The sequence below is a fragment of the Treponema sp. genome (assembly GCF_017430385.1).
Classification (GTDB): Bacteria; Spirochaetota; Spirochaetia; order Treponematales; family Treponemataceae; genus Treponema_D.
In genome coordinates, this window is the sequence record NZ_JAFRNB010000079.1 from 1 (window position 1) to 53815 (window position 53815).

At 44.9% G+C, this 53815-nt stretch carries 45 protein-coding genes; 7 read left to right on the forward strand and 38 right to left on the reverse strand.

Features of this window, described 5'->3' with window-relative positions:
* From IJJ71_RS05250 to IJJ71_RS05300, 11 genes are all read right to left on the reverse strand, one after another.
* Positions 1–2186 (reverse strand): ATP-dependent Clp protease ATP-binding subunit (locus IJJ71_RS05250; RefSeq protein ID WP_296845747.1); only part of this gene is annotated, 2186 nt, incomplete at its 3' end.
* Between the two features lies 1 nt (position 2187).
* Positions 2188–2550 carry a 30S ribosome-binding factor RbfA gene (gene rbfA, locus IJJ71_RS05255; RefSeq protein ID WP_296845748.1) on the reverse strand — a complete coding sequence of 121 codons (363 nt, stop codon included), beginning with the start codon at positions 2548–2550 and terminating at the stop codon, positions 2188–2190.
* A gap of 3 nt (positions 2551–2553) precedes the next feature.
* Positions 2554–5232 (reverse strand): translation initiation factor IF-2, encoded by a 2679-nt coding sequence (infB, locus tag IJJ71_RS05260; protein ID WP_296845749.1) that lies wholly within the window; start codon positions 5230–5232, stop codon positions 2554–2556.
* A gap of 35 nt (positions 5233–5267) precedes the next feature.
* The gene (gene nusA / locus IJJ71_RS05265) at positions 5268–6731 is read right to left on the reverse strand and encodes a transcription termination factor NusA (protein ID WP_296845750.1); all 1464 of its coding nucleotides are present in this window, start codon (positions 6729–6731) and stop codon (positions 5268–5270) included.
* Between the two features lie 13 nt (positions 6732–6744).
* The gene (locus IJJ71_RS05270; protein ID WP_296845751.1) at positions 6745–7218 is read right to left on the reverse strand and encodes an LSm family protein; all 474 of its coding nucleotides are present in this window, start codon (positions 7216–7218) and stop codon (positions 6745–6747) included.
* Positions 7219–7339: 121 nt separating this feature from the next.
* The gene (locus tag IJJ71_RS05275; RefSeq protein ID WP_296845752.1) at positions 7340–8509 is read right to left on the reverse strand and encodes a hypothetical protein; all 1170 of its coding nucleotides are present in this window, start codon (positions 8507–8509) and stop codon (positions 7340–7342) included.
* A 102-nt stretch (positions 8510–8611) separates the two neighbouring features.
* Positions 8612–8833, reverse strand: a complete 222-nt coding sequence (locus tag IJJ71_RS05280; protein ID WP_296845754.1) for a hypothetical protein — start codon at positions 8831–8833, stop codon at positions 8612–8614.
* Between the two features lie 49 nt (positions 8834–8882).
* A complete protein-coding gene (locus IJJ71_RS05285; RefSeq protein WP_296845755.1) occupies positions 8883–11942 on the reverse strand; it encodes an insulinase family protein in 3060 nt (1019 codons plus the stop codon).
* Positions 11935–13272, reverse strand: coding sequence for a flagellar motor switch protein FliG (locus IJJ71_RS05290; RefSeq protein WP_296845756.1), 1338 nt, complete (start codon positions 13270–13272; stop codon positions 11935–11937). The genes IJJ71_RS05285 and IJJ71_RS05290 overlap by 8 nt, the downstream gene beginning before the upstream one ends.
* 133 nt (positions 13273–13405) lie before the next feature.
* Complete coding sequence (locus tag IJJ71_RS05295) at positions 13406–14134, reverse strand: flagellar filament outer layer protein FlaA (protein ID WP_296845757.1); 729 nt, start codon at positions 14132–14134, stop codon at positions 13406–13408.
* Complete coding sequence (locus IJJ71_RS05300) at positions 14134–14928, reverse strand: flagellar filament outer layer protein FlaA (protein WP_296845759.1); 795 nt, start codon at positions 14926–14928, stop codon at positions 14134–14136. Before IJJ71_RS05300 ends, IJJ71_RS05295 begins: the two co-directional genes overlap by 1 nt.
* Before the next feature lie 299 nt (positions 14929–15227).
* Between IJJ71_RS05300 and IJJ71_RS05305 the strand changes: the two genes are divergently transcribed.
* Positions 15228–16226 (forward strand): class II fructose-bisphosphate aldolase, encoded by a 999-nt coding sequence (locus tag IJJ71_RS05305; RefSeq protein ID WP_296845760.1) that lies wholly within the window; start codon positions 15228–15230, stop codon positions 16224–16226.
* A gap of 75 nt (positions 16227–16301) precedes the next feature.
* On the opposite strand, the gene IJJ71_RS05310 is transcribed toward IJJ71_RS05305, so the two are convergent.
* The 3 genes from IJJ71_RS05310 to ilvB all read right to left on the reverse strand — a co-directional run bounded on the left by IJJ71_RS05310 (position 16302) and on the right by ilvB (position 20858).
* On the reverse strand, positions 16302–17675 hold the full coding sequence (locus tag IJJ71_RS05310; RefSeq protein ID WP_296845763.1) for an exo-beta-N-acetylmuramidase NamZ family protein: 1374 nt from the start codon (positions 17673–17675) through the stop codon (positions 16302–16304).
* A gap of 16 nt (positions 17676–17691) precedes the next feature.
* Positions 17692–18849, reverse strand: coding sequence for a glycoside hydrolase family 3 protein (locus IJJ71_RS05315; RefSeq protein WP_296845764.1), 1158 nt, complete (start codon positions 18847–18849; stop codon positions 17692–17694).
* A gap of 287 nt (positions 18850–19136) precedes the next feature.
* A complete protein-coding gene (gene ilvB, locus IJJ71_RS05320; protein WP_296845765.1) occupies positions 19137–20858 on the reverse strand; it encodes a biosynthetic-type acetolactate synthase large subunit in 1722 nt (573 codons plus the stop codon).
* A 163-nt stretch (positions 20859–21021) separates the two neighbouring features.
* On the opposite strand from ilvB, the gene IJJ71_RS05325 reads away from it, so the two are divergent.
* Together IJJ71_RS05325 and IJJ71_RS05330 are read left to right on the forward strand one after the other, a co-directional pair.
* Positions 21022–22737, forward strand: coding sequence for a S41 family peptidase (locus IJJ71_RS05325; RefSeq protein ID WP_296845767.1), 1716 nt, complete (start codon positions 21022–21024; stop codon positions 22735–22737).
* Between the two features lie 21 nt (positions 22738–22758).
* Positions 22759–24138: an ATP-grasp domain-containing protein gene (locus IJJ71_RS05330; protein ID WP_296845769.1), complete on the forward strand. Its 1380-nt coding sequence runs from the start codon at positions 22759–22761 to the stop codon at positions 24136–24138.
* A 118-nt stretch (positions 24139–24256) separates the two neighbouring features.
* Here the strand turns inward: IJJ71_RS05330 and IJJ71_RS05335 are convergent, their stop codons facing one another.
* From IJJ71_RS05335 to IJJ71_RS05355, 5 genes are read right to left on the reverse strand one after another with little or no spacing between them, the layout of a single operon-like run.
* The gene (locus tag IJJ71_RS05335; RefSeq protein WP_296845770.1) at positions 24257–25771 is read right to left on the reverse strand and encodes an RHS repeat domain-containing protein; all 1515 of its coding nucleotides are present in this window, start codon (positions 25769–25771) and stop codon (positions 24257–24259) included.
* On the reverse strand, positions 25768–26334 hold the full coding sequence (locus IJJ71_RS05340) for a J domain-containing protein (RefSeq protein WP_296845771.1): 567 nt from the start codon (positions 26332–26334) through the stop codon (positions 25768–25770). Before IJJ71_RS05340 ends, IJJ71_RS05335 begins: the two co-directional genes overlap by 4 nt.
* Positions 26334–28046, reverse strand: coding sequence for an Hsp70 family protein (locus IJJ71_RS05345; protein WP_296845773.1), 1713 nt, complete (start codon positions 28044–28046; stop codon positions 26334–26336). Before IJJ71_RS05345 ends, IJJ71_RS05340 begins: the two co-directional genes overlap by 1 nt.
* Positions 28047–28071: 25 nt before the next feature.
* Positions 28072–29166, reverse strand: a complete 1095-nt coding sequence (locus IJJ71_RS05350) for a hypothetical protein (RefSeq protein WP_296845774.1) — start codon at positions 29164–29166, stop codon at positions 28072–28074.
* Entirely contained in the window at positions 29166–29681 is a 516-nt protein-coding gene (locus IJJ71_RS05355; protein WP_296845776.1) for a UvrB/UvrC motif-containing protein, read from the reverse strand. The genes IJJ71_RS05350 and IJJ71_RS05355 overlap by 1 nt, the downstream gene beginning before the upstream one ends.
* A gap of 265 nt (positions 29682–29946) precedes the next feature.
* Here IJJ71_RS05355 and IJJ71_RS05360 point away from each other — a divergent pair, with 265 nt between their 5' ends.
* Positions 29947–30330, forward strand: coding sequence for a hypothetical protein (locus IJJ71_RS05360; RefSeq protein ID WP_296845778.1), 384 nt, complete (start codon positions 29947–29949; stop codon positions 30328–30330).
* Positions 30331–30362: 32 nt separating this feature from the next.
* Here the strand turns inward: IJJ71_RS05360 and IJJ71_RS05365 are convergent, their stop codons facing one another.
* The 8 genes from IJJ71_RS05365 to IJJ71_RS05400 all read right to left on the reverse strand — a co-directional run bounded on the left by IJJ71_RS05365 (position 30363) and on the right by IJJ71_RS05400 (position 39273).
* Entirely contained in the window at positions 30363–31691 is a 1329-nt protein-coding gene (locus tag IJJ71_RS05365) for an FtsX-like permease family protein (RefSeq protein WP_296845780.1), read from the reverse strand.
* The gene (locus IJJ71_RS05370; RefSeq protein ID WP_296845781.1) at positions 31688–32386 is read right to left on the reverse strand and encodes an ABC transporter ATP-binding protein; all 699 of its coding nucleotides are present in this window, start codon (positions 32384–32386) and stop codon (positions 31688–31690) included. The genes IJJ71_RS05365 and IJJ71_RS05370 overlap by 4 nt, the downstream gene beginning before the upstream one ends.
* Positions 32379–33689 carry an ABC transporter permease gene (locus IJJ71_RS05375; protein ID WP_296845782.1) on the reverse strand — a complete coding sequence of 437 codons (1311 nt, stop codon included), beginning with the start codon at positions 33687–33689 and terminating at the stop codon, positions 32379–32381. The genes IJJ71_RS05370 and IJJ71_RS05375 overlap by 8 nt, the downstream gene beginning before the upstream one ends.
* Positions 33679–34917, reverse strand: coding sequence for a hypothetical protein (locus IJJ71_RS05380; RefSeq protein ID WP_296845783.1), 1239 nt, complete (start codon positions 34915–34917; stop codon positions 33679–33681). Before IJJ71_RS05380 ends, IJJ71_RS05375 begins: the two co-directional genes overlap by 11 nt.
* Positions 34918–35096: 179 nt before the next feature.
* Positions 35097–35966 (reverse strand): signal recognition particle-docking protein FtsY, encoded by an 870-nt coding sequence (ftsY, locus tag IJJ71_RS05385; RefSeq protein ID WP_296845784.1) that lies wholly within the window; start codon positions 35964–35966, stop codon positions 35097–35099.
* A gap of 15 nt (positions 35967–35981) precedes the next feature.
* A complete protein-coding gene (locus IJJ71_RS05390; protein ID WP_296845785.1) occupies positions 35982–37748 on the reverse strand; it encodes a hypothetical protein in 1767 nt (588 codons plus the stop codon).
* 92 nt (positions 37749–37840) lie between these two features.
* Positions 37841–38975 (reverse strand): peptide chain release factor 2 gene (gene prfB, locus IJJ71_RS05395; protein WP_296845787.1). Its coding sequence is split into 2 segments (ribosomal slippage): positions 37841–38905 and positions 38907–38975, totalling 1134 coding nucleotides; the frame shifts between segments, so codons are not numbered across the junction.
* A gap of 16 nt (positions 38976–38991) precedes the next feature.
* The gene (locus tag IJJ71_RS05400; RefSeq protein WP_296845788.1) at positions 38992–39273 is read right to left on the reverse strand and encodes a CRISPR-associated endonuclease Cas2; all 282 of its coding nucleotides are present in this window, start codon (positions 39271–39273) and stop codon (positions 38992–38994) included.
* Positions 39274–39336: 63 nt separating this feature from the next.
* Here IJJ71_RS05400 and IJJ71_RS05405 point away from each other — a divergent pair, with 63 nt between their 5' ends.
* Positions 39337–40254, forward strand: coding sequence for a tetratricopeptide repeat protein (locus IJJ71_RS05405; RefSeq protein ID WP_296845789.1), 918 nt, complete (start codon positions 39337–39339; stop codon positions 40252–40254).
* 88 nt (positions 40255–40342) lie between these two features.
* Here the strand turns inward: IJJ71_RS05405 and IJJ71_RS05410 are convergent, their stop codons facing one another.
* The 5 genes from IJJ71_RS05410 to IJJ71_RS05430 form a co-directional block, all read right to left on the reverse strand.
* On the reverse strand, positions 40343–42463 hold the full coding sequence (locus tag IJJ71_RS05410) for a tetratricopeptide repeat protein (RefSeq protein WP_296845790.1): 2121 nt from the start codon (positions 42461–42463) through the stop codon (positions 40343–40345).
* A gap of 123 nt (positions 42464–42586) precedes the next feature.
* Positions 42587–43405 (reverse strand): hemolysin family protein, encoded by an 819-nt coding sequence (locus IJJ71_RS05415; protein ID WP_296845791.1) that lies wholly within the window; start codon positions 43403–43405, stop codon positions 42587–42589.
* A 75-nt stretch (positions 43406–43480) separates the two neighbouring features.
* Positions 43481–43969, reverse strand: a complete 489-nt coding sequence (gene ybeY, locus IJJ71_RS05420; protein ID WP_296845792.1) for an rRNA maturation RNase YbeY — start codon at positions 43967–43969, stop codon at positions 43481–43483.
* The gene (locus tag IJJ71_RS05425; RefSeq protein WP_296845794.1) at positions 43969–45756 is read right to left on the reverse strand and encodes an HD family phosphohydrolase; all 1788 of its coding nucleotides are present in this window, start codon (positions 45754–45756) and stop codon (positions 43969–43971) included. The genes ybeY and IJJ71_RS05425 overlap by 1 nt, the downstream gene beginning before the upstream one ends.
* A gap of 39 nt (positions 45757–45795) precedes the next feature.
* Entirely contained in the window at positions 45796–46764 is a 969-nt protein-coding gene (locus IJJ71_RS05430) for a PhoH family protein (protein ID WP_296845795.1), read from the reverse strand.
* Between the two features lie 182 nt (positions 46765–46946).
* Here IJJ71_RS05430 and IJJ71_RS05435 point away from each other — a divergent pair, with 182 nt between their 5' ends.
* Positions 46947–48254: a glucose-1-phosphate adenylyltransferase gene (locus IJJ71_RS05435; protein ID WP_296845797.1), complete on the forward strand. Its 1308-nt coding sequence runs from the start codon at positions 46947–46949 to the stop codon at positions 48252–48254.
* A gap of 10 nt (positions 48255–48264) precedes the next feature.
* Positions 48265–48708 (forward strand): J domain-containing protein, encoded by a 444-nt coding sequence (locus IJJ71_RS05440; RefSeq protein WP_296845799.1) that lies wholly within the window; start codon positions 48265–48267, stop codon positions 48706–48708.
* A gap of 3 nt (positions 48709–48711) precedes the next feature.
* Here the strand turns inward: IJJ71_RS05440 and IJJ71_RS05445 are convergent, their stop codons facing one another.
* The 6 genes from IJJ71_RS05445 to IJJ71_RS05470 all read right to left on the reverse strand — a co-directional run.
* Positions 48712–49338 (reverse strand): hypothetical protein, encoded by a 627-nt coding sequence (locus IJJ71_RS05445; RefSeq protein ID WP_296845801.1) that lies wholly within the window; start codon positions 49336–49338, stop codon positions 48712–48714.
* Between the two features lie 129 nt (positions 49339–49467).
* Positions 49468–49803 carry a hypothetical protein gene (locus IJJ71_RS05450; RefSeq protein ID WP_296845803.1) on the reverse strand — a complete coding sequence of 112 codons (336 nt, stop codon included), beginning with the start codon at positions 49801–49803 and terminating at the stop codon, positions 49468–49470.
* Positions 49803–51767, reverse strand: coding sequence for a FapA family protein (locus IJJ71_RS05455; protein WP_296845805.1), 1965 nt, complete (start codon positions 51765–51767; stop codon positions 49803–49805). The genes IJJ71_RS05450 and IJJ71_RS05455 overlap by 1 nt, the downstream gene beginning before the upstream one ends.
* Positions 51768–51770: 3 nt before the next feature.
* Positions 51771–52568 carry an RNA polymerase sigma factor WhiG gene (gene whiG / locus IJJ71_RS05460; RefSeq protein ID WP_296845807.1) on the reverse strand — a complete coding sequence of 266 codons (798 nt, stop codon included), beginning with the start codon at positions 52566–52568 and terminating at the stop codon, positions 51771–51773.
* Positions 52569–52579: 11 nt separating this feature from the next.
* A complete protein-coding gene (locus tag IJJ71_RS05465) occupies positions 52580–53299 on the reverse strand; it encodes a hypothetical protein (RefSeq protein ID WP_296845809.1) in 720 nt (239 codons plus the stop codon).
* 110 nt (positions 53300–53409) lie between these two features.
* Positions 53410–53815, reverse strand: a 406-nt coding sequence (locus IJJ71_RS05470; protein ID WP_486389615.1) for a P-loop NTPase family protein, incomplete at its 5' end; no start/stop codon positions are given.

The following is a 53815-nucleotide window of genomic DNA, read 5'->3' on the forward strand; positions in this document are numbered from 1 at the left end:
AACACAACGATATCATCGATTCGGTTGATAAGCTCAGGTGCCATGATTCGTTTGAGTTCTTCCATTGCGTTCGCCTTGATTTCGGCTGGCGGCAAGAATCCGTCATCGAGCTGGGCAAAACCGAGTTTTTTGTCAGCAGTTATGCTTCTTGCACCCGCGTTACTTGTCATGATGATTACAGTATTGCGGAAATTTACAGTGTGACCGAGGTTGTCCGTAAGCTCGCCCTCTTCAAGAATCTGAAGAAGAAGATTGAAAACTTCGTTGTGAGCCTTTTCAATTTCGTCAAAAAGCACGACTGAATAAGGCTTCTGCAAAACTTTGTTTGTGAGCATACCGCCCTCTTCGTAGCCGACATAGCCTGGAGCCGAGCCTACAAGGCGACTTGAAGTGTGTTTTTCCATGAAGTCCGACATATCGATTCGAATTAAAGAATCTTCCGTGCCAAACAGGAATTTTGCCATGGCCTTTGCAAGCTGAGTTTTACCCACGCCCGTAGGACCCAAAAAGATGAAGGAGCCAAGAGGTCGGTTTGGTGAAGAAACACCCGCACGGCTTCGGCGGATTGCGCTTGAAAGATATTTTACAGCCTCGTCCTGCCCGATAACGTCTTTATGGATTTCTTTTTCCATGTCGAGCAATCGGCCTGCTTCGTTTGAGTCAAGCTGCCCGGCCGGGATTCCGGTCATTTCGGAGATAATTTTTGCTATGTCGCGGTCAGTTACATGTTTTCGCACGGTGACTGCATTGTTCTTCCAGTAATTGTTGAAGTCATCAAGTTTCTGCTTTAAATCACGAACTTTATCACGGATCTGGGCTGCCCGCTCATAATCCTGATTCTGAACCAGGAGTTCCTTTTCGTGACTCAAATCTTCGATTGACTTTTCAAGCTCGGCAAGTTCAGCAGGTCTTGACTCAGAAGCAATTTTCTTTGCGCTTCCGGCCTCGTCCAACAAGTCAATCGCCTTATCCGGCTGGAATTTCTCCGGGATATAGCGGGAAGAAAGCTTTACGATTGCTTCGATTGTGCCTTCATCGTAAGTGACATTGTGGAATTCCTCGTATTTTGGTTTGAGTCCGTTGAGAATCTTGATTGTGTCCTCGGTTGAAGGCTCTTCGATTTTGACAATCTGAAATCTTCGTGCAAGGGCGGAATCTTTTTCGATGTGCTTTCGGTATTCTTTGTAAGTCGTGGCTCCCAAAAGCTGGAGTTCGCCACGAGAGAGCGCTGGCTTTAAGATATTGCTTGCGTCCATCGTGCCGTCCGGGCTTCCCGCACCGATAATCATGTGAAGCTCGTCGATGAAAAGAATTATGTCCTTGGATTCCTTGACTTCCTTCATCATGCGCTTCATGCGCTCCTCAAAGTCACCGCGGTATTTAGTTCCTGCGACCATTGCCGTAATGTCCAGAAGAAGAACACGCTTCTGTAAAAGATTGTAGGGAACTTCACCATTCGCAATTCTGTGAGCCAGCCCTTCGGCAACAGAAGTTTTGCCGACTCCAGGCTCTCCAACGAGAATAGGATTATTCTTGGTGCGACGGCTCAAAATCTGCACCACCCGCTCAATTTCACTTGAACGACCGATTACAGGATCAAGCTCGCCTTTTTTTGCCAAATCCGTCAAATCCCGGCTGAATTCTGCAAGGAAAGATTTTTTCTTCTGGTTAGGATTTTCGTTGTTGCGGGCATTAGCAAATTCTGCCTCACGGTTTTCGCTGCCAGAATCCTCACCGCCATTCTCATTCATTAAATCTCGGATAACATTTCGGACAGTATCAAGCGAAATTCCGCATCTCTCAAAAAATCTGTATGAGGCTGAATTTTCTTCGCGGATTGCGGCCAGAAGAAGATGCTCCGTGCCGACATATTCGCTTCTAAGTGAACGGGATTCAATCACCGCAACATCAAGTAAAGTTCGTAAACGGCGGCTAGGTGGAAGGGCTGAAAAACTCGGTGGATTCTGCACCCGCTGAATTCCAGATAAAAACTGCTCCAAAAGAAGCTGAAATGAGAGAATATTTATATTCAGTGATTTTAGCGCGTTAAAGCCCATGCTGTCAGCCGACTTAAGCAGGGCAAGAATTACATGCTCTGGCAAAAGTTCCGGCAATCCACTGTTTCGCCCTTCAGTCTGGGCAAAATCAGTGAGAAGTCGCTGGGCTTTTTGAGACAGACCTTTCATCTTAGTCTTTTTTCTCTTCCTCTTCCAGACGATTAAGTTTGTTTACCATGTCGAATCCTTCTTTTATGCTGGTATCTTCGACAAAAGTAAGCTTAGGAAATTTATAAATCGTAAGTTTTTTGGCGATAGAGGACTGAATAAAACCTGCGGCACTATTAAGTCCTTCAACGCCTTTTTTTACCTGCGATTCATTGAGGAAGCTTGAGACATAGACTTTTGCATAAGCCAAATCTTTTGCGACCTCAACGCGATTTATTGAAAGGAAAGTTGAGACACGAGGGTCTTTTACTTTCTGCAGCATAATCAGCTTGGAGATTTCATCACGAATCTGCTCCCCAAGCTTAAGCATTCTGAATTCACCCATTTTCTACTCCTCAGAAGCAGAACCTTCTGCGGAAGCCTTAGCAGCGGCCTCTTTCTCTTTTGCGATTGAGTCACCGAGTTTGCGGGCAATTTCGACATATTCAAAGACTTCGAAAATATCGCCTTCCTGAATATCCTGCCAGTTCTCAAGACCGATACCACACTCAAATCCATAAGTGACTTCTTTTGCATCGTCCTTGAATCGTTTGAGGGAAGTGATTTTGCCAGTGTATTTGACGATTCCGTCACGAATAAGGTTGACAGAACTTGTTCGTTTGACAACACCTTCCGTAACATAACAACCAGCGATAACACCGACTTTTGGAACTTTGAATGTATTTCGAACCTCGACCTGACCTGTGACTTCTTCTTTTGTATCAGGTTTGAGCATTCCTTCCATTGCAAGGGTGATTTCCTCAACACACTTGTAAATGATGTTGTATTTTCGGATATCGACCTTTTCCTGCTCAGCAAGCAATTTTGCCTTTGGTGTCGGGCGGACATTGAATCCGATGAGGATTGCGTTTCCGTCGGCAGCAGCCAAAGTGACATCAGATTCGTTGATTGCACCCGCAGAAGAATGGATTACATTCAAGCGGATTTCTGGAGTTGAGAGCTTTTCAAGGCTTGTTTTGAGAGCCTCGGCAGAACCCTGCAAGTCAGCTTTGATGATGACTTTAAGCTCGTTGATTTCGCTTGCCTGAATTGTTGATACAAGGTTATCAAGGTTGACTTTTTTGACAGCTTTTGCAGCCTCAAATCGTTTGAGTTCCTGTCGTTTAGCAGAAATTGCGCGTGCATCCTTTTCAGTCTCTGTGACCTGGAACGGATCACCTGCGTTCGGCATGTCGTCAAGGCCAAGAACCTCAACAGGCATACTTGGCAATGCTTCCATAACCTTTTCGCCACGGTCATTGAACATTGCTCGGACACGACCAGAGTAAATACCTGCGACAAACGGATCACCGATTTTGAGAGTACCGCTCTGAACAACGACAGAAGCGACAACACCGCGTCCCTGATCGATTCGAGACTCAATGACTTTACCTTCTGCACGGGTATCATACTGGGCCTTAAGCTCAAGAATCTCGGCCTGCAAAAGAATTGCATCAAGAAGCTCGTCGATTCCTTGTCCGCGGAGAGCAGAAATCTTAACATACTGAGTGTCACCGCCCCATTCCTCAGGAGTAAGTCCCTGATTTGAGAGCTGTGTCATGACATTCTCAGGATTTGCATCCGGTTTATCGATTTTGTTGACTGCAACGATGATAGGAACTTTTGCGTCCTTAGCGTGGCTCAAAGCTTCGAGAGTCTGAGGCATAACGCCGTCATCAGCCGCAACAACCAGAACTACGATATCTGTAATCTGGGCACCGCGCGCTCGCATCATTGTGAAAGCTTCGTGACCCGGTGTATCGAGGAATGTGATTGTTCCTTTTTCTGTATGAACCTGATAAGCACCGATTTTCTGAGTGATACCACCGGCCTCGCCAGCGACAACATTTGTCTTTCGGATTGCGTCCAAAGTTTTTGTCTTACCGTGGTCAACATGACCCATGACAGTGACGATTGGCGGACGGAATTTAAGGTTCTCTTCCTCACCTACATCATGCTCGATTACAGTCTCATCATAGAGAGAAACGAGATGTACTTCACAGTCATATTCTGCGGCAAGCAAAGTTGCTGTATCAGAATCGATTGACTGGTTGATTGTTACCATCATGCCCATGCCCATGAGCTTGGCAATGATGTCACCAGCCTTGAGGTTCATCTTCTTTGCAAGGTCAGAGACTGAGATAGATTCCATGATATCGATTGATTTTGGAACTACGCTCGCCTGAGTAACCTGCTTCTTCTTGTAAAGCTCCTCTTCATCAAAGAGCTCTTCTTTATCTTTTCGCTGTCCGTAGACCTGCTTTTTACCTTTAAACTGTTTTTTGCCAGCCTGTGGTGCCGGCATTGGAGCTGGTGCGAATCCGCCTCGTGGAGCAAAACCGCCGCCATTTGGGCGCGGTCCATTAAAGCCCGGACGATTTCCGCCCTGACCGCCGAATCCGGGTCTGTTGCCAAAGCCTGGTCGTCCCTGACCACCCTGACCATTGAAGCCGCCGCGGTTGAATCCGCCCTGTGGACGATTGCCGCCCTGACCGTTATAGCCGCGGTTGAATCCGCCCTGACGGTTATTATCTCGCTCACGGTTCTGATAGCCTTCGCGAGCCTGCGCTCCTGTAAAGCCACCGCTTCGTCCGCCGTTCTGACCATAGCCACCACGATTTCCGTTGTAGCCGTTTCGGTCACGGTTATATCCACCCTGTCGTTTGTCAGAAAGATTTCCGGCCTTTACATTTGGACGAGCAGAATTCAGTTCGAAAGGTTTTGCAGGACGAGCAGTATCATTCTTAGCAGGCTCTGTCCGAGGCTTTTCCTGCTGTTCTGAAGGTTTTTGAGCAGCGGAAGGAGCCGGAGCTGTTTTTTTGACGACGACATGAACGCCGTTTTTAGCCCGCTCGTCTGTATTTGAGTCTGATTTGCCATCGCCATTAGCATTAGGATTCTTCTTTTTGATGACAATTTTCTTTTTTGCCGGTTGAGAAGATTCCGTCTTCGCATTTTCCTGCGTTTCGGGCTTCTTTTCCTTTTTTCTTAAAACGAATCCTTGCTTTTTCTCTTCTTCTTCCGCCATATTCCTCTACTTACCTCTAATAGGACAAAAAACTCTTATTCCTCGTCCTCTTCAAATTCGAATTCAACGCCACAAGACGGACAATGTGTCATGTCAAGCGTGATTTTTGCGCCACATTCAGGGCAGAAATACTCTTCTTCCTCAGCGGCAGCATTTTCTTCTGATGGAGCATCTTCAGAATTGTCTTCTTCCTCAACGAATTCAACAGAATTGTGAACAATTTTGCTGACTTCTTCAAGTTCCTCGGCTGTTACGCCGTCAATGCCTTCAATCTCACCATTCTCATAAGCAACGGCAAATTTCTCAATATCCTCATAGCCTGCTTCCTTGAGTTTGGCAGCGACTTCCTGGTTGACCCCCGGGAGGTCTGCAATAACAGAAATCTCTTCCGGCTCAACCTGTGCCTGAGGAGCGTTGCTGAACAATTCCTGAGCACGGCGGGTTGTGATTTCAGTGAGATCCATCTCGGCAGCCTGCTCTTCAGTCTTAACATCGATGCTCCAGTCACACAAGCGGTTTGCAAGGCGGACATTCTGACCGTTCTTACCGATTGCGACAGAGAACTGCTCATCATTAACGATTGCAAGAGCTGTCTTCTTCTCGTCATCAAGGATAACTACGCGGTTAACCTCAGCTGGAGAAAGCGCGTTTTTAATGAACACAACAGGGTCATCTGAATAGCGGAGGACATCAATTTTTTCGCCCTCAAGCTCGCGGATGACATTCTGGATTCGGAGACCTTTCGGACCAACACATGAGCCGACCGGATCGACATCCTCTTTTGTGGTTGCAACGGCAATCTTTGTTCGGTAGCCTGCATCACGCACAATCTTTTTGATTTCGACGGTTTTGTCCTGAATTTCAGGAACCTCAAGCTCAAGGATAGACTGTACGAATTTCGGATCAGAACGGCTCAAAACAAGCTGCAAACCTGAAGAAATTCTTTTCAAATCTACGATGAAAGCCTTGATTCGGTCATTTTTCTGATATGTTTCACGAGGAGACTGATATTTCTTTGGCAATACGCCCTCGACTTTTCCCAAATCAACATAAATATTGCCATTGTACTCACGCTGGAAGTAACCGATGATGATTTCACCGACCTTATCCTTGTACTCATTGTAAAGCTTATCTTTGAAAGACTCGTTCAATCCTTTGTGAGTTTCCTGCTTTCCGACAGAAACTGCCGAGCGGTCAAAACTCTTTGGATCAACGATGATATCGATTTCATCTCCAAGCTCACACTCTGGTGAAAGTTTAAGAGCATCTTCAAGCTCAATTTCGGTAACAGGGTCATACACGCCGTCAACGATTGTTTTTCGAGAAGCGACTGTAACATCTGACATATCATCAGCGAAAGTAATGACGCAGTTATCAGCAGTACCAAAAGTACGCTTGTAAGCCGCGCGCAAAGTGTTCTCAATAGTCTGTTTGACTGAATCCAATGAAAAACCTTTTTCCTGAGTCAATTCACGGATTGCATCTGCCATTTCTGACATATCGAGCCTCCTACTACAAATGAATAAATTTTGCCTTAGCTATATTTTCAAAAGAAATGATCTTTGATTCCAAAGAGCCGTCTTCTTTTGTTTCTTCCAATGTAAGCGAATTGCTGTCGGCAGCCTTAAGAACACCCCCGACCCAATCGGTAACAGTTTTGTCAAAGACCCGGATTTCACGCCCCAAAAACAACGGGAATTCAGCAGCGTTCCGAATGCTTCGCTCCATACCCGGAGACATAAGCTCCATGTATGTATTGTCGGTACCAAGCATTTCCTCAAGTGCCGGAAGAAGAACCTTATGTACGCGGGAACAGTCATTCACACCGATATTAGCACTCGGATCCTCGCCGGTAATCGTCGCAAGAATCTGCGTGACTCCATTCTGCGGGGAAATTTTAAGCTCAACAAGATGAAACCCCAGAGCGCTCACAATTTTTTCACATTCAGCGTAATGAGGATAAGAATCCAAAGGAATGTAATCCATAAGAGCCTCCCGACAACAAAAATGGACTCGTTTTTGCGAGTCCATTAAAATATTTCTATAATAATGTTATAATTAGGATAACAGTTCTTTTTGATTCTGTCAATAAAAAACAATGTTATTTCTAGGATTTTCCGACCTCTTCCATCTGCCCGAATTCACAGATTGAGTTTCCGACAGTAGCATGTTCAAGCAGCTCAAGGTTTTTCTTAATCTTCTTGTATACCCTGATTTCACCAGTGCCTGTTCCGCCAAGAACTTTCAGCAGTCCTCGTTTTCCCTGCGGCATCTCATAATCACGGACAAACATTTCCTCGCCACGGCAGTACAAGTCGATGTCAATCACGAATTTTCCTTTATGAATGCTGACGCTCCAGTGAACCTTGTCTCCCTCGGCATTATCAGTAAGCTGAGAGCAGTCATGAATTATCATGTTCTTTTTGAAAATCTTGCGGTTCTGGATATTGTATTTTACGCCTTCAAAATTTATGTAAGCGCAAAGTTTTCCCCCGAACTCCCCTTCAAGCGCAAAGCAGGAATTAACCATTGGCTTTCCGCTGATTATGCTCGTAAGTTTTGACGACGACACATGGAAATATGGCGAGCAAGGCCGGGTGCCCCATCCCTTGTCTATGTAGCCGTTTGAATTCTTCGGAAGTACGACATATTCCTGACCGTCAAGGTTAATCAAGCCCGAAAAAAGGACTTTAGCTCCAATCGGTGCCCATACAGAATTCCTGATATTAAAAAGAGGCGTGCTTTCGATTACACGCTCGAATTTCAAATCCCAGCTCATTGTGCCGGCATTGCAGAGAAGTTCCGGCCGAACACGCAAATCCTGAGTTGAGACAAGAACCGAGCCAGAAAGGGCCTTGTCACCGAAAATACAATCGCCTGCTTTAAAGACCTCACTGTTGCGGACAAAAGCAAACTGTGACGAAGCAAGGAATTTATTCATGTGTTTTCCAGAAGCCCCAAAAACACCAGCTTTCACAAGAACATAAGACGGAAGAACCTCAATTTCATCATTAGCATGAGCAGCAGTCGATGTTCCTGCCAAAGCGTACTGTAAATCTGATTCTGAGAGAGCAAGGCGTGACTTCTGACTCAAAACAGCGACTTTCGGAGAAATTCCAGGATTGACTATATAAAGTTCGATGAAGAACTTTTTTTCCTCGCCGGTAATTTTATTTACAGCTGATAAAACATAACGCCAGCGTTCAAAACCTTCCTGACGCAATTTTCCGCGAAGAATATAATGATCAAAGCGTTTGCTGATTTTTGAAGTTGCCATATCCGCCTACCCACCAATTTAAATTTTAAACTGATTATCTTCTTTCATTTTCGACAGTTTGAATAATGAACTTTAGCAGGCAAAGCAAAATCTTACAGGCCCTTATTTGAGAAATTTGTTCAATGTAGAGTCGATATCTTCCTTTTCGAGAGGAAAATTCTCGTCAAGATAAGAAAGACATTCCATGCCGGCAGTCTGAACATGCTCGTACCAGATTCGGTAAAGCTCAGGCGCCAAATCTTCGCTTGGGAGAGGTGCGCCCTGAATGTCAGAAACCAGCTGCCGCATCATTCTTAAACATTTGTCAAATTTATCGTTCTTCATTTTAGGCTCCTTACTTTTATCAATAAAAAAACTTAATCTTCACTTAAGATTATAACGGTAATGTTATGATTTTTCCAGCAAAACCGCTCTCAGAAAGCATTTTTTTACCGCAAATCACAGTTTTTTTCTTGCTCTCCGCACTTCTTTTATCGGAAAGTCCATCATAAAGGCGAACAAAAGCCTCTTTCAAACTGGAAGGAGTCGTATTAAGGATTCCGAGGATTTTTCGCTCACGATCCTCATCAGTTATTCCGTAAAGAAGCCGGGTGAGAGATGAAGCACCGCGACCTTTCGGTGACTGAGGCTGAATAAAATGACTGTAGCATCCCATCACGGTCCTTACGACATCATCATCAGAAAAATCGTATTCGCTGGCTTCTTTGAGGCAGTTCTCAAAGACATCACATGAATCAAAAGCCGAAGGATCACGGTAAGTCGCAAAGACCAGTGCCCCCGACATCGGCTCAGCATTGCAGAACGCACCGTAAGCACCGCCAATCGTCCTGATTTTTTCCCAAAGAAGATTGTTCGACAGCCAGTGCGTGCAGACCTCCTCGGAATAGCTGTTCTTGTCCTCGTATCTGGAAGCAGGAATGCACTCCGCAGCATAGCCGACCTGAGATGAAGTCACAAAAGCCTCGGAATTCGGAACAGTCCCCTCTTCGCCGGAAATTTTTGTAAGCGCAAAGAAATCAGAGTCAGAACAAGAGCGTGGATTTTTAGGAGCATGGATTTTCACATCGGAGACGAACTGAGGAAGAAGGCCGTCAAGTTTTTTGAAGGCTGAATCTTCGGCCGTAACATGAATGATTGCACCGCCAGACTTAATCTCTGCGAAAAGCCGGCGGAATTCCTTTATGTTTTCGGAAACCGGTGTATCGGCAATTTTTTTCATGGTAAAATATTGCGAGATACCGTTCCATATTTCGTCCACGGCAGTTTTCCGAGAATTCTGGCACAAAATGCGGCTGGAAACAAAAATATGACCGTCAGGAATCACTGATGACTCAAAATCATTGCGGCTCTCGTTAAGAATATCACGGATTCTCTTTTCATCAGAAAAATCAGTCTCGCAAAGGCAACCTTTGAGCAGATTCAAAGCATTTTCTGCCTGCTCATCAAGCATCGACATCCTGAAAATCACCCAGTCGCGCTTTATCCAGTTATATTTTTCTGCAAGTTTTCGGGCATTTTCAGTATCAGGGCCTTCCATTGTAAGAAGATTCACGCCGATTCCACCTGTATGCAGGGCAGTTTCCTCGGCAGCCTTAGCCCAGCTAAGATTTCCCCATCCACATTCTGTCACGCAGTCAGCGAAAGCCGGCAAAAGCGGATAATCCGAAGAAGAAACCACATCGGCAGGAAATCCGACATCAAAATAAATGATGCCGTTCGTGTTGTCCAAATTTTTAAGGAAAGGAACAGAAGAACCGTCACAGCCCGCAAGAGAATCAATCTGAATGTTCGAGTGATTCATCATCGGCTTTCCGTTCGAGATAAAATCTTCTGGTCGAAGGTGTGGCAGACATGCCGAATCATCATCAGCCTGCTGGAAAGCATGAAGGGCATCACTCTCTTCTTTTATCTGCTGCACAGTCTTAACCTTTAACAGGCCGGCGATTTTTTCCTTTTCCAACGCCTCACGCCGTTCGGTGTAATTTTTTGATGGAGTGACAACCACAAGCGAACGGCTCTTATTCTCAAGAAGGAGTTTTTTAAGAAGAGTCTGTATATAGGAAGAATCTGATTCGATTTTCCGGCGGATTTCCTCAAGGTGTGTGCGCATACGGATTTGCTTTTCAAGGTCCTCACCATAAAGCCAGCCATAAATCGGGCGTGCCATAAGGGAAATAGCAAAAGGTCCGTGACCGCGCTTAATCTCACGATGAGAGAATTCCAAAGTAGTCAGCGTGGATTCAATATCCTTATCAGAAATTCCGTTCTCAACAAGATTTTTTATCGTATCAAGAACTACAGTTTCGACTTTTTTTTCATCGCCTTTTTTGACTCCGCGAAGTCCGACTGTCAGAACCGCATTATAAATTGAACCAAAAAGTCCGTTCTGCGGAGCCAAATCCTCGCCAAGACCACTTTCAAGCAAGGCCTTTTGCAACGGAGATCCGTCATGATTGCACAAAATTCCTGTAAGCACAGTTTTTTCAGTGGCAGAAAGCGCATTCTCACAACGGCCGACGAGCCAGTTCACGAGAACAGTATTGCTTTCCTCACCGTCACTGCTCGGTCCTTCGGCATAAAGCTCAATCGGCTCAGAAATTTTTGCAGGTTTGACAAGATTTATAAAATTCTCAAGCCTCTTTTTTCGCGCTGCCTCAGAAACATCAATATCCGGGAATTTCTTTTCAAGGCGAATAAGGAAATTATCCTGCAAGAAATCAAGCTGCTCCACCGTAGGAATATTTCCATGCAAAAATACGAAACAGTTGTCCGGCCGGTACCAAGTTTTGTGGAAATCCAAAAATTCCTCGTAAGTAACGGACGGGATTTCAAGAGGGTCGCCGCCAGAATCCTTTTCATAAATTGAACCTTTTAAAAGGCTTATGAGGGAAATGTCAGCCGCAACGGACTCAAAGGAGGAATAACTTCCCTTCATCTCATTGTACACGACTCCCTGAATCGAAGGATTTCCATTCTCATCGATTTCGAGACGATGTGCCTCCTGCATGAAAATTTCTTTGTCGAGGCGCGGGAAGAAAACGGCATCTCCATAAACTGACATAAGGTTAAAATAATCAGCCCTTGCTATGGAACTTGCAGGATAAACAGTCTTATCGGAATAAGTCATCGCATTCAGGTAAGTTTTGACACTCTGATTCGACATCACGACAAAAGGGTCTTTGAGAGGATATTTTTCAGAACCACAAAGAACCGAATGTTCGATTATGTGCGCGAGACCGTTCGACTTGGTGTTTGGAGTTCTGAATGCAAAAGCAAAAAGATTTTCAGAATCATCGTTTAAAAGATGAAAAACTTCCAGCCCGGTCTTTGTATGACGAAGATGAAAAGCCTTCGAATGATAATCCGGCACATCAAAAACATTTAATACAACAAAAGATTTATAAGAATCACCTTTTTTTAAAAGCTCAGACATAAAGTTCGTCATCCCTACCTTTTATATACAATTTTCCTTCTTCATAAGCACGGCGAAGAGTCGAGAAGAACTGTGATGTTGCCTTTTCGCAGTCGCTTTTTCGCATCGGATATAAGAATTTCTCTGTTTCGAGGATTGATTTTCTGCGGTTTTCAGAAACATTACCCAATATTTTCTCACGAAAGTCATCTGCTTTCAAAGCAATGAGATATGCGATTTCTTCCTCGTCCATGTCATGAAGTTTTTCCTGAACGAAGCGGTCATCTGCATTGATGATATCTTCTGTCGTGAAAAGTCTTTCGCGCAAATCTTCACCAAGCTCCGAATCCTGTTCCGCAAGATTACTGAGGATGCCCTCCTCTGCCTCTGGAGACATTCGCTTGAGAATCTGGGCGAGTATATTTTTTCCATCGATAGAATCGGATTTTGATGTCGCAAGATGATTCATTTTTTCCTGCAACGCCTTGTCAACCCGCTGAACGATTTCCGGGGAAATTTTATTTAGTTTTGCAAGGCGCATTACGACATCTTTTTTGTCCTCGGTTTCCATTCCATTGATAACCTGAGCGGAAGTTTTCGGATTCAGATAAGAAAGAACGAGCGCCTTGACCGCATTTGACTCGTCTTTTAAAAGAAGAGAAACCCTCTCGCTGTCCGCCTCGGCAAGATATTCAAAAGGTTTTCCTGATATTTGAGTAGCAGTTTTTTCAAGGATTTCGCCTGCCTTATGCGTTCCGAATGCTTTTTCAAGAATCGCACGCGCAGTGTCCAGTCCGCCCTCTTCACGAGCCTGTTTGACCAGCCCCTGAAATTCCTGAAGAATTTCCTTAGCTTCTTCCGGCTCGACATAACGGATTGAAGCAATTTCCGGGATAATTTTTTCAGTCTGCTCCTCGGTAAGATGCGGAAGTATTTTTGCAGCCTCATCTACGCCAATAAGCATGAGGAATTTTGCGACGCGGCGGTAAATATTCTCCTTGCCGTCTTTTTCACGCGGTTTTTCAGGAACCTTAATAAGCCCGCCGGAAGTAAGAGCTTTTGCGGCAATACGAGCTGACTCGTTCCCCTGAAAATCCTTGTCATTCAGATGCGGGAAAAATCTTTTGTCAAAAAGCTCGTTGATTGATTTATGATGTTCTGGTGAGGGCTGTGACTTACGCTCAGCAGAAAAAGATGACTTTACAAAGCCAGGATTTTCATTTACCTTTTCGTCTTTTTGCGATGAAATTTTCTCAAAAACAGGAGCTGAAATTTTCTTTTCGTTTGTATTTTCAGAAGAACCAGACGCCGCATTTTTATAAGCGTTGATTCCAAAATTACTAAGATTCATAATCATTATTTTACATTTTAAAACCCGGTCTTACAAGTAAAAGAATCAGAAAATTCAACATCAATTCATTCGGGCATAAAAAAACCCGCTGAATAATCAGCGGGCATTCACAGAACAACTGTGGTATTAACGACTACCAGTCATCGTTCATGTCGTCTTCGTCGCGGTTCTCAAGATCATAAAGGTCTGTTACAGCGCGAAGGTCGTCGAGGTACATGTAGTATGTGCCGCGAGCGAGCATTGGGTTACAGTCAACACGGAAACCAACAATGCGCAAGCCTGGTTTTACACCGTTATAAGCAGATGACTGAATGATTCCATGCTCTCCATCCGGAGTTGGTGGAACTGCTACAGACATCTTTTTCCATCCAGAGAAACCAAGTGTTCCGAGGAAGAGCTCGAAGTTGTTGCCATTGTAGTCCTGTACGAGGACATACATTTCATGGTTCATGTTTCGGCCAGCAACCCAGAGAGAAATTGTCTTTGTGACACCCTCGATTGGGATTGGGCGTGCTGATTTGATGTAGAATGAGTTTACGCCACGGTGGAAGAACTCAACTTTGATACCGAGAACTTTCGAATCCTCTGCCTCTTCCTCACCTTTGAGAGGCTCTTTTGCAAGAGGGTTTCCTTCAAAGAGGCGTGCATTGATTACACCATTATCTGGTGAAATGTGAGCGTTCCAGCTACCTTCCAATTCATAGCGGTCAACAGAAACCTCGCGGAGAGCCTGTCGTGCTGCATCATTACCAATTACTGTTGGATCTGGTGAAGCAAGGCTTTCATTATCATCCTGTCTGCTCTGTGCAAAAACTGTTGCTGAAAGAGCCAATGCGATTGCAACTGTAAGTAACTTTTTCATTATTTTGCATCTCCTTGTGCTGATGTGCTTGAGCTTCCGCTAGATGCAGAATCACCGAACTCAGCATTCTTAAGCTCATATCCATCGAATACATTGCTCAAAGCGTTTGTAGAGAACTTGAGCTGATCCAAGAAGATATTGAAGTTATCAACATATTCATCAGGATCTGTGCGAACTCGGAATCCAACGAATGTCATTGTTGTCGGACCAGAGCGCAAGCGTGAGTGCTGTCGGATATATGAAGGAATCGGAACGATTACATTTCGCCATCCGTTGAAAGCAAGGTTTCCGGCAGGAAGAGTGTAAACACGACCATCAGCATCACGAATCAAAATATCGATGAAATAGAGATAGTTAGCACCCCAAACCCAGAAGTCAACCTGAGTTACAGTTCCTACGAACGGAATCTCATAAGGTTTTCCTTCGTTCTCCGGGTAGATTTCAAACCAGTTCTCACCTTTTCGGAGATAGCTTGTCTGAACGCCGAGAACTTTTGGCTGGTCGCCTTCTTTATTGAACAATTTGAGAGAATTTGGCTGTGCATCGAAATAAGTCAACTTCGGGAAGCCCTTCTCTTTGTCAATATAGTGGCTGGCCTGAACATTCCATGTCCAGTTGTGCGTCTCAGTGCTGTTGACCGTTTTGCCCGGTACCTGATAATCCTGAGAACCAACATTATCAAAGTTATCGATAATTCTTGTTTCTACGGCCTTTGAGCTAGGTTGTGCAACTGCAGGGATAGAGAGCGCAAGCAGGAATGCAAAACTAGTAAAGACTACTACGCCTTTTTTCATTCAAAAACTCCTTTTTCGTTAATTTGTGTCTTTTACTTGGAAAAGCCACCTCTATGTTTAATATCGGCAAGGCTGAACCAAAAACACACAAAATCAATAATTATTATATTTCTAACACACATCTTTGTCAAATAAAATAAAAGACTATTTTTATTTTTTTCATTTTATTTGAAGAATTGATTTTTATAGAATAATTTTTTAGACAAAAGCGACTTCTTCTTGATTTTCTCGCGTTTTAAACATATTATAGTCTATAGTTTTTTTAGGTCGCTGACCTTACGATTTTTAAAGGAGTTTTTATGACTAGCTACAAAGAACTTGGCTTGGTGAACACAAAAGATATGTTCGCAAAAGCAATGAAAGGCGGATATGCTATCCCGGCATTCAACTTCAACAACATGGAGCAGATGCAGGCTATCATCATGGCTTGTGTTGAGGTAAAATCACCTGTAATCTTGCAGGTTTCAAAAGGCGCACGCGCTTACGCAAACGCTAACATCCTCCGAAACATGGCTCGCGGTGCTGTTGAGTACGCTCATGAGCTTGGATGCGACATCCCAATCGTTCTTCACCTCGACCACGGTCCAAACTTTGAGGTAGCAAAAGACTGTATCGACAACGGTTTCTCTTCAGTAATGATCGACGGCTCAGCCCTTCCTTACGACGAGAATGTTGCCCTCACAAAGAAAGTTGTTGAATACGCTCACGCTCACGATGTTACAGTTGAGGCAGAGCTTGGCGTTCTCGGCGGCGTTGAGGATGATGTTGCTGCAGAAGAGTCAAAATACACAAAACCAGAGGAAGTCATCGACTTCACTTCAAAAACAGGCTGTGACTCACTCGCAATCTCTATCGGAACATCACACGGACGATGCAAATTCACTCCAGAGCAGTGTACACGCACTCCTGACGGCGTTCTTATTCCGCCACCATTGGCATTCGACGTTCTCGAAGCAATCGAGAAGAAGCTCCCGGGATTCCCAATCGTACTCCACGGATCTTCTTCAGTTCCAGTTGAGTATGTAAAAATCATCGAGCAGTACGGCGGAAAAATCCCTGACTCAGTTGGTATCCCAGAAGAGCAGCTCCGCAAGGCAGCTAAATCAGCAGTCTGCAAAATCAACATCGACTCAGACGGACGCTTGGCTATGACAGCTGCTATCCGCCGCCACTTTGTTGAGCACCCAGGCGACTTCGACCCACGCCAGTACCTCACACCAGCTCGCGATGAGCTCAAAAAGATGTACATGCACAAGTGTGTTGACGTTCTCGGTTCAGCAGGACACGCTTTGGACTAGTCTTTAACTAAGACAAAAAAATTCCCCGGTTTGCGAGTGATTTTGCAAGCCGGGGAATTTTTTTTGTCAGCTAAATTATTCTTCGTACAAAAGATATGGTTTTCTAAGATTCTTGAAATTTTCAATGTCGGTCTGCCAGTTTTTCTTTATGGTTTCGGCAGGAACACCGGCTGAAATATGCTCACGGAGAGAAGCTGAGCCGCTTAAGAGGTCTATCCAATAGTAATTCTTCAGGCGTGCTTTTCCCCAAAATTCCGAATCTTTTCCGGCGGATTTTGCCTTTTGGTACGCATCAAAAAGGTAGGAAATGTCACAGCCAGCAGCAAAAATTTCTTCAAGGGGCTTCGAGCGCAGGTCTATTCCATAACATGTTTCACCTAAAAACGGCGGATTCAATGCCCCTGGTATGGATTTCGGAACGAAAGAAAAATCAGCCCCGCTAACAGAGGCAAAGAAAGGGCTTCCGTAGGCTTCAAAAGGAAAATCTGTGCCTCGTCCTATGGAGACAATCGTGTTCTCAAAAAAGCAAGTTGAAGCGTACAAATATACGGCCCGCATATTCTTGATGTTTGGCGAAGGAGCACGGACAAGAGCGTATTTTGTCTGATGCGTGTAATTTTTGCAGGGAATGACTGTGAGGCTGCATGAATTTTTGCCTGCCGAAAGCCAGCCCTCGCCGTTTATCATCCGGGCAAGCTCTCCCAAAGTCATGCCGTGCACCGTTGGAATCGGAAGCTGCCCCACTCCGGATTTGAAGTCATCCTTGAGGATTTCACCGTCCACATAAAAGCCGTTCGGATTCGGCCGATCCAGGATTACGACTTGTTTTTGATTCTTTGCACATTCATCAATAAGATAATACAGCGTGATGTAATAAGTGTAGTACCGAAGCCCGACATCCTGAATATCTATGACAAGACTGTCAAAAAACTCCATGTTCTTTGGGTTTATTTTGTGGTTCATGTCATCTTCGTAAAGGGAACGAATCGGGATGCCTGTCTTTTCATCAACGCTGCTTGCAATCGTCGCGCCCGCATCTTCCGTGCCCCGGAAACCATGCTCCGGGCAGAATATCGTCGTCACATTAATTCCGTGGGAAAGGAGCGAATCAAGGACATGCTCGCCATAAGAGACTGATTTTCCAGACAAGTCCTTTCCAAAAGGGATGTATGAAATGTCCTTTTCCGAAGAACTTACGAAACCGCCATACTGAATGTTTCCGTCCGAAAGCGTGATTTTGTCACCAACGATTCCAGAATGATTTGAAAAGAGCGCGACCCGTCTGTCTTTCAAAAGTGGCTCATATTGCTCAAACTGCTCGTCCCCAAGAATTACCCGGAATTTCGAGGCATCACCAGTTTTTTTAACAGAACTGCAGGCCGCAAGAGCAAGAAGAACAACAAAACACGAGAGAATAAATATAAGAAGATATGAAGTCTGTTTTTTCATTCTCCACAATTGGGGCTTAAAAGCCTTTCAGATGCAAGATTCGGAGCACGCTTTCATTGAGCCGCTCTTTGCTGATTCTTCCAGAACGAACTGCCTCAAGAACAGCCTCGTAGCCGGCATGAAAATCCTTTGGCATAAGGATAATATCATTTCCGGCCTCAAATGCAAGGACGCTTGCTTCTCCGGAGCCATAATTCTTTTCGATTGCGCCCATATCGAGAGCATCGCTCAGGACGACTCCCTTGTAGCCAAGCTCTCCTCGAAGTTTATCAGTGATGAGTTTTTTTGAAAGGGATGCCGGATAATCCGTGTCAATGGCCGTACAAGTCACATGCGCAATCATAACAGAGTCGGTAACGCTGAAATTCTGTTTGAAAGGAATAAGCTCGCATGATTTAAGCTCTTCCCAGCTCTTTGTGACGGCAACATATTCCGCATGAGTGTCACCCTTTGTGTCTCCGTGGCCAGGGAAGTGCTTTATGCAGCCTTTTACGCCAGTCGAATGCAAACCGCTCAAAAAAGCACCGGCCATATCAGCCACAATCTGAGGATTTTCACCGAAAGCCCGGTCTCCGATGACGATATTCTCAGGATTTGTGTTTACATCGACATCGGGAGCAAAATCAACCGTAAAACCGAATGTTGACAGATAGGAGCCGATGATTTGCCCTGCCCCGCGGGCATTTTCTATGTTTCCTGTTTTTCCGACAGTTCCCATGCTCTTGAACTTCGGAAGGAAGAAATTCTCGTTCCGGGCAAGCCGTGCAACGCGACCGCCCTCCTCATCAATGGCAAGGATTGCGGGTATAGGCGTAAGCGAAGAAAGTGATTTTGTGAGCGCACGGGTTTGCGCAGGATTTTTTATGTTCCGCGCAAAGAGAATGAATCCTGCGACGGGATATTTCTCGGCGGACTTTGAAAGAGCTGAGTTCGGCTCGGTTTGCGCTCCGTGTATTTCGCCTGAAACAAGCTGCTCCGGCGTAATGATAAAAAGCTGCGCGACTTTTTCCTCGGTAGTCATCTGAGAAAGAATGTGCGCCGAATTCGTAAGCTTAATCTCGCGTTTTTTTGAAGGATTGGTGCGCGGAGTTGAAGCACAGCCAGCCAACAATGCCACAGCAAGAAAAGATGCAGCAGTATATGCAATAATTGCCTTAAAAAGATTCCTTTTCATATATAAAGGCTATTATAGCAAATAAGCAAGAAATTATAAATATTTTTAGGGGAATTTTAAGGTTTTTCCGCGGTGCCAGCCTGCGAGCTTTCATGCGCCAGGGATAGTAGCAGCAGCCCCAAGGGCTGTTCTGAAATGAGGGAGCAAAGCGACTGAATGGAAGAATGGAGCGCGGTTAGCGCGGAACTGCGGATAGCCCGGTCTTTCGCACGAAGTGCGAAAGGAGGCGCCCAACAGCTCACTGCTAACCGCTAACTCCTCACTCCTAATTTCTAATTCCGAATTATTTAATTGGCCCAGCTCATCATCTGGTCGTCGATTGGTTTTCCTGGGATTGCCATCGGGAGAATCATTTCGTCGATGTCAACGGCTGAGTCTACGATGCACGGCTTTTTGCTCTCGAATGCCTCTTTGAAGACTTTCTCGAACTCGGCGTTGTTCTGAGCCTTGTAGTAGCCTACCCCATAAGCGTCGGCGAGCTTCTGCCAGTCCGGACCGAAGTCGAGGGTTGTGTGGCTGTAGCGTTTGTCGTAGAAGAGCTTCTGCCATACGCGAACGTTGCCCAAAGTGCCGTTATTTACCAGAACGATTACGATTGGAAGATTGTAGCGCGCGATTGTGCAGAGTTCGTTGCAGTTCATGCGGAATGAGCCGTCACCTGCGATATGAACTACGCGGCCTTCCGGGTGAGCAACCTGGATTCCCATTGCGGCACCTGTTCCGAAGCCCATTGTTCCCAGGCCGCCTGATGTTACGAAACGGCGTGGCTTTGCGAACGGATAGAACTGAGCTGTCCACATCTGGTGCTGGCCGACTTCGGTTGTGATGTATGCGTCGTCGCCTGCGTATTTGTGAACTGTCTCAAGCATGAACTTTGGATTAATTGCGTTCGGCTTGACTTCTGAATAGCAGGCCGGAACAACCTTTTTCCATTCATCGACTTTTTTGAGCCAGTCTTTGTGCTCGCGTTTTTCGATGAGAGGAAGCAGGCGGGTAAGGATTGCCTTAACGTCGCCCACGAGCTGCTCCTGAGCCGGAATGTTCTTGTTGATTTCGGCAGGGTCGATGTCGATGTGAAGGACAGTTGCGTTTGCGGCGAAAACTTTCGGGTCGCCGATTACGCGGTCAGAAAAGCGTGAGCCAAGCGCCAGAACGAGGTCGCTTTCTGTGACTGCCATGTTGCTGGCGCGGGTTCCGTGCATACCGACCATCCATGTGCACAAGGGGTGGCTTGCCGGGAATACGTCGCGGCCCATAAGGCTTTCTGCAACCGGGATCTGTGCTTTTTCTGCGAATTCCAAAAGTTCCTTTTCGGCACCAGAGATTTTAACGCCGCCGCCTGCGTAGATTACAGGGCGTTCTGATTTATTGATGATTTCTGCGGCTTTTTTGATTTCTTCGTCTGTTGGAACCGCAACTTTTACGACTCGTGAGAAATTTGAGTTCTCAGAGACGAGAGATTCGAGGCCTGTGTCTCCTTTTTTGAGAGGCTCGAATTCACATTCTTTTGCTGTGACATCTTTTGGAATGTCGATGAGAACCGGGCCCGGGCGGCCTGATTTTGCGATGATGAATGCCTCACGGAAAGTTTTCGCCAAATCTTTTACATCTTTTACGATGAAATTGTGCTTGGTAATCGGAAGGGTTACGCCCGTGATATCGATTTCCTGGAAAGTGTCTTTTCCGAGCAAGGGAGTTCCTACATTGCAAGTGATTGCAACTACAGGAATTGAGTCCATGTAAGCGGTTGCGATACCTGTTACAAGGTTTGTAGCACCAGGACCAGAAGTTGCCATGCAGACACCGACCTTGCCTGTTGTGCGGGCATATCCGTCTGCGGCGTGAGCTGCGGCCTGCTCGTGAGCGGTCAAAATATGGTTGATTCTGTCCGAATTTTTATAAAGCGCGTCATAAATATTAAGGATGTTTCCGCCTGGATAACCGAAAACTGTATCTACGCCCTGCTCTACAAGGCATTCAATTACAATCTGTGAGCCGTTGATTTTCATAATTTCCCCAATGATTTTTTTGATTAAGGGTATTTTAGCGATTTTTGGGAGATGATTCAATGATAATTTTCTATAAGAAAATCCATTCGTTTTATAACAAAAGTTTGCTTTTCGGGATTCTCGCTTTACTTTAAAATCGGGCGGTTTTATTATATAAATCATCATGAAAAGTCTGCATCAGTTTCAAAAAAACTTGGAATTTCTTAGTTTTGCGCTCGCTGTTTTGTCATTTTTGTTCTCCGCCTGCTCCTCAACCAGCGGAAAATACAAGGAATATTGCCCCGCCCCCGAAGAAATCAAATCAAATGCGCTCAAAATTGAACCTTGCGAGTGGAAGGACATCGAAAATCCCTACGCGGACTTTGAATTCACCGAGAAAATTTCAGAAGAACAGCTTGAAAAAGACTTGGACATGCTCTGCTATCTTCTGAAAACAACTTATGCGGGTTACGAAAAGGCTTGCGAGCGTGGATTGGACTTGGAAATCCTCAAAGAAAATGTGAGAAATCATTTTGAAGGAAAAGAAATAGCAGTTGGGGAATTGTTTGAGGTTCTGAAAAACGAACTTTCAGGCAAAATTCAAGACACGCATTTTTCAATCAACCTCAATTACTGGGTCTGGCACTTCTGTGATGATTACATCGTCTATTGGTCGGACATTTTCGTGAAAAAATCGGGAAATTCTTTTGAAGTCTCAGAAGTCGGGGAAAATTCAGCAAAAATCGGAATCAAAGTCGGGTCAAAATATGAGGGCGACACGGAAAATCTCTTCAATTATTCAGCAAAAGGCGAGGAAATTTACAGAATCGGCGAAATCTCAAAGGCTCGGCTTCCTTCTTACTCTCAGATGTTCAAAAAGTCTGACGACAAAATCAACATTTTCCCCACGCAAGAAAAATCTCTCGCCGTTCCAATCGGCGGAAAAACGCACGAAATTCTTGTGAAGTCCGAAATTCCCATAGATTTGAGGCAAACTGTCCGTTACGGCGAAAAAGAAACCGAGGATTCCGCTTACATTTCGCTAAGCCATTTTATGCCGCCTGAGTATGATTCAGTTTACCGCAAAGGAACTGACAGGAATTTCGACAGATTTATGAAAGCAGGCTCGAAATTTCAGAACAAGAAAAACATAATCGTGGATTTGAGGAGCAACGGAGGAGGGTCGGATTCGTATGCGACAGTTTTTTTCACATTGCTTTATATGCCGGAGAGCGAAAAGCTAAGCGACAAAGAACTTGAACTAAACGCTTATGGGCTTTGGGAAAAAATACATAAAGATTCAGGACTGCCAATTTTTCCGGACATAATTTCCCCAGCTACGGTTCAAATTGAGATGATTCAATATGAAAAATTTTACAGGGGCACAGAAGAATACAAAATGGGGCTTGAATATTTTAAGGATTGGAATTCTGAGCAGAAAAAATCCCCGTGCAGAATAGTGTATGACAAAATGGCTCGGATAAACAAGAAATCTATTTCAAGCAAAGATACCATTGCCGTTCCTGAAAAATCTCGTTTTTCTGGCAAGCTGATTATAATTATTGACAGAAATTCAGCTTCAGCAACAGAGTCATTCGTTGCAAACGCAAAGAAAATTTTCGGGGCGAAGGCTATCATTTTAGGCGAAAATTCTTCGGGGTGTATTGAATACGGAAATGTTCACCCATACAGGCTTCCAGAGTCCAAAATAGAATTTTGCATTTCTGCCACAGAATTTAAAAATTATTACTCAACTTTCCAAAACTGGCACGGCGAAGGCTTCGGATTTTATCCTGATGTGTGGTCATGCGGCGCAGATTTGCTAGAAACGCTCGTCAATCTTACAGGCGACAACTCTCTCCGTGAAGAAATTTCGAACATTGAGTGGGCATTGCAGTAAGATTTTTGTATAATTCTTTCCATGCGGATTCTTTTTTATTCGACAAGTTCAAATCTCTATGACGACGAGGCAATCAAGACAATCACACTCCCCTCTTTCACAGAGCAATGGGATTTTCTTGCGGAAAATCACGGAGAGCATGAATTTTTGATTGCGAGCCAACTTCCCGCGATGTTTCTGGCTGACGTTTCGGGCAATAATATAGAAGATTCTAGGAAAGTGAAGCGGATTGGGCGGCTGCTAATAAAATCTGACAAAGAAAAAGAAATCGCAGAGGAGCTTGCGGAGTTGAAGCCAGATTTGGCGGTCGCGGCGAGTTTTTACGTCACGCCTTACGACTGGCTTACGATAAAGGATGCGATGGTCGCTGATTTTTTGCGCGAAAAAGGAATCAAAACGATTTGTCACTCGGTCGATACGGCGGTGATTTGCTTTGACAAGTGGCGCACCCATCTTTTTTTGGAGAAAATCGGCGTGAACGCTGCGCGGGCGGTCTACATGCATCACGAGCTTTGGATAAACGGTGGAAATAGGCGGGAATTGAAGAGCAATGTCTACCGCGATTCGGTTTTTCATGAAGTTAAGAAACTCCGCTTCCCAGTGATTATAAAAGACACGACGGGCTTGAGTTCCTTCGGCGCGGACGTGGTGAACGATTTTGATGAGGCGGTCGGAATCTTGAAGTCAAAAAAGACGACTTCGGATAGAATTATAGAAGAAATGATTGGTGGCGAACAGTTCGGCTGTGAAATCTACGGAACTTTTGATGAAAAAAGTGAATGCGGCGACTACACGATTTTTCCGCCGTTTAAATTCAGCGTGAACCAGTACGGAATCACAAGCCCCAAGCAGAGCGTAAAATTTGGTCCGATTGGATTGAACGAGGAAGAAGCCGAAAAGTACAAAATCGCCGACCTTAACGCAATGCTTTTGAAAGTGGCGGACGGTTTGCACCTTGACGGAATCGCGCAAGTAGATTTGGTCTTTGACGGCGAAAAATGGTTCGTGATTGAGATAAACCCCCGGCTTTCCGGCATGAGCACCACTTACGCCGCCAGCGCGGCTCTTCCTTTGAGCGAAGTAATCTTTGAGAATTTAATAAATTCCTCACAGAGCGCACAGAGTTCACAGAGGTTTTCGATAAATATAAAATTTCCGATTCTCGCGCGTGGGAAATTAAAAGAACTTAAGGCACTTCCATACGTCGCTTTTGTTAATCAGATTGAAAATCATGCGGCAAAGCAGATTCGGGAACAGGGGTACTGCGAGGTGATTTTGTGCGGGGAAACGCGGGAAATCTTGCGCGAGAATCTTCTGGACTTAAAAGAAAAATTCGCGGATTTTATTGAAGAAGGATTTTTCGACAAGGCTGAGGAAATGCTCAAGGAACTGGCGGGCTAAGGATTGTAGTGGCGGCGAAGCCGTTGCGAAGTGACGCAGAGAAGCGAAGGAACGCAGCAATGCAGCCGAAAGGCGGAACCACGGAAAGACTGGCCTGAGCGAATGCGAAGGCAGCCCCCTATAAAAAGTACCTTGTGATTCTTTTTATATTGCCATTATAGTAAAAGTCGTACATGAACCAGGATTCATATAATCTATGTTTGTGAAATTTATTGTAGTCTAATCTGTCTACATCAGTCTTATCCATTTTTTCGTAAATTTTACAATCATCGTCATTATAAATGTAAATCCATGAGTCTTTTCCAGAATGGTGGTAGCTTATATCAAGTTTTTTAAGAGTGCCATTTTTATTATAAGTATAATATGTTGAGGCTGAAGAATAGTAGTCAGAAGCTTTTTTCCTTTTTTCGTTCAGGTAAAGCCTTCCTTGGCTGTCATAGCGGTATAAATCCGAGCCTCCGTCTGCGTGTGCTACAAAAACAAGTTTTCCGTTCTCGTCATATTTGTAAGTGGTCTCAAAGATTTCTTCTGAGTCTCCTTCCCTGATTTTCTCCCTGAGCAGTTTTCCCTCTTCATCATATTCGTACCAGGCAGTGGAAGTTGTGGAGCTATCATAATCAAGAGCGTTTCCGTTCTCATCGAAAGCCATGTTTCCGCTTATTCTGATTTTTTTCAGAGTATTAATTTTTCTTCCATTGGAATCATAGTCGTAACGAATTTCATCCAGCGTGTCTTCAAAAGTTTCGCCCTTAGGTTTAAAATTATCGTCATAATTATAGAAGATTTGTGTTTTTTTTCCTTTTTCAAGCCTGAGGGCACCGTTTTTGTTATACTCAAAGCTTCTTTCTGATTTGATTGAAGTTTCTCTTTTATAAACACCGTCTTTACCATAATAATCAAGGAATTCTTTTCCGCTCTCAGACTCAATGCGTATCAGGCGGCCTTTTTCATCATAATATTTGTATTCATGAAATTTACCGTTTTCCAGAAACTCAAGTATCAGGTTTCCGTTTTCAGAATATTCCAGAACCTCACGATTTCCAGAAGCAAGCGCACGAAATCTCCGCTGTTCAAGCTGCTGCGCCTCCTTTTTTGCTTTTAATGAAGGCTCAATTTTTCCGGCATAGAAGACAGCAAGAAGGATAATCCAGAAAACAGCATCTATCAGAAACGATGCTTTTACGATTTTCAGCTTGTAAAAATTCTTAACAGCCTTAAGAAAACTGAATTCTGAAAGAATCGGAACAAGTTCTTTCGCCTTTACAGGAATTTCCGTTCCGCAGAACGCAAAGACTATTGTAAAATTCTCGTCAACTTCAGAAAGCTTGCACAAACGAAGCAAATCCTTGCGGGAAATCACAGAGTAAAAGTCATTGTAGTTTTTTGAACCGTAAGCCGCGCTCCGCTCGCTCAAAGTCACATTCACGCACGGAACTCTTTTTACATTTTCGGGCGTGTTGTCAAAAATCAGCGGCCGCATTTTTTTGTTGGTGGTGAAACTGTATTTGTTATTCAGCGTTTTTTTGTCCATCGAAAGGAAAAACTGCCGCTTGAATGTGAGGATTTGTTTTATTATTTCGGCAACGCCGCTTGCCGAGCAGTTGTGATTGATTGCATCTATTATTTCATTCATTTTGACGAGACCATCCAGACAATAAGAAATATGAGAGCCGTAATGTATACAGGAAATTTTATCCAGAAAAAGAGTTTCACGGCAAAAGAATAGTCGGCTTCCTCATTGAAATGCCAGTTTTTTACGGTGAAGTCACCGGCAATATCCGAAAGCGTTCGGGCATTTTCCGTAGTCTGCATGGAATCACGCAATTTCTGGATTTCCGCCATGTCGAACGCCTGAGAAGAAGGCTGTTTTTCGGAAAGCAAGTCGTCAGCAGGGTCGTAGTCTGCTTCGGCATCGGAATCAAAATCTTCATCTTCGGAAGATTCATCGGATTCTGTTGACTCGGCCTCTTCTGCCTGCGCGACTTCTTCCTGCTCGAAAACATCATCGTCCTCGGCCTCATCCTCGTCCGAGACATATTCGCTCAGTCTCAGGGCCGCGTTGTATGCCTCACGTATTTGCTGATAGAGTGAAGCATCCTTATCGGGAGGATTTTCCTTAAGTTTCTTTGCGAAAGCCCGCTTGATTTGAGTCTTATCATTTGTTGGTGCGATTTCAAGAATTTGCCAGGGATTCATTACCAGATATCATCCTCTTCTATTGAATCGAAGAATTCCTTGAGTTTTTCGGCCATTTCCCTGATTTGAACAGGCTTCTGCGAGCCAAGAACACTCTCGAACTGGCTCACAAGTAAGGAAACTTTTTCGCGCACATCGCCGATTGTCTCCTCGTAAAGCCTCATTCCGCGTTCCAGAAGCGCACGGTTCTCCTCTTCTTCCCACGGAAGGATTTTAAGCTCGTTCATCTTTTCCTGAGCATCTTTGATTTCTTCTTCGGTCATGTCGGAGCCGGCCTGATTTATGAGCATTTTTTTGACAAAATTTGTCGAGACGACCGTTACCTCAACTTCAAGAAGTCCGTTAATGTCGTAGGTGAAGCGGACATCCACGGCCTCATGCTCCCGGAAATTCTCAGGAACAGCGACCTCAAGATTTCCGAGATTTACATTTTCCTCCGGGTTCAAGGACTCGCCCTGAAAGACTCCGATATTCACGCTGGTCTGGCTAAGGCTTGCTGTCCAAAACCGTCTTACAATGCTGACAGGAACAGGCGTGTTACGCTCAATCAAAGGAACGCAGATAAGGAGAGGATTTGACTTTAAGGAATTTCCATCAGGAACAAGAGAGTCCGTACTGAGTGTGAACGGGCAGATATCCGTAAGGAGAGTTTCCTTAAGCTCGGAATTATGCTCCTTGAGAGCCGCAAGAACGGCCGCCCCAAGCGCAACAGTCTCATCAGGGTTGTAGCTCGTAATAACCCGCTCGCCGAACACGGACTGCGCGAATTCAGTCACGACATTCATTCGAGTCGCACCGCCCATCAAAATGACGGCATCAATTTCTTTAGATTTTAGCCCCGCATCGGAAAGAGCGTTTTTAATCGGCTTTTTTAGCCTTTCAAGCAAGTCCGAAACAATTTCCTTAAAAATTGCCGGTGTCAGAAGAGCCGTGTGCATTTTTTCCCCGACAGAAACAGAAATGTTCGCGTCATGCGGAGAAAGGCGGTCACAGACAGAAAATTTTGCAATCTCAGAGGCTTTGTTAAGGGCAGCGTTTTCTTCGGCAGAAAGAGGATTTTTAATTCCGTTCACGATCAGGAACCATGCCGCAATCGCGTGAGTAAAATCCTCGCCGCCAAGATGATTGTCGCCGCTCACGGCCTTTACATCGATTACACCCTCAAAAAATTCAAGGACTGAGACATCGAAAGTTCCTCCGCCCAAGTCAAGCACAAGGGCGTTGTTCATGTCGGGCTTTTCGTTGATTCCGTAGCAAAGTGCGGCCGCCGTAGGCTCACTGACAAGCCGCTCGACATTAAGGCCGGCAAGACGCCCCGCCTCTTTGGTCGCTTTTCTCTGATGCTGGTTGAAATATGCAGGAACGCTGATTACGGCCTCGGTGACGCTCTCGCCAAGAAACTGCTCGGCATCCCGTTTGAGGTTTGAAAGGATAAGGCTTGATAATTCGATTGAAGTGAAGTTTTTGTCTTTGAGCTGATAATAGAATTTCTGCCCCATCGTGCGCTTGAAGCAGGTCGCAGTATCTTTTGGATTGGTTATGAAACGCTCTTTTGCAGCCTGCCCCACCAGAACCGTTCCGTCATCAGAAATTGAGACTGCGGAAGGAGTGAGTGACTTTCCGAGCGCGTTCGGTATTATCCTTGCAACTCCGTCTTTCCAGATTGCCGCCAAAGAATTCGTCGTTCCCAAATCAATGCCAATTACTGCCATTTTTTACATCCTGTAATGTAGTTTTTTAATTCATTTTTATGTTCTCAAAAGCTTCCTGTAAAATCAACGCGCGAAGATAATCCGTTTTGAGATTTTTGTTCTCCGAGATATCGGTAGGGAAATTGAATTTGCGGCTTTTTAGCACAAACTCAAGGTGGCCGTTCTGAACTCTGTACAAAAGCGCGCAAAGCTCCCGGTCCTCGATTCCGCTGAAGAAACCAAGATTTTTTCCCCATTTTATGTCAGAGATTATTTCAATTGCCTCACGCATATCAATCAGCGAGGCGAATTTTACTTTTGAATATGAGCGCAAAATGCGGTTGCGAAGCTCGGTCTGTCTTGTACGAAGGACGACATTCCGCTCACGACGCTCGTTCTCAGCAAGATATTTTACAGCGGAAACAAGGCCTGCAATCTGGTCAAGCTCGCTTCCATTCCCGGCGACTTTCGTTGAAACCTGATAATAAAATCCAAGAGAAGAAGAAGGAAGGTTGCCAGCCCCAAAAACATCGCTGATTACGATTTCCTTTGAATTGAAAGAAGCGAACAAATCAAGGATTTTGCCCGAAAAAGAAAGGCTCGGAAGGTGCACCCGGCAACTCACCTTCATTCCGCTGCCACTGTCGGCGATGTTCGATGTGAGATAGCCCATCTCGTAATCCGCTGCGAACTGGAGAGTGTTCTGAAGCTCATCGTCCAGCCGCGCGACAAGATTGAAAGCACCGTTTCCGTCAAGCCCCGGCACGAAAGCCGAAAGACGGATATGGTCACGGGAATTTACCTCGCATGAAACTTTTCCGTCCGTACGCACGACGATTGCCCGTCCGGCATCTTTTGAGGAAGAAGAATCCAGAACGCCCCGCTCCTCAAGAATCTGCGCGCCCAAAGAGTCAAGCTCGCTCGTCACGACCCCCTGATACTTGTCAGGCTCCTCACAATGGGAGAAAGAATCGAACACCAAAGTCTGGACACGGACAGCATCATCGTCCTTGAATTTGTAAGGGAAAGGAAAATTCGCTAAATTTCTGGCAAAACGAACGCGGGTCGAAAGAACGACATCATTCTCTGGGCCGTCAAAGGCATACCATGCGTCGCTAGAGATATTTGTCTGCTCGCTCATCAGTCTTCCCCGCCAGAGACAGGAGATTTTTCGAGAGCTTTGAGATAATCACGGTAAACAGCGGCCTTCTCGTAATCCTCACGCTTCAAAGATTCTTCCAGTTTGCCTTGAATCACGATGCGGTCAGTGAGGACGGAGCGGAAATTTTTGAGTCGTTTTGGCAAAGTGCCCTTGTAAGGCGGCAGGACACCGATTTTTTTGAAAACATCGTTCACTTCATTCCTGAAAATCGAATAGCACTCAGGGCAGCCGGCCTTACGGGTCATGGTGATTTCCTTAACGCTGATGCCGCACACCGGGCAGAGACGGTCATCTTCTTTTTTGACCTGAGCCTTAGCCCGCCCCAAAAGAGAATCAAAAAGCATGGCAAGCGATCGCCCGATAGTCTTGGAATCAGGAGAAACGCCATGAATCTTTGCGCACTCGAAGCACAGGTTGAGTTTTCGTTTTGTATTTGCATTAGTCTGCTCTATAAAAAGAACAGCCTCGTTTTCACCGCATAAATCGCAAACCATAAGAAAATTATAGCACAAAAGCAGGGATTTGTCATGTTTTGGAACGCAGGTTTTGAAATATGATGGATAAAGTGAGGGGGGAAGTCTCCCCTAGGGAGCCGGTCGCCGTAGGCGAAGAAACTCACGAGGTGAGTTTCTAGGCGAGTCTCGGTGAAGGCTATGCCTGAACCGTGCGTCGCTACCCTCTCTCCTGGGGCTGTCGCCCCAAGCCCCAAATGCTTCTGCGAGTTTTGCAACTCAAAACTCGTGTTTGGAAACTTCCGCCGTGAATTTAAATGACAAATCGCTAAAGGTAATTTATAATGCAAGTGCATACAAGGAAGAGAAAGACGATAAAGTTCGGGCATTTCTCCGCTTTATCCAAACGAACGAGCCAGGCCAAGATGATTTCTCAAACCGACTTTCCGCCCTGGTTGAGAAAATCAAAGACAACGATAAGTTCAGGAGGGATTACGCCGCTATGAATTTACACGACAGAGATATAACTAGAGCCGCAAAAAGAGAAGGTGTTTTGCAAGGTGCAGGCAAAGCAAAACTTGAAGTGGCTGAAAATCTTTTAAAAATGAGACTCCTTAATTCAGAGCAGATTGCTCAAAGCGTTGGAATTTCGCTTGAAAAAGTTAAAGAACTACAAAGCCAGCTAAAATGAGAAATCATAGCAAGGGCGTTCGCGGAACTGGGCTAAATTTTCATTAATGTTTCAATCGGCTTTTCTTTGCCGGCCTTGATTGCGGGTATCACGCTAACCAAAAGGGAAAGCACAATCGTGCCAACGGCAATCAGAACGACCTGCGGAACTGGAATCACCAGCGGAATGTTCTGCAAATAAAACTGCGGGTCAAGCAGATGCACATCCGTAAAAGCCGAAAGATTTCCTTCGCTGATTACGCACATAAGTTTTGCGAAAAGGTTCACGACCTTCTCAATCGCGCTCATAATCGGGCTGAAATTCACGGATGCAATAAGTCCGAGAGGAAGGCCGAAAAGCACCCCGAAGAATCCTGTTACGGCTCCTGTGATTATGAACGAGAGTGCTATTCCGTTCGCGCTTCCGCCCAGACTCTTCAAAATCGCGATTTCCTTACGCCGCTCCATGACCAGCATGACAAGCGCGCTGGAAATGTTCACCGAGGCGACAAGCACAATCAGCATCATTATGAAAATCAGCATAATCTGGGTTGAGGCAAAATTTTCGTACTGTGCAGAATTCAAGTCATTCCAGCGGTAAAGTTTTCCGGCCGAAGCCAGGAAAGGCTTTAGCGAGCGGTAAGTTTTTTCAAGGTTCATCGAGAAAGCGTCATCGGTCTCAATTCCAAGATGCGGGGTCGAAGAAGCCTGAGAAAGCAATTTGAATCCGTTTTCAAGCGAGATAAAAAGCCAGAGAGAATCAAGCTCCTGATAGCCAGATGACACGATTCCGCTCACCTTAAGAGAAGTGATTTTCGGCATTGTCTTCCCTGCAGCATTTTCTTTGGTTGTAATCAGGCGGACTGTGTTCCCGGCCTTTACGCCCAAATCCTCGGCAAGTTTTTTTCCGAGAACGCATGAATTTTTTGAAGCGATGTCGGTCGTGCCGTCAATCACCTCAAAAAGATTTTTGAAAGCAGGATTCGTCTCAAAAACACCGCTTTCCATAGCCCGGATTGAAGCTCCGAAACGGCCTTTTGTCGAGGAAGCCAATCCGATTCCCTGCAACTCCGGGTAAACTTCCTTTACAGAAGAATCGTACATCTTTATGATTGAGCTGATTTCACGCATTTTATCGACATTCTCAGCGAATTCTGAATTCGGATAAAGCACCAGCTGCAGATGAGAGCTTGAAAGCCCTATCATGCGGTCAGTGATTCCCTTAATCATGCCGTTCGACACCGTAAGAACCATAATCAGCGGCACGAGGCTTATTCCGATGCAGACCAATGCACCGAAAAGGCTCCTGCGTGCATTGGATTTTTTGCCTGTCCGCGGGAACAAAAGCCTTGACGCAAAAAGAATTGAAGAAGAAATTGTCATACAAGCCCCTTCAAATCAACTTCTTCGAGACGGCCTTTTTTGATTGAATAGCACAGGTCGCCTTTTTTCGCAAGGTTCATGTCATGCGTGACGAGAAGGAGCGTTTTTTTGTATTTGTCAACGACTGAAAAAAGAAGGTCGCCAATCATCTTTGCATTCTCCGGGTCAAGGTTTCCTGTAGGCTCATCGGCAAGAATCAGGTCAGGGTCGTTCATCAGGGCGCGCGCCACGGCAACCCTCTGCCTTTCTCCGCCAGAAAGCTGGCTCGGAAGATGATCGATTCTGTTCTCAAGTCCGACATCCCGCAGAAGCTGCCTTGCCTTTTCTGCAGCCTCTTTTTTTGGAACGCCCGCCATTATCGACGGCAAGAAAGCATTCTCCAGCGCGGTAAAATCCTTGAGAAGATAGTGAAACTGAAAAATAAGGCCGAGGAAGTGACTTCTGTACTCGGAAAGTTTCGCAGCCTCAAGATTCGTAAGCTCGTAGTCGCCGCACCTCACGCTTCCTTTTGTGGGATTATCAAGCCCGCCTATAATATTAAGGAAAGTGCTTTTTCCGCTTCCACTCTCGCCTACAATCGTGATTTTTTTGCCCTTCTCAATCTCAAGATTTAAGTCCCTGAGAATCGTAAGGGTCTCGCTCTCTGTCTTATATGTCTTTTCAAGCGATTTTACGCTCACAACAATGTCACTCATCTCTCATCACCTCAACTACAGTCATTTTTAAAACGCCACGGCTTGCCATAAACGAAGCAAGCAATGAAGAACAGATTCCGAACAGGGCAATCATAACGACCTCGCCGGAAAAGATTTTCGGAGGAATGCTCGCATAAAGCATGAACATCGGATTCTCGCGAACGAAATCTCCGTTCGCAGGATTAAGCACCATAACGGCAAACATGGAAGCGTAGTACGAAAGTTTTGAGAGAAGCATGAAAACGCTGTCCATATTAATAGAAAGAAAAAGACCAAGAATCACGCCCGGAACCGAGCCGAAAAATCCGGTCAGAAATCCCTGCATCACAAAAATTGACTGGATTGAAGAAGGCCTGCCTCCGAATGCCGTGAGCACGCTGATTTCCTCACGCCTTTCATAGACCATTCGCCTCATTCCGTTGAAGATGTTGATTGCGACTACCACGAAAATCAAAAAGACCAGAACCATCAGCATGTTCTTTTCGACCCTCAATGCCCCGAAAAACGAGCGGTTGTAGTTTTTCCAGGAATCTGCCCTGAGCGAAGGGAATTTTGCCGTAATCCGGGAGATTTCCCGCGAATCGCTCTCCGTGTCAAAAAGTTTGATTCCGTACACGACTTTTGAGCCTGTGCCGAAATATTTTTTGCCGTCATCGATGTTTATGAACGCGAATGTTGAATTTATGTCGCCGTAGCCAGTGTAAAAAATTCCGGTTACATTGAAAACGCGGTCAGTTGAGAACAAATCTACATCATTGCCACCGGAAAGAGCATAAAGATTGAGAGTCGTGCCGACCCTTGCCCCTGTGCTTCGAGCAAGATCCGAGCCGATGACGATGTTCCCAGGCTCCGAAAGATCGAATTTTCCTGCGATTACAGAAACCTGCTTTTTAAAGCCCTCGTCCTTCTCCATGATTTCAGGCTGGACGGCCTTTATCATCGCGGCGGCTTCCCTTCCAGACGGACCTGTGACAAGACTCTGAGCCTCATAAAAAGGCGTGAATGATTTGATAAGTTTTTCAGAAGAACAGAATTCCTCGAACTGAGCCGCATTTTCATCAGTGACATTTTCCGTGCGGATATGATATGAACTCACTTCCATTATTACATCGATAAAACTGTGCTGGAATCCGTTCATGACGCTGACAACCGTAATCAAAGTCATAACGCCGAAGCAGATTCCAAGCGATGAGAGCGTACTTGTGACAGCAGAACTGCCTTTTCTGTCAACCTTTGCAAAACGCCTCGAAACAAAAAAAATCCACGGAAGCGCGGACTTTTTGAGCGCATCCTTAATATTCAAAATTTCTTCTCCTCTTCTCCACATCATTCATATAAATAATCTCCGTTTTCTTGATTCCGTTCTCATAAATGACTTCAACAGAAAATCCGCCGTCAAAATACAGCTTTTCGGAATAAGAATCAGCAGACTTGTATTTACGCAAAAGATGAAGCTCCCCGTTCTCATAATATTTCAGGTCAGGCTTCATAAGGCCGCCATCGCGCACGGAAGAATAATCGTATTCATTACGCATTTTCCGCTCTTCCACGATACGCCTTCCGAAAGAATTCTTTTTATAAGACCATAAGGTAAATTCTTCCACAGTCAGACGGCCTTCTGAATCATACTGTTTTGAAGTGTTTTTGTCATTTAGCAGGACCATTTCTTTGGGAGAATCTGAATTTTTTTTGTTTTTTGAGGATTTTTCTTCCTTTTCCTCATAATGTCCCTCAATTTTAAGGACATTTCTTCCATTTTCGTCAAAATGATTCTCAATCCGCTTTTTTTCCGAAATCAGATCCTCAATGGATTTTTCAGGAACAGTCGAATCACCGAGATAGCCGTAATCAATGATTTTTTCAGCGGTCATTTTCCGAGCCTGAGAAGCTGTCCTGAAAACCTCATTTTTCACGAGGCGGAACAGGGAATCAAAATGTTTCCGTATGAGCTTGCTTCCATAGAAATTCACCAGTACGGTATTCTCACCTTCATTCCATGCGGAAAATTGCTCGCCGTCATAAGAAAAACGCCTGAGCGAGCCGTCATTTTTAATATAAGAAAATTCCTGCGGCAAATTATCCTCAATTTTTGAATCCTCAAGGCCTTCAATTCCACGGTCATCACTTCCCTCAAGCATCTCAAGGATTTTAGAGCCGTCGTTCAAATCAACGATTTCGCTTTCTGTACCTGAACTTGGTGAAAGTCCACGGATTATCAAATCAATCCAGTCAGCTTCAAGGACAAAATTTTCATTTTCACTGGGAAATTCTGGCGAAGAAGCAACATACAAATCTTCAGGACAGAAAGTTGACTCAAGGATTCCGACCTTTTCGGGATTATAATATTCCAAAAGATAGACAGGATTTTCTCCAGGACCAGGAATCGTGTGCCGCAACAAAATATTCGTTCCACCCCTGGATATTTCAGAAAGAGCTGCCGCCTCAGGAATTGAAGAAAGTCCTGTTATGTTGTACCGCGTGACCTCAAAACAAACATCTCGGATATAGGAAAGCGCATTCTTCTCCCCCAAAGACAACTCCCCCGCAAACAAAGGACTAAATCCAAAGCAAAACGAGAGGCATCCAAGAAAAAACTTCAGATGAAAAATTTTCATTCACTTTCCCAAACAACTTTCAATTTTCAATTTTCGACTTTCAACTTTCAACTTTCAACTTTCAATTTTCAGTTTTCAATTTTTAGTTTTCGTTTTCAGTTTCCCAAAAATTCTTCGACATATTTTTCAGGCTCAAACGGCTGGATGTTCTCGTATTTTTCGCCTGTGCATACAAAAAGGACAGGAATTCCGAGTTGCTTTCCGATTGTGAACACGCATCCGCCGCGCGCAGTCGAATCATATTTTGTGATTACGATTGCATCCACGCCAACGCTTTCCGAGAAAACTTCCGCCTGTCTGAGAGCATTCTGGCCGGTTGTTCCGTCAATAACGAGGATTTTCTTGAAACAGCCCTCGTCGGCTTTCTGGGCGGCAATCCTGTCAATTTTCTGAAGCTCGCGCACGAGATTCTCCTTGTTGTGGAGACGGCCGGCCGTATCAGCAATAATAACTCCGCCACCATTTGCCCGGCAGCTTTCCGCGGCATCAAAAACAACCGCACTTGGATCACTTCCATGCTGATGCGCAATCACTCGGATTCCAAGCCGCTCACCGTGCATTTCAAGCTGTTCTTCCGCAGCCGCCCTGAATGTGTCGCTTGCCGCCATGATGACTTTCTCGCCCCTTTCCTTGTAGAGCTTGGCAATTTTTGCGGCCGTCGTTGTCTTTCCGACACCGTTCACGCCGAGCATCATATAAACATTGACTTTTCCCGGCTCCGGGGTAAATTCACAGGCTTTTATATAAGAAGAAAGCATTGATTTCAGCTCACTTTTGATTGCATCTTCGTCCGAAATCTTTTTTTCACGGCAGATTTTTTCAAGTTCTTCAGTAATCTCATAAGCAAGTTTTGCGCCCATGTCCCCCTCGACAAGAGCGTCCGTCAAATCATCAAAGAATTCCTCATCGATTTTTTTTGAGCTGAAAAGATTTTTGAATTTCTGTGCGAATGAAAGTTTTGCCATAATTTCCCCACTTTTTTATTGAACGAATTTTTCGTCTGTTTCGATTATTTTTTCGGTTTCTGAATCATCCGTTTTCTGCTCACCTGCCGCTTCTGCAGCCGAATCCGGAACAAATGTCTCAAAACTGAATTTTGTTTTTTTATCAATTTTAGCCTGAGCAGGAAGAACCCTGTCCGCAGCCCAAAGATAGCGTATCAACTCTATTCCAGCCCAGACTCCGCAGACGGCCGTGATACCGACCATAGTATTTGCCTTGTTTTGCAAGTCAAGCAGCCTGTCCTTGTCGCCCCGCCCCTGCATATAAGCGTTATTTTCGGCCGTAAATTCACCAAGATAGTAAAAAGTGAATGGAAGCGAGCAAATCAAAGCAGTATATGCAGTATACATCCATCGCCGGCGTTTGTCGATGTTGGCAGCACGGTCAAAAGGCTTGGCGTTCACGACAAGATTCGCGCCGTCAAAGGCCCTTCCCTCCGGGATCTGGAAAAAAGCGATGTTGCTTGAATCAGAATCATCTTCTTTTATCTTAGGAACTGTAAAAACGCCCAAAACGGATTTTCCATTGACCTCAAGCTGGGCAAAAGGCTGTTCTTTTGTTACAGGAGCCTGATTCAGACCATAAGTATGGAAAACACCATCACGATATTTTTTAAGATGGATATGAGCCAGCGCACTGACTTTCGGAACAAGATTCGCATGAATAAAAAAATGGCTGTCATCAGTGAACGAATAGGAAAAAGCCATTTGCTCATATTCGGGAGCCTCTATTGTAATGTGATGAAGCCCCGACTCTTCAACTGTTTTATTATTAAAATGACCGTCCGGCCTGCTCAATGAAAACACAACGCCGTCAATCGAAACTTTTGCAAATTTTGCGATTTCTTTCGGCTCAATATCAAATTCAAGAAGAACTGGAAGAGCGTTCGCGATTTTTGAATCGAGGCTGCGTGCTATGGAATTTGCCATAGGCATCAAGTCACTGAGAAGCCCGACTTCTGTGACAGTTCCCATAATCTTACCGCCAGGATAAATGCGCAGATTGGTCGTGACGGAACAATAATCTCCGTAACATGTTATCTCGCCGGTGACTAGGCCGTTGATTTTTGCGCCTGTCGCCTCCTGCTCGAAAGTCCAGGAAGTGAATCCGGCTTCCATAGCATCCTTAGACGGAGCAAAAAGTGCCGTAGAATCATTTTTATAAAGGACGACATCCTCTGTCACGACCTGATTTTTCTCATCGACCCGGAAAAACTGAAAAGGCAGCTGGAAAGGGAAAAACGCATCCGGGCTTTGCTTTTCCTCAACTTTTGCCCCTTCCGCAATTTCTTTTTCACGCTGAATTTTAGGCTCTGACTCTGCTTTTGCTTTTTTTACATTCTCAAGGTTTTCGTCAATCTTGATTTCAATTTCGCGGATTTTTTTCATCTGCTCACGGATTGCCTTCGTCAAAGACCTTGGACTTGTTTTTGTGAGGACGAGGGAATCCCTTGTCTTGTACTCCTTTGAAAGCTGAAGGAACAAGGAAAGCCTTTCCGTCTGCAGCTCATTTAACTTCCGGTCAAGTCTCTCAGTCTCAGGAATCGTTCTGACTTCCTGATTCGCAATTTGCTCAACGATAAGCTGAGGCAAAACCTGAGCCGCCTTTTCAGAACTCTGAGTACGGCTCTGCGACTGCTTAAAAGAAAATTCCATCACGCCGAGCGTCCAGTCATCAGCGACAGCTTTAAATAGAGAGAAATTGATTATAAATAAAACACCCAGCTTTTTAATGATTCTATTCATAAATCAGGAATTCAATTGAAAACTGAAAATTGAAAGTTGAAAACTATCTTCCTTCAATTTTAACTTTCAATTTTCCGTTTTTCGTTTTCAATTTACAGATCGTCGTCTTCGTCATCACCGCCAACAGGAAGGCCCTTCCACTGAGCCTGCAGGAAGCTGTCGATGAACTGGTCGATGTCACCGTCCATTACGGCCTGAATGTCGCCGACCGAGAACTTGGTGCGATGGTCTTTGACCATTGTGTACGGCTGGAAAACATAAGAACGAATCTGGTTGCCCCATGAGATGTCCTTTTTCTCAGCACCGAATTTTGCCGTCTCCTTTGCACGCTCTTCTTCATAGTGAGCGTAAAGTTTTGCCCGCAAGAGGTTCATACAAGTCTGGCGGTTCATAATCTGGCTTCGCTCGCTGTCGCACTGAACGACGATGCCTGTCGGAATATGAGTGAATCGAACGGCAGAGTCGGTTTTGTTTACATGCTGGCCACCCTTTCCGCCTGAACGGTAAGTGTCTACGCGCAAATCTTCCGGCCGGATATCGACTTTGATTGTGTCATCAAGAATCGGGAAGATGAAAACCGAACTGAACGATGTGTGTCGGCGAGCATTCGCGTCAAACGGACTGATTCGAACCAAGCGGTGAACGCCCGCCTCGCCCTTCAAGTGGCCGTAAACATAGTCGCCTGTAATCTGGATTGTGGTGGATTTGATTCCGCCCTCGTCTTCCTGTAAATCAACAGTCTCAAGCTTGTAGCCGTGTCGTTCAGCCCAGCGGATGTACATTCGCGAAAGCATGTAAGCCCAGTCACAGGCCTCCGTGCCGCCCGCTCCCGCATGAATCGTAAGGAAACAGCCGTTTTTATCGACTTCACCCGAAAGAAGGTTAAGAATGCTCTGCTCTTCAAACTTTTTCTGGCAGGCTGTAAGCTCGGAGCGGACTTCTTCCTCAACTGAATCATCTCCGCCCTCTGTTCCAAGCTCGTACAAAGTCTTGATGTCGTCAATCTGCTGCATAAGCTCGCGCCATGGCTCAACGCGCCCCTTCAGGAGCTTAAGGTCGTTCATGACTTTCTGAGCTTTTTCGGCATCATTCCAGAATCCTTCTGCGGCAGTGAGTTCTTCTGTTTCTTTTATTTTTTTGTCGATTGCAGGCGCGTCAAAGACGCCCCCAGACATTTTTGATATCTTCTTCGAGAGTTGCGATTGGTTCTTTGAGTTCTTCTAACATCAGTTGCTCCTAAAAATTAATTTTGCTTTGCTCCGAACACGCTTCGTTTCCACTGCTTGTGCTTCAGTTCCGTGACGGCGAAATTTGAATTCACCGGAAACTGATAAATTCTGAGGGTGTCGTAATAGTCAGTGACGGAATCAATCTCGCGTTTAAGAGATGTAAGCTGGGCTTCGTTAATCTGCATACTTTCCCAACAAGCCTTCTGTACTTTTTTAAAGCTGAACCGACTTAAAATTTCTGCGATTGACTTCGCACTGTCGATTCCGCCCGGATCTAAAACTACGGATACAAACATTTATATAGAATAAAACATCGTCTTTATCTTGTCAAACCGCCCTTTTTGCTGCAAAATAATAATATGAGCTTGATTTCAAGGCAGCTGGCAAAACCATTTTTCCTCGTTTTCCTCACGATTTTTCTATCTTTTACCCATGCACAAAAGATTACGACAAGGCCAGTTTGCACTTCAATCAGCGCGCAAAAAACCGGTGTCAACAAAATTCAGGTTGCCTGGAACATTCCTTCCGAATTCAACGCGGCGAGCATAGCCATTTTCCGCTCGACAAGCCAGATTCAGCAAAAGTCCACAATTTCCGCCGAGAAGCCGGTTGCGGAGCTTCCTGCACACAGCACAAGATACACGGACACGCTCAAGCATTTCGGGGATTATTACTATGCGGTCATTGCGCGTGATAAGAACGGAGACCTTTACAACATCCTGCTCCCGACAGTCAACGCCACGGTAAAGCCAGTCTCGCTGATTCCGCCGGACGATTATTTTGAAGTTGCGGCTGAGCCAGATGAGCAGTACACGCCAGGTTTTCTGAGAGAACTTCCGCTTCCCTACCTCGACTTAATCTCAGATTTGGACATAAAAGCCACTCCAATGACGGCAAAGGCAAATCTTGCGGCCACAGAACTCGCCGGAAAATACGCGGTCAAAAAGCCAAAGCTTCTCAATCCTTTCATTTTTGAAGAAGACATGATTGTTTCTCCACAGGGAGATGATTTTTTCCTTTTTGAATCGCTAAAAAATTACTTTATCCAGAACGACTACAAAGGCTCCGTAAAGGATTTGTGCAAATTCCTTGCAATCACGAGGGAGCCGCAGGTTACGGCAAGGGCAGTTTTTTACCTAGCCGAGTCTCAGTATTACTGCCACAATTACAGAAAAGCCTTGGAACTCTTCCTTTTTGTTGAGGATGAATTTCCAGAGCTTTCAAAAAAGTGGATTGATTCCACACTCGATTTTTACAGGATTCCAGAAAAATATTAGGCGAAGTTGCAGGATTTCCTAAAACTTTTCAGGCTTTTCAAATCCAAAGCACCCAAGCCCAAAGCAAACCTCGCACCACGCACTTTCCTTAGCTCTTCAAGCCACGAATAAGCTCAATAATCGCCGGTGTCTTGACCAGCCCCATCTCGCGGGCATCAAGTTTCTTCTGTTTTTCGTCTTCTGGCAGGATTCTCTTTCCGTTCTCGCCGGCTGCAGGCGAGTTGTCGGCAATCTGCGCATCCTCCTCGCTCTTTTCGTCCGGGCGGAATTTCACAAGGACTTCATCACCGACATTAACGCGGTCATAGAATCCGTTCTGCTCCAAAATGCCCTGAGAAATTTCCTCGCCGCTTCGGGTAATTTTTATGGTTCCGAGATGATTTTTCTCTTCGTAAGTTACGCCCAATCCCTTGTCGCTTGTGGTGATTTTTCCGGCCTTGATTACATCAAGCACGACATCCTTTTTCATGCCCTCGACTGTTCCCAAATCAACGAGAATGTCGTTAACGCTGCGCTGGATGATTTTTCCACGAACAGGAAGCATGTCGAGCAAATCACGGCGGAAAGCCCTCAGGACAGATGCGAATTTATCGTTTCCAGTTCTGAAAGAAGAAAATTTTGTGGTCTCGGTGCCGGTTCTTGCTGAATAAACCGTTGCGCCCAAAGTGATTTCACGCTCGGTCTCGTCAATGTCAAGAATAACAAAATAATCAAGGTTGTTCTTGCGAGCCAGCCTGTAAGCCTCACCATAGCCGGAAACAGCACGGTTTTCCAAAGAAACGGAAGTAGATGCGATTCCGGTGAAAATGTCAGCGCACATTCCGGCGGCAATTTCCTCGGCATCACAATGAAGAAGCTGCACAGGAGATTTTGTGTAATAAAGGCCGATGTTCCATCTTGTCTTGTCGAGATAGAACGGGTCTACATTCCATTTTGCGGCGAGCGAATATTTCATAAGGGATTCGTAAGCCTCAATCGTATCGTTGACCTTTTTCTGCTCGGCTGTGAGCTTAGTTTTCTCAGCACCCTCATCCTCATCCTTTTCCTGATTCTGCTTGATGAATTTGAGCTGATTGAGATAATTCTCGTTCAAACCTGTGTTTCCCAAAAGACGGGCAAATTCCGATCGTGCGCCATCATCAAACGGATTGATTTTGAGTGCTCGCTGATACTCGTAGCGGGCCTTTTCGCCGAAATAAGATTTTGTATATTCGCGGGCTTTCTGAACATGAAAGGAAGCCCATGCAGCCCGCCGCTCGTCCTCGACAGGGAGTTTTTTCATTACAAGGAGTTCCAGACCGCTTCTCATAACCTCATCATAAGGATTGATTGAGAGAGCCATTGACCATGTATCGATTGTTGATTTCCAGTCGCCCTTTCTGTTCTGTGCGAGGCCCTTCAAATACCAGGCTTCTGTGATGTTACGGTTCCTTGAAATGAGGTAATCGCACATATCAACGACATCATCGAATTTTTTCTGTGAATAAAGAATTGAGCTTAAAAGGACATAAGCCTTTGTGTATTCAGGATTTATCTGAACGGCCGCCCTAGCCCGCTTTTCTGCCTCACCGAAATTTCCGCGTTTTGCCTCAAGATATGATGCAAGATAGTGAACTTCACTCTCCCCTGAGTGGTAGCGCAAAGCCTGCTCAAGATATTTCATTGCAGTATCGTGATTTCCAAGTTCCGCACTGATTAATGCGAGAGAAAGAAGAGCCTTTCGGTTGTTTCCCTGCCGCTTTAGGGCATCCTCATACTGATTTTTTGCGCCGATAAAACTTCCGCTGAACAAATCAAGCTCGGCAAGGCCAAACCGTGAGTCAATATCATTTGGATATTTTTTAAGGATGTCGGTGAAAACTTTCCGTGCATCATCAAGCCGTCCCAAAGCGATAAAAATCAGGCCTTTGAGATTCTGAATATCAGTCCTGTTTTTTGCATATTTGTCGGCTTCCTCAAGATAAGTGAGCGCAAGTGTATAATCGCCGATTGCATAAGTCACCTGCGAAAGATGGAACCAGGCATCTCCGTAAGCCTTATTCACCTGCAAGGCCTGCTGGAAATCTTCGGAAGCACCGTAATAATCCTCAATATTCTGCTTCTGCACACCTGAGTCAAAATATTTGAGTGCGCTCTGACTTTCACCAAAAGCAGACACAGAAAGAGAAAAAATAAAAAAAAACGCAAAAATTTTTGAAATCAACTTCATATCTCTTCAATTATCGGTAAATTCAAAACCACAGATTACAAAGTTTTACACAGATAAAAATTCCCCTACACATGCAAACTCCTAATTCCTAACTGCTCATTGCTAACTGCTCATTGCTAATTGCTAATTCTCAATTTCATCCGGTTTTTTAACAACCTTTATCAAATTGACCCGGTGGCCTTCCATGTCCTGCACGATGAAGTCAAAATTATCGTATTCAATCTTCTCGTATTTGACAGGAATACGCCCGAACAAATCAAGCACGAATCCGCCGAGCGTATCAAAATCTTCCGTCGGGAACTGGCTTTCCAATGTTTCGTTGAGGTCGTCCAAATCCACGCGCGCGTCGCAAAGCCATACATTTTCGCCAAGAGAAACGATGTCTTCCTTTTCGTTGTCGAACTCGTCCTGAATGTCGCCGACAATCTCTTCGATAATATCTTCCATGCAGACAATGCCGGAAATGCCGCCGTACTCATCAATCGCAATCGCAATATGCTGGTGTCGCCGCTTAAATTCGCGCAGAAGTCCGTCGATTTTCTTTGACTCAGGAACAAAATATGCTTTTTTAGTGATTTTCTGCAAGTCAACCTTTTCTTTTTTGCTGAACGCCTTGAGGATGTCCTTTACATAGAGAATTCCGGTTACATTGTCGATTGACTCGCTGTAGACTGGGAAGCGTGAGTGACCGCTTGCCGCAATTTTTTCCAATAATTCTTCTTCGGGCGTGTCAATTGAGATAAAATCAACATCAATTCGAGGAATCATGACTTCCTTAACGGTAGTTTCAGACAAATCCTCGATGCCCTTAATCATGTCTTTTTTCTCTTCGATGAGAATTTCTTCTTGTGCCCGATCCAAGTCAGAGCCTTTTTCTGACCTGGCGGCGTTACTGGAGTGATAGTCCTCGTCTTTCTTTTTTCTGAATTTAAATAGTCCCATAAAATTTCCTAAATTTATATTTTTTACCACGAATTGCACAGTAATCGGTGAAAATCAATGCAATCCGCAGTTTATTTATTCTTCTACCAGAACAACTTCATCCAACTCATGCAAGATTTTTTCCTGCAGGACAAGCATTTCGTCAGTAGGCTCTTTGCCCGGCTCGATATGCTCTTCACCGTGGTCGTAACCGTTAAGGTGCAGGACTCCGTGAATCAAAAGCCGCTTGAGTTCCTCGTTCTCGCTGACCCCGAAATACTCCGCGTTCTTAGGCAAAGTATCCAGAGAAATTGCGATGTCGCCCGCCTGAAGCCACTCACCTTCATCATCGGTGTATTTTGTGCCGTTCTCAAATGAAAGAATGTCGGTAGGCGAATCAATGTTTCTGTACTGACTGTTGAGCTGCTGGATTGCCATGTCATTGCAGAAGAGAATTGAAACTTCCTCGCCGTTTTTTCCAATCTTTTTGAGGACTTCAATCACAAATTTTCCTATTTTGTTCTCATCGAGCCATGAAGGAGCTGTAATTCCGCCCTGAATCGAAACCATAATTCTGTTTGCCATTATTTTTCTCCATCCCTTGTATCTTTTGCTTCTTTTGTATCTTTATTTTCTGAATCAGACTTAGACTCAGAAGAATCAGACTTATCCTTGTCGCCTTTGTTTTCAGAAGAAGCGGACTTGTCTTTTTCTGAATCACCTGTAGCGTCAGGGTCTTTCTGGTTCTGATATTTTATTCTTCCGTGATAGTAAGCCGCAAGAATCCGCACGAATGTATCACGGATTTTTGTAAGCTCACCAAAAGTCAATGCAGAATTATCAAGCTGACCGCTCTCAATTTTTTTGTTTATCAAATCCTGAATGAATTTTTCGAGTCGCTGTGCCGTAGGTTTTTCAAGAGACTTACATGCGGCCTCACAGACATCAGCAAGCATGACGACAGCACTTTCTTTTGAAGCCGGAGGATTTCCTGGGTAAGAATAATCTTCCGGGATTACATTCTCGTCCTTTTCCTTGGCTTTATTATAGAAGTAAGTGATTACGCTGTTTCCATGATGCTCGGCAATGATGTCTATGATTGATTTCGGAAGCCTGAGCTGATGGGCTTTTTCAACGCCAAGCTTGATATGGCTCTTGATTACAGAAACTGAAAGCGACGGGTTCAGGTCAGTGTGCTTGTTGGCCGTGTCAATGTTGTTCTCCGTGAAATATTCGGGATGCTCCATTTTACCGATATCGTGATAATATGCGCCAACCCTGGCCAAAAGCGCGTTCGCTCCGATTTCCTTACAGGCATTTTCGGCAAGCTGAGCGACCATCATACAATGCTGGTGAGTTCCGCTGGCAGTAAGCAGAAGTTTGCGCAAAATCGGGGTGTTCTGATCGCTCAAATCCATGAGGCGGAAGACCGAAGCCGTATTCATGATTGACTCAAGCGGTGTGAGGAAGCCAAGAACAAGGATTCCAGAAAGGAATGAATTGAGGGCAAGACCTGGGAAGATAAAGACAGAATCGTTGAAGTCAGCATTGAACATGACTTTAAGGAATATGATGAACACAACGCTGAGGACAGCCTGCATGATTGAGGCAAAAACCATGTCAATTCGACGCTCGATTTTCATTACGATGCGTGCCGAAGAAATGCAGACAGCAAGCGTGTACAATGTAGGAACAATCTGGAATGAAGAAGCACCGAGGACTCCGAGCGCAAGCAAAGAGCCGAAAAAGATTGCCGAAGTCTGTCCGAAAAGAATTGCTACAAGGAAAGCAGAAAAAACGGAAGGAATCATGACTGGAAGGGTGTACGGATTCTGGAAAATAGCGTTCTTCATGCCGAAAGATGTCGCAAAGAACACGATGACAAAAAGAATGCACTCCAATATCACTTCCTTAATCTCAACTTTTTTACGAAGCAGCACTGGATTGAAAAGTACAATCCAAAGCACGGAAAGAAGTATTAAATAGAGAACTTTGTCGCAGAAAGCACGGTAATCAACATAGACCGGTGAATCCGCCATCTTCTGCAGCTTAAAGTATTCCTCTTCCGTAATAGGAAAGCCTTTTTTGATTATCCGCTCACCCTTTTCGATTGAAACAGGATACTGAATGTCTTCTGGAAGAGATTTTGTTGCCACGATATCCTCGAAGGCAATCTGTCCGACCTCATATTTTTCAAGTGAGAAAGATGCAAAAGTCTCGGTTGTGTTTGCATCATACCAAAGGATTGCAGTTGCCAGTGCGAAGGTAACGAAAAAGGCACATATAAAGCTCCAGTTCCGCGAAATGAAGCGGCCTATCGAGCTAAAGAAGACTGAGACTCCAGCCTCTTCTTTTTTTTCATTTTTACTCATTTTTTAACTCCATTTGAATGTCCAAAAAGGACATTGCTATTACTGTTCATTATGGGCTTCATTCTCATAAGCCTGAACAATTTTTCTGACCAGCTGGGAACGCACTACATCACCTCCAGAAAGATGAATCATGCTGATTTCCGGGATTTCATTAAGAACCCTCATCGCATGAACCAGCCCCGATGTAAAACGCCTCGGAAGGTCAATTTGCGTTGTATCTCCTGTAATAAAAACTTTCGCGTTCTCTCCCATACGCGTAAGGAACATTTTCATCTGTTCCGTCGTTGTGTTCTGCGCCTCGTCAAGGATTACGGCACAGTTATTCAAAGTGCGTCCCCTCATATAAGCCAGAGGTGCCACTTCTATGATACCATTTTCTGTAAGCTTATGCACTATTTCACGAGGCAGGCAGGCATTCATCGAATCATAAAGAGGCCTCAAATACGGATTTATTTTATCCTCCAAATCACCAGGAAGGAATCCAAGGCTCTCTCCGGCCTCAACGATTGGACGAGTGAGCACAATCGAGCTTATTTTTTTTGAGAGCACGAGGTTCAATGCCTCAGCGACCGCAAGGAAGGTTTTTCCGCTGCCCGCAGGACCTTCCGCGAAAACCAGATCATTTCTGCGGAAAGCCTTTACCAGCTCCGCCTGATTTCTTGTCTTCGGATAAATTTTCCGGGTGCTTCCGGGAATTGAAATCGCATAACGGCCGGCATCAAAATCAGTGTCAGCCACGCCATGCACGAAACCTGTATTCAAAATAGAATGAATTAAATCAGAAGAAGAATCACCAGTGTCTGAAATTTCATCGACAATACGGTCAATAATGAATTTAAATTCCTGCTGAATATGAGGATCTTCCTCGTCAATAGAAATTTCGTTTCCCCGCGTAAAGACCGGCACACCTATGTGCTTCTCAATGAGTTTCAAATTGCTGTCGTTAGTGCCGCAGACCCGCGAAAGCAAATCGCCGTCAGCCAGCACGATTGTATATTCAGAATTCACTTATTTAATATTAACCTTAAAATCACTTTCATGCAACTGACAATCATCAGCAAAGACTCAGATAAAATTCACATTAAATTTTAACAAAATTCACTTAAAAAAGTTTGCAATCTAGTTTCTTTGGGTTTATTATATTAAATACACATTAAAAAATAATTATTTACTATTAGGAGCGAAATTTTATGGCAAATTCAGAAAAACCTCGTGTTTTGGCAGTTATCTTGGGCGGCGGTAAAGGAACAAGGCTTTACCCACTTACAAAAGAGCGCTCCAAACCGGCAGTACCATTTGGTGGAAAATACAGAATCGTAGACATTCCTATCTCGAACTGTATCAACTCAGGCTACAAAAAGATTTATCTTCTCACTCAGTTCAACTCAGCATCTTTGCATCATCACATCACGAACTCATACAATTTCGACCGTTTCTCAAAAGGATTCGTCGAAATTCTCGCTGCAGAGCAGACACTGGAGCACTCAGGCTGGTTTGAGGGAACAGCCGATGCAGTACGAAAGAACTTCATCCACTTCAAGTCACAGAATCCTACTCATTACATCATCCTTTCCGGCGACCAGCTCTACCGCATGGATTTAAAGGCTTTCATGGACAGCCATATCGCAAGCGGAGCTGACATCACAATTGCAACCACAGCCGTAAACGAGCGAGACGCAACAGGTTTCGGCATCATGAAGATTGACACCAAGCAGGCAATCACAGAATTCATCGAAAAGCCTTCCGTTGATGTGCTCAAAAGCGGCAACTGGAAAATTCCTGAGAAAGCACGCGGCGACCTTCCCAAAGAAAAAGAATATCTCGCATCAATGGGTATCTACATCTTCAATGCAAAGGTAATGGAAGAAGCCCTGGACAACGAATTCACAGACTTCGGCAAGGAAATCATTCCTCGTGCCATCAAAAACAAGAAAGTCAACTCATACATCTTCGACGGTTATTGGGAAGACATCGGTACAATCCGAAGTTTCTACAACGCAACGCTCGACCTCACACAGCCTCTCCCGCCGTTCAATTTCTACGATGCTGACGCTCCTATTTACACTCACATGCGAAACTTGCCGCCACCAAAAGTCAACGGTGCGCCACATATAGAGGACAGTCTCCTTTCAGAAGGATGTATCATCAACTGCAAGTCAATCAAGAAATCTGTCATCGGTGTACGAAGCATTCTCAACGAAGGAACGGAGCTTGACGGCGTAATTTCAATGGGTGCGGACTTCTACGAAAACGACACAAAGAAAAACGAAAACGAACAGTCTAAACGCCCGAACATTGGCATCGGCAAAAACTGCAAGATTGCAAGGACAATCATCGACAAGAATGCCGCAATCGGAGACAACTGCCGAATCAATGTTGATGGCAAAAAATATCCTGACGGCGAGAACAAGCTTGCTAACGGCGTATATTTCTACAGCTCAGACGGAATCATCGTAATCCGAAAAGGATCAATCATTCCTTCAGGCACGGTAATCTAATTTGCCGTCAATGTTCGACAAGCTGGGCGACCTGCTCAGCGATGCTCTCGAAAAAGGAGAGCTTCCAAAATCCGAGGACAAGCCTCACGACGAAAGCGTTGAAGCGACATTCTCGGATTTTAATTTTATTGCCAAAAAAAACGAAGATAATTCTCAACAAAAAGAACGGACTGGTTCCGCTCAAAAAGAATCAGGTGAGGCATCGTCTTCAAAAAAAGATTTCTCAGTTCCGCGTAGCTTACCCGAAAATGTCAGGAACGCATTTACCTTCATTAACATTCCGGAAGCAGCGGATTTTGACGAAGCAAAAAAAATCTACCGCGAAAAGCTCATGTATTACCATCCTGACAGGCGCAATGACAATCCTGTACTCCAGAAAGTCGCCAAAGAAAAGACCGCAAGGCTTTTAAAGGAATGGGAAATAATCGAGAAATGGTACGCAAATAACGGATAAAAATTAAAAATTCATGTCCAGGACAAGCTGAACTTCAGTTGTTGAGCTTCCAAGCTCTCTTGCTATTTCCTCAACAGAGTGACCTGCAAGATGAAGGTCCTTCACAAGCCCGGCAAAACTCTGCTGTGGCTGGATAGGCTCATCCGCATAGGTAACATTTCCGCCGATTACAGGAACGGAAGCATAAGAAGAGCCGTCAGATTCGACCGTAAATGTAGTTCCCGCATCAGAAACAATCCGTCTTGAATCCTCGGCGGCCGCCTGCTCAAACAAGTCCCCCTGCTCCTGCGTAACTGGCTTTTTTACCTGACGGAAGCCCTCATCGGTCAGCTCATAGCGGTTTGCCGACTGCAAGCCTGCCGAAATATTCTGATTGCGAAGATACTGCTGTGCAGCACGGCCAGGACCTGCAAAGCCACCCTGAGACTGGAACTGTTTTTTAGACTGCACCACGGAATCAATTTTGTTCTGATATGAAAGGTTAGCTTTCTGAACCTCAATCTCACGGCGAGCCAGCTCCACATGCCTGTCAGCCTCGGCAACAATCACTTTGAGCTGCTTGATTCTGTCCTCGATAAGCTCAATGTTGCGGCCGGCATTATGGTTGATGTCGGAAATCATTTTTTCCATCTGGTCCCGAGTAGAAGCAATGATATCCTCTGTAGAGAAAAGTTTTCTGAATTTCAAAAAAAATACGCACCAAAGGCAGAGATTTAAAACACAAAAAAAAGCTGCTATAAAAATAACCATCATTTCGTCCTACCTTTCAATGTTTATATGAATGCCAAGATAAGACTCCCGGATTTCTGACTCCTTTTTCGGAGCCTCTTCATTCTGCTGCTGTCCTCTTCTTTTTCTTCCGCCCTGACCATAAGCAGAGCCAGAATTCTGCCCTTCATCATTGATGCCGGTTGATTTTGCCTCATTGTCAGCAGCTTTATGAACCTGAGCCGCTTTCTCCGCGTTCTGCTGGATAATTCTTGACTCCTGCAACTGCTGAGCAAGGACTGCTCCCTGCTGCTGGTGAGAAACCGTGCGGGCAACATTATTCATGTTGGCATACATTGTCTGAAGGTCAAGAGGAGAAACACCCATTAACTGTAGCCCTCCGGTCCTTTGACATCATCGAGATTAGGCTGCTCATATTTGCCGCGGCGGACAAATCCATCCTCGTAGAAGAAAGTGACACCCTTAGTGTCAGCACGAACTTCATCCTTTTCATCACGGACAAAAATCTTTACGCCGGAATAAACCGTTCCCTGAGCATAAACCTTTCCGATATTCTTAAGCTCACGCAACCTTGCCTGAATCCGCTCGATTTCTTCGTTGTACTGAATATTTTCTTCGATGATTTCGTTCTTTTGCTCATTCAGGTTTATAAGGCTCTCTTCCTTTTCTTTAGGAAGTGATTTTCGAACCTTTTTCATGTTCTCAAGAGTCGCGATGTTGAGTTCCAAGTCATCGAGAATCTTAATATTGTTGTTCTGGTTTTCAAGAAGCTCTTCAAGTCGTTTCTTTGCACGAGGATCAAAGCCGACCGAAATGACAGTCTCTGTACCACCGCCCTCAGAACCGATATTCTTTGCGATTACGGCCTCTGTCGCGAACAAGTTTCCGCCAGTAATCTGAGCACGCTTTCCGTTGAGGATAATCTTCTTTTGTGCAGAAACCTCGCTGTTCATGATTGAGTCCGTTACGATGATATTTTCCTCGACCTGAACCGTCGTGTTCTGAATGAATTTTGCCCAAAGTGAGCCACCGCAGACAATTTTGCCTTCATCACGGCCGATGATACCGGAAGAAACGATGATGTCACCGTCAGATTCAAGAGTACATTTGCCGACCGTTCCGGAAACTTCGATATTGCCTGAAGCCTTGACATTGAAGCCGTCCTCGACAGCACCTTTGACAACGACTGTTCCGAGGAAAGTGATGTTACCTGTCTTGATATTAACGCCCTCGACTTCCATGATAGGCTCAACACAGATTTTATCATTGATAAGAAGAACCTGACCGTTTGCATCGGCAAGGATTGTGCGTCCGTCAGTATCAACACGGACATTCTTTCCGAGAGGAAGCTGAATGTCACGGCCGTTCTTAGCCTCAAGATAGCGTCCGTAAAGCGTTTTGCCGGCTTTGCCCTGCTCCGCAAGCATTTTCTGTGCAAGAGGCTGACCTGCGACGACATTCTGAATAAGGTTAAGCTCCTTGAAGTCAACCTGACCGTTAGCAGCCTGTTTTGCCTTGATTTTAGATCGGTCTGTCTCGAAGTTGTATGTGATATAGGCATCCTTTCCGTCAACAGGAAGGACAGCCTCAGCCACGACAACCGGCTCATTGTATTTTGGTTTGTCAATCAAAGCCTGGATTTTCTCATCGGAAATACCGGCAACAACACCCTGCTGGGTAAGGGCTTTTTTTATCTGCTCGACAGTAATATCCGCGCCGCCCAATGACGGAGGATTTATAGTGGCAGTTGCCTTCATCTCATCGCTCGTAACATCGATTACGAAAATAGCATCTGCTGAAGGCTCATGATTGTATTCACCGATAATCTGATATTCATCATCAGAACCATTCTTAACGATTGAGCGAACAAGATCAGCATCAAAATTCTTTGTGTCAGGACGGTTCAGATCCTCAAGGACAACCTCTGGGTCAACATATTTGCCATCACCAACCGGCATAGTAACTTTGAGCATGATGTCCGTTCCAAAATGATGAATGAAGTATTCTCCGTCCTTTGAAATGATTTTCTGAATATCTTCTTCGTCCTCGGATTCGATAATCTCGCCGTTCTTTCCGACAACAACTTTTTTGACTGTATCAGGATTCTGGTAAATTTTAAGGCACCACGGCTTTTTTGCAATTCCCATAAATCCGTCGAATCCACGCTCAACAACTTCGTACTCAAGGTTCGCTACCCTAGTATCAAACTGGACTGCAGCATCAGCAAGAGCTTCGTCAAGAGTATCTGCACGAACCTCAATAAAATTGATGCTCTTATCCTTTGAGAGAAAGCCGGCCATATCCTTGCGAATAGCTTCTAGTGTTACCATTTTTTAGAAAATTCCCTTTCTGAAATTAGTAAGCTTGGCTCGCAGATGCAAGTTTGCGTTTGAATGAAGCTGCGATATGCGAGACTCAGACACATCGAGAACCTGACCGATTTCCTTGAAAGTCAAATCCTCGTGATAGTAAAGGACAATGACCATCTTTTCTTTTTCGGGGAGCTCATTTATTGCCTGAATTATAACTTTTCGGATTTCCTCACGCTCTACCTGCACATCAGGATTGAGGCTCTGAGGAGACTCGATTGAATCGCCGATTGAAAGATGATCAGAATCATCGCCGGAATACCAGACATCATTTAGTGAAAGAACGCTAGTTCCGCTGACCTTCATGACAGTATGCTGATATTCCTCAAGACTGAGGTTCATTTCCTTTGCAATTTCTTCGTCCGTGGCAGGGCGGGAAAGCTTGGATTCAAGATCAGAGATAACATCCTCAATTTCACGGGATTTCTGACGGACAGAACGCGGAACCCAGTCAAGCTGACGCATTTCATCAAAAATAGCTCCACGGATTCGCGTAACCGCATAAGTCTTGAATTTTACTTTTTTATCCAAATCATACTTGCTGATTGCATCAAGAAGACCGAACTGACCGAAACCGACCAAATCATCAAATTCCATGCTGGCAGGAAGACCGACAGAAACTTTGCCGGCAACATATTTAACCAAAGGCATGTATTTTCGGATGATTTTATCTCTGAGGGCAGAAGACTTTGTTTTTTTGAACTCCTCCCAGAGTGCATCCTCTTCTTCATCATTTATAAATTGTGTTTTTACATTATCCATATTCACACCTTTTAGTTATTATCCTGTGCAAGCAATGTCTGAATAGCCTTCGCCATGACATTCGTATCGCCGCTGACAGGCTGTTCTTTCATTTTTGAGCCGCCAGTAGCGAATTCCGTGTCGGTAACAACCTCAGCCGGAGAATCCAGTTCGGATGCCGTGCCTCCAGATGCCTCCTCAATGCCCATGCTTCCAATATCAGGAAGCTCATCAAGCGACTCTTCCCCACTAGGAGCAGAAGCCGCCGGAGAAGCATGAGGCGCAGGAGAATCAGAAACCGCAGGCTGTGCAGCACTTTCACCAGAGGCACTTCCAAGACTGACAGGTTTAAAAGAAGATTCCTGCGCTGGAGAAGAAGGCGCGGCGGCCGGATTTTCGGCGGCACCAGGCTCTGGGACCGGCTCAGAAACTTCTGGCTCAGGCCTGTAAACAGGAGGCTCAGTTCGTTTTTCGTGCAAATCAGCATGATTTGTGGCAATAGTAAACTTTGGAGACATTCCTTCATCAACAAGATTTGTGTCGTCCACAACAATGTTTACGACTCCCCCAACAGGCCTTGAGGGCGCAACATCACCGTCCACGGAAAAACCGTTGCTTTCATTTGAGAGGAATTTTTGATATACGAATGTAATTCCGATGCACATGACCCCGAACAAGAGGGCGAAAATCAACGCCCTTATCAAGACATGAGAAAAATTTACACCAGAAACAAGTCCTATAAAAAAAGACAAGAAAAACCCGATGCAACTACAAAAGCATATATTCTTCGGGTTTATCATAATATCCTCCCATTTATAATTTTAAAGCAGAAAAATCATTAGGTCAAGTTTTTTAAATTATATTAACCTTTTCGCAAGAATTTTTTAAGGAAGCTTGAGACGCCTTCGCTTGTTCCTGTATCGTTCTTCTCAATGCGACCGACTATATGCTTTATACACTGAGCCGGCTTTGAAGTCGGATTAACAACAATAAAAGGCTTCTGACGAATGACCGATGCCTGAACTACCGGATCATCATAAACAAAGCCGATGTAATCAACTTTCTTGTTAAGGAACTGTCCGGCGATGTTGATGATTCGCTCGGAGATTCGTTTGCCCTCATCAGCGGAGTGAACGCGGTTTACGAGCAGCTTGATGTTCATCTCCCGGTCAACAAGTTCCGTAGTGATGATTTTTATGATTCCGTAAGCATCGGTGATTGCAGTAGGCTCCGGAGTTGTGACTACATAGACCTCATCAGCGGCGGCA

What these genes read in the sequence shown, in the direction of transcription:
- IJJ71_RS05275 (WP_296845752.1), bottom strand. Translation starts at nt 8,509, where the DNA reads ATGGCAACTTCAAAAATCAGCAAACGCTTTGATCATTATATTCTTCGC.
- nusA (WP_296845750.1), bottom strand. Translation starts at nt 6,731, where the DNA reads ATGTCAGAAATGGCAGATGCAATCCGTGAATTGACTCAGGAAAAAGGT.
- IJJ71_RS05365 (WP_296845780.1), bottom strand. Translation starts at nt 31,691, where the DNA reads ATGACAATTTCTTCTTCAATTCTTTTTGCGTCAAGGCTTTTGTTCCCG.
- IJJ71_RS05315 (WP_296845764.1), bottom strand. Translation starts at nt 18,849, where the DNA reads ATGAAAAGGAATCTTTTTAAGGCAATTATTGCATATACTGCTGCATCT.
- infB (WP_296845749.1), bottom strand. Translation starts at nt 5,232, where the DNA reads ATGGCGGAAGAAGAAGAGAAAAAGCAAGGATTCGTTTTAAGAAAAAAG.
- ybeY (WP_296845792.1), bottom strand. Translation starts at nt 43,969, where the DNA reads ATGGCAAACAGAATTATGGTTTCGATTCAGGGCGGAATTACAGCTCCT.
- IJJ71_RS05295 (WP_296845757.1), bottom strand. Translation starts at nt 14,134, where the DNA reads ATGAAAAAGTTACTTACAGTTGCAATCGCATTGGCTCTTTCAGCAACA.
- IJJ71_RS05285 (WP_296845755.1), bottom strand. Translation starts at nt 11,942, where the DNA reads ATGTCTGAGCTTTTAAAAAAAGGTGATTCTTATAAATCTTTTGTTGTA.
- rbfA (WP_296845748.1), bottom strand. Translation starts at nt 2,550, where the DNA reads ATGGGTGAATTCAGAATGCTTAAGCTTGGGGAGCAGATTCGTGATGAA.
- IJJ71_RS05325 (WP_296845767.1), top strand. Translation starts at nt 21,022, where the DNA reads ATGAAAAGTCTGCATCAGTTTCAAAAAAACTTGGAATTTCTTAGTTTT.
- IJJ71_RS05445 (WP_296845801.1), bottom strand. Translation starts at nt 49,338, where the DNA reads ATGGAAAAAATGATTTCCGACATCAACCATAATGCCGGCCGCAACATT.
- IJJ71_RS05350 (WP_296845774.1), bottom strand. Translation starts at nt 29,166, where the DNA reads ATGAGCGAGCAGACAAATATCTCTAGCGACGCATGGTATGCCTTTGAC.
- IJJ71_RS05340 (WP_296845771.1), bottom strand. Translation starts at nt 26,334, where the DNA reads ATGAATCCCTGGCAAATTCTTGAAATCGCACCAACAAATGATAAGACT.
- IJJ71_RS05305 (WP_296845760.1), top strand. Translation starts at nt 15,228, where the DNA reads ATGACTAGCTACAAAGAACTTGGCTTGGTGAACACAAAAGATATGTTC.
- IJJ71_RS05270 (WP_296845751.1), bottom strand. Translation starts at nt 7,218, where the DNA reads ATGGATTACATTCCTTTGGATTCTTATCCTCATTACGCTGAATGTGAA.
- IJJ71_RS05435 (WP_296845797.1), top strand. Translation starts at nt 46,947, where the DNA reads ATGGCAAATTCAGAAAAACCTCGTGTTTTGGCAGTTATCTTGGGCGGC.
- ilvB (WP_296845765.1), bottom strand. Translation starts at nt 20,858, where the DNA reads ATGAAAATCAACGGCTCACAGATTGTAATTGAATGCCTTGTAGAGCAG.
- IJJ71_RS05415 (WP_296845791.1), bottom strand. Translation starts at nt 43,405, where the DNA reads ATGGGACTATTTAAATTCAGAAAAAAGAAAGACGAGGACTATCACTCC.
- IJJ71_RS05345 (WP_296845773.1), bottom strand. Translation starts at nt 28,046, where the DNA reads ATGGCAGTAATTGGCATTGATTTGGGAACGACGAATTCTTTGGCGGCA.
- IJJ71_RS05425 (WP_296845794.1), bottom strand. Translation starts at nt 45,756, where the DNA reads ATGAGTAAAAATGAAAAAAAAGAAGAGGCTGGAGTCTCAGTCTTCTTT.
- whiG (WP_296845807.1), bottom strand. Translation starts at nt 52,568, where the DNA reads ATGGATAATGTAAAAACACAATTTATAAATGATGAAGAAGAGGATGCA.
- IJJ71_RS05410 (WP_296845790.1), bottom strand. Translation starts at nt 42,463, where the DNA reads ATGAAGTTGATTTCAAAAATTTTTGCGTTTTTTTTTATTTTTTCTCTT.
- IJJ71_RS05280 (WP_296845754.1), bottom strand. Translation starts at nt 8,833, where the DNA reads ATGAAGAACGATAAATTTGACAAATGTTTAAGAATGATGCGGCAGCTG.
- IJJ71_RS05390 (WP_296845785.1), bottom strand. Translation starts at nt 37,748, where the DNA reads ATGAATAGAATCATTAAAAAGCTGGGTGTTTTATTTATAATCAATTTC.
- IJJ71_RS05335 (WP_296845770.1), bottom strand. Translation starts at nt 25,771, where the DNA reads ATGAATGAAATAATAGATGCAATCAATCACAACTGCTCGGCAAGCGGC.
- IJJ71_RS05405 (WP_296845789.1), top strand. Translation starts at nt 39,337, where the DNA reads ATGAGCTTGATTTCAAGGCAGCTGGCAAAACCATTTTTCCTCGTTTTC.
- ftsY (WP_296845784.1), bottom strand. Translation starts at nt 35,966, where the DNA reads ATGGCAAAACTTTCATTCGCACAGAAATTCAAAAATCTTTTCAGCTCA.
- IJJ71_RS05370 (WP_296845781.1), bottom strand. Translation starts at nt 32,386, where the DNA reads ATGAGTGACATTGTTGTGAGCGTAAAATCGCTTGAAAAGACATATAAG.
- IJJ71_RS05300 (WP_296845759.1), bottom strand. Translation starts at nt 14,928, where the DNA reads ATGAAAAAAGGCGTAGTAGTCTTTACTAGTTTTGCATTCCTGCTTGCG.
- IJJ71_RS05355 (WP_296845776.1), bottom strand. Translation starts at nt 29,681, where the DNA reads ATGGTTTGCGATTTATGCGGTGAAAACGAGGCTGTTCTTTTTATAGAG.
- IJJ71_RS05440 (WP_296845799.1), top strand. Translation starts at nt 48,265, where the DNA reads ATGTTCGACAAGCTGGGCGACCTGCTCAGCGATGCTCTCGAAAAAGGA.
- IJJ71_RS05330 (WP_296845769.1), top strand. Translation starts at nt 22,759, where the DNA reads ATGCGGATTCTTTTTTATTCGACAAGTTCAAATCTCTATGACGACGAG.
- IJJ71_RS05450 (WP_296845803.1), bottom strand. Translation starts at nt 49,803, where the DNA reads ATGGGTGTTTCTCCTCTTGACCTTCAGACAATGTATGCCAACATGAAT.
- IJJ71_RS05400 (WP_296845788.1), bottom strand. Translation starts at nt 39,273, where the DNA reads ATGTTTGTATCCGTAGTTTTAGATCCGGGCGGAATCGACAGTGCGAAG.
- IJJ71_RS05310 (WP_296845763.1), bottom strand. Translation starts at nt 17,675, where the DNA reads ATGAAAAAACAGACTTCATATCTTCTTATATTTATTCTCTCGTGTTTT.
- IJJ71_RS05290 (WP_296845756.1), bottom strand. Translation starts at nt 13,272, where the DNA reads ATGAATCTTAGTAATTTTGGAATCAACGCTTATAAAAATGCGGCGTCT.
- IJJ71_RS05455 (WP_296845805.1), bottom strand. Translation starts at nt 51,767, where the DNA reads ATGGTAACACTAGAAGCTATTCGCAAGGATATGGCCGGCTTTCTCTCA.